Source organism: Roseibium sp. (assembly GCF_965276855.1).
Taxonomy (GTDB): domain Bacteria; phylum Pseudomonadota; class Alphaproteobacteria; order Rhizobiales; family Stappiaceae; genus Roseibium.
The window spans coordinates 4,749,434-4,807,104 of record NZ_OZ255700.1 but is presented as its reverse complement, the minus strand read 5'-3'; the positions used below and the strand labels follow the sequence as shown (position 1 = coordinate 4,807,104).

Below are 57,671 nucleotides of genomic sequence, written 5' to 3'. Positions count from 1 at the left end.
CAAAAACTCTTCGCGAAAATCGCCGGTTCCACATTGCCCTCAACTGCGGTTGCGGGTCACTTGCCAACCGGCCAGATTGTTGTGTTCATGCCCTTATCCGATGGTGTTGAGGCGAACTCCTGCGCGCGCCGGATTTCGAAAATGCTCGTCACGGAAAGCCAGTCGGCATCAGGCAACAAGTTCTCCGCACGGTTGAGCGCCGGGATTTTTGCGGGCACCGCCGACACCGATATTCAGCGTGCGATTGAAATCGCCGGCATTTGCCTGCGCCAAGCGCGGCAAGACGATCACAGCAACATCATGACGCATCACGCGGCAACCGGAGCCCCAGTTGCGGCGACAAGCGACGAGACACCCTTCGCCCGCCGCCAGAAGCAAGAAGTCTTGGATCCGGCGCAGTAAACCTCCAACCGTTCGTCACTGCGGCAGAACGTTAGTCGTCCTCGATCTTGATCACCGTGCCGCTGGTTCGATCGACATCGATCTCATAGTCCGTGCCATCAAAGGTAACTTCCACTTCGATCTTGCTGCGTGAAACATCAATCTCGCGAATAGTGTAACCCTTGTCCTCGAGCTGGGCGGCGATCTCGGACACTTTGGTCCCAAGCGTATCGCCCACGGCAACAGCTGCGAGTGCAGATCCTGCAGCCAACATTGCTGCGGTTCCGAGAGCGGCCCCGGCCACCCAACTCGTCATGTTTGTCATATCCAGTATCCCTATCTCTTGTTTCATCGAAACCTAGAGATGGGGGTTCAATTGCGGCTCCGGGGTGGCGTTTGCATTAAGCTTTGGTCATCTGCCGCAAGGGTCGGATCTCGCGCAGAACAAGAGAAGCCGGTGCAGCTATCTGCACCGGCTTCTTTCGGGCCGCCCTGGATTTTGTGGATGCCGGACAGCCTGATCTTAAGGCTTACTCCGCAGCAACTGCGCTCTCTGCAAGGCTTGGGTAATCCACATAGCCCTTTTCGCCGCCGCCGTAGAGTGTATCCGGATCCAGCGGGTTGAGCGGGGCGTTCTTTTCAAGACGCTCCACAAGGTCCGGGTTGGAGATGAACGGACGGCCAATCGCAACAAGGTCCAGGTCACCGCTCTCGACAGCCGCAATGGCCATGTCACGGTCATAACCATTGTTGCCCATTTTGGCCCCGTCGAACAAAGCATAGAGCGCCGCCAAATCACCGCCCTCCGGGATCTCACGCGGACCACCGGTTTGACCTTCCACCAGATGCAGATAGGAAAGCCCGTAGCCATTCAAGAGCTTGATCACATGGGTGAAGACCGCCTGCGGTTCGCTTTCTGTGATGTTGTTGGCGTTGGAGAACGGGCTCAAACGGATCCCCACACGGTCCGCACTCCAGGCCCCGGTCACCGCATCGACAACTTCCTTGAGGAAGCGCGTGCGGTTTACGATGGAGCCTCCGTAGTCGTCGGTGCGCTGGTTTGCGCCATCTTTTAGGAACTGGTCAATCAAGTATCCGTTCGCCGCATGGATTTCTACGCCATCGAACCCGGCAGCCTTCGCGTTCAAGGTTGCTTTCCTGTAGTCTTCAACGATACCGGCGATTTCATATGTTTCCAGCGCCCGCGGGGTTGTGGTTTCGATAAAGCTGGTTCCGTCAAACGACTTCGACGCCGCAGAAATTGCGGACGGCGCAACTGGGTCTGCCCCGCCAGGCTGCAGAACGGGATGGGAAATCCGACCCACATGCCAAAGCTGGATGACGATCTTACCGCCTTTGGCATGAACCGCGTCTGTGACTTTCTTCCAGCCTTCGATTTGGGCATCCGAATAGATGCCCGGGGTCCAGGCATAGCCCTTGCCCTGCGGTGAAATTTGGGAAGCTTCGGAAATGATCAAACCGGCTCCTGCGCGCTGCGCGTAATACTTGGCATGAAGCTCATATGGCGCATCATCCTCCGCACGTGCCCGGTTGCGGGTCAGCGGCGCCATTACGATCCGGTTTTTCAGATCAATGGCTCCCGCCTTGGCCGGGGAAAACAGCTTGGTGTCGGACATCACGTTTCCTTTTCAACGATATCGACGGTTGGAACTGACATTTACGGAATGATCAGTCCATATTTAGTCCCAAGACCCTTCCGATGGGATTTGAGACAAATAGGTTAGTCTGGGCTCAGGACAGATTTGGCCTGAGCAAGTGTCTTGGCGATCCGTTCAGCCGGAACCCCGGCTTTCCTTAATGCGAGTGTCCCAATGGCCAGCGAAGCATAGGCACTGGCCTGGTCACGCGCTGTGTCCGGATTGTCCGGATCAATCGCCTTTGCAATGATTTCTTCGATGGACTCCAGGTGGCGGCGGCCGATGATTGCCACATCCTGATCATGCGGCGCGAGTTCTGTAACGCAATTGATCAGCATGCATCCGCGCGACCCGCCCTGCGGATCTGCCAGTGCTTCAACCATCGCCCCGACGGGATCACTCTCCGCAGTGTCGGCAACATCCTGAAGATTATCCAGTGCCTTTTGAGAATATTGGACTAGGGCGCGCTGAAAAAGCGCCTGCTTGCTGCCGAACGTCCCGTAGAAACTAGACCTGCTGAGACCCATGGCCTTTGTCAGATCATCAAGTGACGCAGCCTCAAATCCCTTTTGCCAAAAGACGTTGAGCGCAGTCTCAAGGGCTTTCGTTTCGTCGAACTCCCGCGGCCGCCCCGGCCCCGGGGCACGCCGGCCAGACTTTGCTCCGATTGATTTTTGAATGTCTGCTGTGTCACTCATGAACCGGATATGGACTGCTCATTCCGAAATTGCAAGACGTGTAAAAGATATTTCGGACTGCACAGTCCGGAAAGGACGTTTGAACTCGGTATGCTCCTCTGCCCCGAACCCAACTTACATGCGGCAAGACCCCGAATAGGCATCGCCAACGTCATCGAAGATCCGTGCGGTGGCCTCCATTTCGTAGAGTGTGCTTGTTCGGCGCACCCCTTCCACAAGATAGAAGTCCTGGATCGGGAACTGGTTGTCATTGAAACGGAAATCGCCCCGCACGCTCTCAAAGGGCGCTGCATTCATGGCAGAAATCAGCGTTTCCGTATCTTTGATTCCACCCGTGAGCTCCAGCGAGAAATGAAGAAACTTGGCCGCATCATAGCCTTGGGCGGCATAAACGGACGGCTGGTAGCCATAGGTCCGCTGAAACTCGCGCATGAAACGCTTGTTAGCCGGATTGTCGAGGTTGGGCGCCCAGGTAGAAGCAGACATCAAGCCTTCGGCAGTCTCGGCCAAGTATGGCAATGAAACGCCATTGATGGTCTTGGCGGACAGGAACGGAATGGCCCCCTTCAGCCCGGAAGTGTGAAACTGGCGCACCAGCTCAACGCCCATTCCGGACGGCATGAAGGCGTAAATGGCATCTGGGCTGATTTCATCGATCTGAGCAAATTCGCCGGAAAAATCGGTTTGTCCAAGGCGTGGGAAGAGTTCGCGCGCAATCTGGCCCTTGAAATGCCGCTGAAAGGCGGCAAGCGCATCCCGGGCGGCCTCATAGTCCGGCGCGATCGTGACCACCCTCTGATAGCCCTTCAAGCTTGCAAACCGGCCCATTGTTTCATGGACCTGATCATCTTGCGACGCAGTTGAATAGAAATACCGGCTGCAGGTCCGCCCGGCGATTGGCGCCGGCCCGGAACTGGTCCCGATGAACAGCGTTCGGCTGCGCACTACAGGATCATGTACCGCGAGCATCACTCTGGAAAAATTGACGCCAACCAGCACATCAATGCCATTGACTTCGATGAGCTCTGTAACCTTTTCAACGGCGTAATCAGGGTCCAGCTTGTCGTCGGTGATAAGGACGTTTGTTTCCAGGCCGCCGAGGGCTCCGTTCGATTGATTGACAGCGAGCATGAAGCCATCGCGCATGTGCTCCCCGTAAATCGCTGCCGGCCCCGACAAGGTCGCCATGAAGCCAACCGTCAATTTGGGTGTTTCCTGCGCATATCCGGGAACAGCGGCCATGAAGGCGCTGCAGAGTACTGCTCCGGCCAGTTTTTTTAACCGTGCGCGCACATATTTCATCGTGTTTTGCCCATTCCTGACATGACCTCAGCGCCTGAAAAGATGGACAGATCACCCGATCAAGCACCACTCACCCGGCGACCAGTGTGCCAGCCACAGGTTATGTATTTGCAAACGCCTCGAACCTTATGGGGTTGCAACCCATCGCGAGAATTGCCGGAAATTTCCCCAGAGCCGCCGCAATCCAGCCCGCATGACGGCGCATTGGCCGGGCTTATTGGGCAGGTCTCCAACACGGCGATCGCTCCGCGCGTGCCAAACCGCAAACTCATGGAGGGCTCAATGGTAAAAGTAACTGCCCAAACCAACTCTTGCGAACCTCAATCTGAGGGCACACCGGACAATGCAACAGAAGAAACGCAAGACACCAAAACCACGACAACAACTGCAAAAGCTGCCACCGAAGGCAATCAAAACGACCCCAGTGCCCTGGCGGCTCGCATTCTGCAATTGAGTGCAGATTTTGAAACAAAAATGCCCCAGCGACCCAAAAAGCCGGCACTGAAGGGATCGGATGAGACCCCCTTGGATATGCCGGAGGTTCTGACCGCAGATCCAATGGATGACTGGACACCGCGTCCAAGACGGCGACGTGTGAGCCGCGCCTTGCCCGTTCAGTATGGACCGTCATTCAAGGCCTTAGCGGTGAGCACAGTTCTGCTCGCTCTTGCAGGTACGGGTGCCATTGCGCTTGGCTTGCCGGATTTGATGGTGGGTAGTGATCCGGATGTCGTCCAGGTCGAAACCCAAACAATAACAGCAGTTCCCAAGGGTGATCTCATAAACTCGGTTTCGAATACTCCGTCTACCGTTACGTCACCGAAAAACCCGACGACTTTCACAAAGGCGCAGGACCGTATCCATCAGGCCTTTGCGGAAACAGAAACAAACGCCGACACACCGACAAATGAGTTGGCGAACCGGGCGATGGCGTCTTTGGATCGGGCCGCGATTGCGCGAAGCGGAGCAAATTCAGAAACAACAGCTGCGCAGAAAGTGTCAGCGAGTCGGAGTACAGAAACAGCTGCACAGGCCCTTTCAAGGTCCGAACTGCGGCAAGCAGCTGGAACGCCGCTCGCGCCGTCTGTTTCGAACGACGAGACAAAAGGAACGATCACGGCATCTGTCAATCTGCGCGCAACTGGAACCAAAAACGGTAAAATCATAGGGGTTGTGCCGGAAGGTTCAGAAATCAGCTTCAACGACTGCGGAAAGTGGTGGTGTGAAGTCGTTCACGACGGCAAGACGGGCTTTGTCGGCCAAAAATTTGTCGACAGGTAACGTGTCCAATGGGCAACGCTGCAGGTAGAAGCTTGTTAAGGCGTTGCCCTTACACTCAATTCCCGGATTCAAAAGCGGGAGGTCCCGGCATGCGAACCACTTTCAGTCGCACTCTTTCCCACAGCGCACTTGTGGTGCCGCTTCTGCTGTTTGCTGTCTCTCCTTCCAAGGCAGATGGCACAGACTGCGTGGTCTACGCAACGGATTATGCCAACGCGCACGTTGGAAGTGGTGACATGGTCGGTGATGCTGTTTCGGGTGGCATGACCGGTGCCGTTGTTGGTGGGCAATGGAACCCGTTGACCGGGGGCGCCGCCCGCGGCGCACGCACAGGCGCAGCCCTTGGTGTGTTGAACAATCTCGGCTCTGTTCCTCAAGGCTGGCAAGCGCTTTACGATATGGCTTACCAAATCTGCACACAGCAGAATTCTGGTGCTAACGCAGCTCCTTATGGTGCAGGTGTCATGCCCAACTGCCGATCAAGCGCCAGCGTCGACGGTCCATCAGAACGGTCTCCCGACGGTGGTTTGATGGTCGGCTCGGGCGGCCGGAACTGCCGCTAACCAGTGCAGACCGTTGCGTCTTTCGTGGATGAAACAGGGTCTCCTTCTGGAAACGGTTGACCTTGCCTGCAAAGCACACTCAACTGATCGCAATTTTGTGCCAAAAAGCACCCTCAATTGATCGTTGACGACAGGACTGGTTCATGACCCGCCACCCTTTTCCATTGAAGACACTTGCAGTTGCCGCGCTGACAGGCCTCGCGCTGATGAGTGCCCCGGCTGCGGCCCAACAATGTGGCGGTGATTTTCAAGAATTCCTTGCCGGTGTGAAACAGGAAGCCGTTGCCAAAGGCCTGTCCGCAAGCGCCGCAGATCAGACACTCTCTGGTGCGCAGATTGACCGGAAGGTCCTGTCGCGCGACCGGGCGCAGGGCGTCTTCAAGATGACGTTCCTGGATTTTTCCAAGCGCGTGATCTCAAGCTACCGGATGAAAAACGGTGCTGCCAACATGCAAAAATACGCCAGTGTGTTTGACCGTGTTGAGCGCGAATATGGTGTTCCAGCGCCTGTCATCACCGCTTTTTGGGCACTTGAAACCGACTTTGGCGCTGTTCAAGGCGACTTCAATACGGTCAACGCGCTCGCCACGCTCGCACACGACTGCCGCCGGCCCGAACTCTTCCGACCTCAGTTGATTGCTGCGATCGAGATGGTTCAGCACGGAGATCTGGACCCACGGAACACCACGGGAGCCTGGGCCGGCGAAATCGGTATGGTTCAAATGCTGCCCGAAGACATCATCAAGTTCGGCAAGGACGCTGATGGGGACGGCCACGTCCGTCTGAAAGCCAGCGCTCCCGACGCGATCCTGACTGCCGGAGCCTTCATCAATCATCTGGGCTGGCGTCCCGGCGAGCCATGGCTGCAAGAAGTCACCGTTCCTCAGAACCTGAACTGGGCCGAAACAGGCCTTGGCAAAACGAAGTCTGGCGGGGACTGGGCCGCGCTCGGCGTTCAGCCACGCTGGGGCCAGATTTCCGGCAATTTGCCTGCGTCTCTTCTGCTGCCACAGGGCCGCAAGGGGCCGGCCTTTCTGGCGTATCCGAACTACAACATTTACCTGGAGTGGAACCAGTCGTTCATCTACACGACGTCCGCCGCCTACTTCGCGACACGGCTTGCCGGTGCTCCGCGCTACGATGCCGGTAATCCGGACCAGGGCCTGAACGATGCTCAAATGAAGCAGCTGCAGACCAAGCTGAGCGCATTGGGATATGACGTCGGCAAGATCGACGGGATTTTGGGCGCCGGGACGCGCGGTGCTGTCCAGCAGGTCCAGCAACAACTCGGCATGCCTGCCGACGCCTGGCCAACCCCGGCCCTGTTGAACAGACTTTGATGACTGGATATAGAGAACCGAGCCCTCCGGAGAAGTACATTAAAATACAATCCAAATTTGTGCTGGCAGAATTCTATTTTCTCACGTCTATTTTGTTTCTTTTGTTGCTGAATGGTCTGACTGCTACGGCGATTTGGGTTAGCCGAGGAGAAGTTTTGCTCCACCCTCTGGGATTTATGACGACACTTTTATTCTGTGTCCTTTTGATCGTGAGCGTACGGGGAATGTATTTCCGGCCAGTCATTTCATACTACCCCGAAGCCGGAAAACTCCTAATATCACAAAATGGTAGAGTGATTTTCATAGGGAGAATGTCCGCCCCTCGATCCAGCGACTGGCTGTGGGTTCCATGGCCGCCAATGCGTGCGCTGTCTTTTCCACTGCTCCCGGAAGACTACAAAACACTCCGCCGCTCCATATCTTGGCTGAGTTTAGGTGATGGCTTATGGCCGCTCAAAGGCCGATTGTTTGTTGTTTGGCCTCTTTTCGTGAGATCAAAAATTTAGCCTCTGAGAGCACCCATAGTAAAATAAGAAAAAGTCAGACCCAATGCCCGCTCCAACTGCTGCCACTTATCTGTTCCTCGCTGCGGCCATCACAGCCGAGGTCATCGCAACATCGGCCCTGGCCAGAACCGAGAATTTCACCCGGTTCTGGCCAAGCATCATCACGGTTGTGGGCTACGGCATTTCGTTCTGGTGTCTGTCCTATCCGATCCGCGTCCTGCCCACCGGTATTGTCTATGCGGTCTGGTCTGGTACCGGGATCGTGCTGATCACCATGGTCGCTTGGTTGGTCTTCGGCCAAAAACTGGACCTGCCTGCCGTTATCGGCCTCGGCCTGATCATTGTTGGCGTGATCGTGATCAACGTTTTCTCAAAGTCTGTCGGGCACTGAGCCACCAACCAGAGATTGACATGAGCCAGTGCCCAACCCACTCTGGTCTTGTTCTATGCCGGAGGGGGAAACCGCCATGGACCAGGATGGTGCAAATAGGGATCTGATCGTCCGCGGGCTGGTGACGGTCGCCGCGTTGGCGATGGTCGCCGTGAGCATTGTTTATCCAGACAAGATCACCACCGAAGCACTCGTGTTTTGCGGTATCGCCGTTTTGCCTTGGGCGGGATCCTTCGTGAAGTCTTTCAAAGTCGGCAAGGACGGTCTGGAGGCCGAACTGAAGGAACTCCAGCGGGAGCTACATCAGACCAGCGATACCGTCTCCGCCATCATCGAAACGACCGCGGAAACCGAGGACCCTCCAGCCGTCACACCAGAGCCTTCGACGCTATTGGAAACCAGCGCGCCAGACCTCATCGATGAGAATTGGCGGAAAATCCTGACTGCATTGGTCAGCGACAAGTACAGTTTCCGAACAGCAACCGGAATTGCGAAATCGAGTGGCCTGAGTTTGAGCCAGGTTCGCCAAATTCTGCCCGAGTTGCGGGAAGAAAATCTTGTTCGGGAATTGAGCCGGACATCCCAAAGCCGTCAGCTTGGAAAAACACAGCCGCTGTGGGGTATCACAGCGGCTGGTCGTCATTTGATCTAATTGTTTGCTTCAAGGCTCGCATCAGCCGGCAGTTTCAGTTTCCAGTCACTTACTGGATCTTCGGCGCATCACTGCCACCCGGAGCTTCTTCGAGCACTGTTGCCTTGCCATCGTCGCCTAGTAGAAACACCGCAAGAATTCTCGCAGGACCATCGCCTGTGTTTACGCCGCGATGCGTGACATTCATTGCTTCAAGAAGCCCCTCACCTTCGCGGTAGATTTTCTTGCCGATCCCCTCGTAGGTCACGGTAATTTCGCCTTCGAGGATATAGGCATAAAGAGGCGCATGATGCTGGTGCCAGTCTGTTTCCTCGCCAGGTGCCATGGTGACAACCAACGAATGGATCGACGGATTGTTTTGAGGAAACTTGATTTCCTCACCCGCTACGGTCTGGTTGCCGGAAAACACCTCACGCACAGCATTGTAAGGCGTCTTGGCAGCCTCTTCTTTTTCAATGGCTGCTATAGACCCGGGTTTTGCAGCTGGTTGTGACGGGGCCGGTTTGCCGTCCGGTGTAACTGACTTGTCAGCCGCAAAACTGACGGGCATTCCAACGGTCACTGCCAGTCCAAGGCTTGCTATCCATAACGCCAGCCGCATGTTTCCTCCGATCAAATAAACTTCTGTCTTTGTCCGATAGCGTTTCGGAAATCAGCCCATAGGCGGAGCTCCGAAACATCTGGAAGAACCTAGAAAACGAAAGACCTATCAAATCTCTATGAAGTCTCCGGGTGCCATAGCGGCCACCTTGCCGCTGTGTTCTCCCATCGCTGTCAGGAATGCGTCCGTGTTCTGATCCAGAATCGGGAACGTGCCATAATGGCAGGGCACAATTGTGTCGAATTCAAAGAAGCGCTGACAGGCCATTGCGGCCGTCTTTCCGCCCATCGTAAACCGGTCTCCAACGGGAACGAGACCGATCTTTGGCTGGTAGATTTCATTGATCAATGCCATGTCGGAATAAATGTCTGTGTCGCCCATGTGATAGAGGACTTTCTGGCCGGGCACTTCAACGATTATGCCGTGCGGGTTGCCAAGATAAATGGCTTCGCCGTCGGTCTGTTTGGAGGAGGAATGATCCGCGCGGACCATGCCGACCCGGAAAGGCCCTACATCAACCATGCCGCCCGAGTTCATCGGATTGATGTTTTCGATCCCCTGGCGTGTTGCCCACATGCAGATTTCGAAATTGGCCGTCAGCTGCGCACCAGTTTCCTTCAGTATATCGATTGAATCCCCAATGTGGTCGTCATGGCCATGTGTCAGGATGATGTGTGTTGCACCTTCCGCTGCTTCCTTTGGAGTCATGGCGTCAGGAAACATCGGGTTTCCGGTCAAAAATGGATCAAACAAGATGGTGGCAGCGCCGGTTTCAAGTTTGAATGCGGAGTGTCCATACCAAGTGAGTTTCATGTCCCTGTAACATCCTGCTCGATAACATTAATAACGTTTGCAGACAGTGCCCTGCAAAATTACAGTGTTGAGTTTCCGTATGTTAACATAAAGCCGCTTTTGCTACGGTGTTGCAAGGCAGACAGCTCACGACCTGGAATTTTGAACGGGAAGATCGCGGAAGACGATAACCAAATTAGACAAGGCAAGAAGCCGGGCGCTGATCAGGGCGCTTTGTGCAGTCCAAAGGACATCAGATGAAGATCAGAAGTTATGTGATTTTCTGTTTTTTGCTTGCTGCTCTTTTGCCGACGATCATCTTCAGCGTTTGGTCCTATCGGGAAACCGTTGCTCGTGAGCTTGCAGATGTTCAGGACCGGCACCTGCTCCTTGCCAGGAAAGCAGCCGCGACGCTGGATCATTACCAGCAAAACCTGGTTGCAGCCGTGGAAGCGATCGGAACGTCGGCGAAGTCGAGTGAAACATCCGGCGCCTACAGCCGTCTCTTTGAACAATTGTTCATTGCGTGTGTTGGAATTACCGACAAGCGGACCGGGCACACCGAATATTTCTTCAAAACGGGGGTCTCGGGAGAAGGCCATATTGAAGACGCTACCTTAGAAACCCTTCTCGGTAATTCAAATCCGGATCAGCCGGTGTTCTCAAATGTCTTGCCTGACAAGGAAGGGCGCAACCGGATCTATCTGGTCATTGAACAGCCCAATCAAACGCTGATTGGGGTGATCAAGCCAGACTATATTGTTGAGCTCGGCGAGAGCATTGTCTTCGGTGAGAAAGGGCACGCGGCCATCGTTGACAGCTCGGGAACTGTGATCGCCCATCCAAGAGACGAATGGATTGCGTCCAGGAAAAACATCTCCGCAGTGCCGGTCGTCGCGCAAATGATGGACGGCAACAGCGGAGTTGGCGAGTTCTATTCTCCGGCAGTTGAGAAACAGATGATTGCGGGCTTTGCAACGGTGCCCGGTCCGGGCTGGGGGATCATGGTTCCCCAACCGATCTCAGAAATCCACACCAAGGCAAGCCAGGTTCTGTATTCACTCCTGCCGGTGCTCGGGATGGCGCTCATATTTCTCGTGTTTATCGGACTATTCCTGGCGAGGTCCCTGTCTCGTCCCATCGAAGAACTTGCCCATGCAATGCATCTTGGTGCGTTGAACCAGAAACTGTCTTCACTGAAAATGCCGAAAAGCCTCATGCGCTTCCGCGAGACCGAGGAAGTCTGCGACAGCTACAACACGATGGTGTCCCGGATATCGATGGCGAGCGCTCAAATCGAAAAACTGGCCTTCAGTGATCATGTAACCGGACTGCCGAACCGGGATCATCTGCATCTTCAGGCAACATCCATCCTGGAGGAAGCAATCAGTCCAAAGCGTGGTGGGATCATTCTGCTGATCGATCTGGACGACTTTAAAGAGATCAACGACCTTTATGGCCATCTTGCTGGCGATCAACACCTGAAGGCGTGCGCCGAGACCCTCTCCAAGGTGGCTGGGAATACAAAGGTAAGCGACCCCGAGGGCAAACCCTTCGCCCCGCCGATTGTCGCGCGCATTGGCGGCGACGAGTTCATCGTCATGATCCAGGGGTTGATCGATGACGAGGAGATCGAAGCGTTTCTGGCCCAAGTCCGCAATGCGTTGGCAGAGCCGATTGCCGAGCTCAATATTACCCCAGGTGCAAGCATCGGTTGCGCGAAATTCCCGAACGATGGCGTTGAGTTGATTGAGCTGATCAAGCGGGCCGACATTGCCATGTACCACGCAAAAAGGTCGGGCAAGAACAAAACCCAGGTCTATGCACCGCATATCGGGACGAAGTCTGTCTCAGAGATCCGGCGTGACTTGACCGCAGCGATCGAGGAAGAAAAGCTCTATCTGGAGTACCAGCCAAAGATCTGTACGCGGCGCCGCAAGGTGATCAGCGTCGAGGCCCTCGCCCGGTGGGAACACCCGGAGTTCGGGCTCTTTATGCCGAAGTTCTGGGTCCCTAGCCTCATGGGCTCTAATGCCATGCCGCGCCTTGGGGAATGGGTCATGAAGACCGCCATGAAGGACCTCAACAGGATCCAGTCGGAAGGGCATGATCTTTGGATGTCCGTGAACATCGGCACCGACCACTTTGTCTCAAAGGGCTTCATAAGCAACGTTGAAGCGATCCGGAACGAACTGAACTTTGATCGCGGCCTGCTTGAGATCGAAGTCACAGAAGACACGCTTTTCAGTTCGGAAGAAAAAGCCGTCGATGCGTTCAACCAGCTGCACGATCTTGGCTACAGGGTCTCTATCGACGATTTCGGCCGCGGCTATTCGAACATTGCCCGGCTCGCGAACCTGCCGGTGGATTTCTTGAAGATCGATCAGTCCATCATTGCTGGTGCAAGTGATGATCCGCGCATTGGCACGATCATGGCCTACACGCTTAAGATGGCGAAAGAGCTCGATTGCAAAACAGTGGCAGAGGGCATTGAGACCGAACAACAGGCGGAATTCGCGAGCAGATTGGGCGCGGACTGCCTGCAAGGCTATTTCTTCACGCCGAGCCTTCAAGTCGGCGAACTGTTAAATTGGCTGGATGCTCAGCCCGGACCAAACGGTCATCCCTATTTGCGCGAAACAGATGATGCAGTCGCTCAGGCCTGACCAGTTGTCTGATCCTTTTTCCGAAAACTCTCTTTATGCAGGAAACTGAATTTCAACTGCGCCGTGCCAGTGTGTCGTTGGACCTATCGTTCGTGACTTGACCAATCAATGCGGCCTCGCTGCATAAGAGACTGAATTCTTAAACTATTTGACATGGCAAAGCTTTCTTCAGAAGAAATTTTCCAGATCCTGCTGGGCACCGAACACGCGGGTAGCTCCGCAACGGTTTACCGGGTTTCCTTTGCTGTCCCGAATTCGCTTCTGGGCCAAAGTCAGGGTGGCAACAACAGCGGCTTTTCGTTTGGCATTGTGCAGCTTGATGCCGGATCCAACAGTTTTGCGAAGTCTGCTTTGACATCGATCCTGCAGACAGCACGCGACACCGGCAACCTGACAAGCTCTCAATTCACGCACTTGAGCCAATATGTCGGTGCCAGCCGGCCGGACTTAAATCCAGACCTTGCGTCCACATATGCTGCAGACCGGGCCTTCTTGAACGACACCATTTTTGACGAGCAGTACGCTCGGGACATCGTCGATCAATACAGCCAGCTTTATATCGAGAGTTCGCTGCTCCCAACGCTGACAACCTTTCTCGACACAATGGAAGACCGCTGGGGCACAGGTACTGCGTTCAACAGCAGCCATCCGGATTACGCATTGGCTCTTGCGATGATCACTTCAGTCGCAAACCGGTTCGGGTCGATACGCGAAACAACAGCGCATTTTCTGGAAACCGAGCCGAGCAGTCTGGCCGTGGTCAAAGCAAGGTTTGATCAGCTCGCAGCGACAACCGTCGTCGAACCAGAGGATTGGGATCTTGTACTGATTGGTGCCGATCTATGGCAAAGCACCTTTGGAACAACGAACGGAGATGACATCCTTCAAGGAACGGCTGGAAATGACAGCTTGTTCGGCGGGAATGGCAATGATCAACTCACCGGCGGCCTTGGAGATGATGTCCTTGATGGCGGTAACGGTACCGATACCGTCGTGTTTTCGGGAACCCGGGAACAATATGCCATATTCGCTGGCAGCGACGGACGGATCATGGTGGCCGATACCGTTGCCAACCGGGATGGCCGGGACATCGCGGCAAACTTTGAGACGATCCAGTTCTCCGGCGCCACACTCGACATATCAACCGCTTTGATCGAGCCGTCTGACACGGACAACAGCGCTTTTCAGATCTACCGGTTCTACAACTCCGAAACGGGCGCCCATTTCTTCACATCGAGCATTGAAGAGCGCAATGCCGTGATCGAGACGCTGCCGAATTTCGACTACGAGGGCAACAGTTACGACAGCAACGTCGCCGAAAATGATGGAACGGCCGTGTATCGGTTTTATAACTCAGATACCGGTGTTCATTTTTACACCGCGTCAGAGGCAGAGCGCGATACGGTGCTGGACCAATTGCCGAGCTATTCGCTGGAAGGGATCAGCTACTTCGCATCGCTGGATGACAGCAACGGCGGACAGGCACTCTACAGGTTTTACAACACATCCAACGGGACACATTTCTACACAGTCTCTGAAGCCGAACGGGATTCGATCATACAAACGCTGGGTCACTACTCCTATGAAGGAGTCGCATACTTTGTTGAATTTGCCTGAGAACCTTCGCTGAGGTGAAGGTCTTGTCCGTGATTATGATCGACGGTTTGAGGCGTCGGTGCCACTGACCAAGTCAGTAAACGTCTCCCATCATCAACAACAGACTGGATTGGAGGCGCCCTTGCTGATAAAGGCCAGCCATGGCTAACGACCCCACGCTTTCCCTGGAAGACTTCATTGCTGCGGTTCCAGACCGCACACGACTGATCGGCCTCGATCTTGGCACAAAGACCATCGGTCTTGCGCTCTCCGATCTCGGCCGCGGTATTGCGAGCCCAATGGAGACAATCCGGCGGAAGAAATTCACACTGGATGCCGAGCAGCTCTTGAAGATCTGCAGCGAACAGGGTGTTGGAGGTCTCGTACTCGGTCTTCCGCTCAACATGGACGGCACAGAAGGCCCCCGCGCGCAAGCCACTCGGGCCTTCACGCGAAACCTTGCGCCCAAGACCGATCTGCCGATGACCTTCTGGGACGAACGCCTCTCAACGGCCGCCGTGACCCGGACACTTCTCGAAGCGGACTCAAGCCGGGCAAAGCGCGCTGAAGTCGTCGACAAGATGGCCGCCGCCTACATCCTTCAAGGCTTCCTCGACCGGCTCGGTTTCATCGGCCTCGGCAACTGATCTTTTTCTCTCCTCAGCCCCGGACGCCAGATCTGCTGGTGACCGGCGCGATCTGATGAAAACCCTTTTCCTATGCAAATGATATTCTTCGCCCTCGCCCCGGTCATCCTCGTGATTGCCTCTGGATACCTGCTCGCGCGCGCCAATCTGATCAGCGGCGAACAATGGGTGGGCGTCGAACGTCTCGCCTATTTCGTTTTGTTCCCAGCCGTTCTGTTTCGCACGATCGCTCTCGCCGACTTTTCAAGCGTCCCAACCTTCGACATGGGCGCTGCTCTCCTATCTGCGATCGTCACGCTCGCTGTTGCGCTGCTTGCCGCCCGAACACTGATTGAGAAGATCTGGGGCATCCCGGCTGTCCGCTTCACCTCCATCTTTCAAGGCTCTTTGCGTTGGAACGCCATGATCGCTCTTGCGCTAGCCGCCAACATCGGCGGTCAAACGGCACTCGCCATGTTGGCGGTGGCGATGGTGTTCATGATCCCGATCCTGAACGGCGCCAGCATCGTTGTCCTTTCGTGGTATGCCAGCGGAACCACACCGAATTTTTCTAAGATCCTCAAAGACCTTTTCACCAATCCGTTCATCCTGTCGATTTTTGCCGGCGTCCTGATGAACCTCAGCGGTCTCACCATGCCGACAATCGTTGACGATACGCTGGAAATCTTCGCGCAGGCAGCCCTGCCGATCGGCATCATTTGTGTAGGTGCAGGATTGGACTTGAGCTCCCTGCGCCGTCCAGGCCCTGCACTCACCATGGGCACCTTTTTGCGGCCGGTCTTCATGCCGCTGCTCGCCTTCCTGTTTGCGAACCTTTATGGCGTGACCGGCCAGGCACTCACCGTCATCATCATCGCCTCAGCGGTTCCCTGCGCCAGCAACTCTTACCTCCTCGCCCGCCAGCTTGGCGGGGATGCCAAGTTGATGGCCGAGATCATCACGCTGCAGACCCTCGCTGCGACCGTGACCATCCCGTTGGCACTGTTGCTATTCACTTAAGCTGCCGGCGGATAAAGGGTTTCAACAATGCCCGCAGCATCAATGCCAGTCGGCAGAATGCCGTAGGTCGATCGCCAGCCGCCAGAAAGCCGCGTCTTTGCAAAGGCATCCGCAACATCATCCAGCTGCAACTCCTTCAAAGCCGCTGCCGCTGCTGTCAGAGCAAGGCGTTCCGTCAACACGCGGGCATGGGACGGATCTGCCAAAGCCTGTGCTGCAAGGTTGGGCAAGCCACTGCACGCCGAAGTCAGAGACGCATCCCCGCTTTTCGAGAGTTCACCCAGCACTAGGTCCGGCGCTTCGGGATGGCGGCCGAGCGCACGCAGAACGTCCAGCGCCATAACATTGCCCGACCCCTCCCAGATCGGATTGACCGGTGCATCCCGGTAAATCCGCGCCATATCAAAGTCCTCGACATAGCCATTGCCGCCCAGACACTCCATCGCCTCGTATGTGAGCGCGGGACCGGTCTTGCAGATCCAGTACTTGATCGCGGGGGTCAGCAACCGGGCATAAGCAGCCTCAACCGGATCTGCGTCTGCCTTCGCTGCCGCTTTCGCAAGGCGCAAGGCCAGAGCTGTGGCAGCGGCCACATCCAGCGCCATGTCGGCAAGGACTGCGGTCATCAACGGCTGGTCGATCAAATAAGCGCCGAAGGTCTTGCGGTGCCGGCAATGGTGGACGGCCCGGCTGAGCGCCGCCCGCATCTGCCCGGCTGAGCCCAGCGCACAATCAATCCGGGTCGGTGTCACCATGTCGATGATGGTTGCAATGCCCCGCCCCTCGTCGCCGAGCAGATATCCCTCGGCACGGTGGAATTCGACTTCGGAGGAGGCGTTCGATTTGTTGCCGAGCTTGTCCTTCAGACGCTGGAAGCGTAGGCCGTTGACCCGGCCGTCGGACAAAATCCGCGGGATCAGAAAACAGCTCGGTCCATTTGCTGTCTTTGCCAGCACAAGGAATGCATCACACATCGGTGCGGAGAAGAACCACTTGTGCCCGGTGATTGTGTAGCTTCCCTGATTGCCCACCTCGGCCGTCGAGGAAATGGCCCGGAGATCCGTACCGCCCTGCTTTTCCGTCATGCCCATGCCGATGGTGATGCCGGTCTTTTCGTGCATCGGGACGAAACGGGGATCATAAGTCCGCGTTTGCATCTTCGGCAGGATATTCGCGCAAACATCCGGGTATTGCGTCATCACGGCTGTTGCAGCGTTTGTCATGGTAATCGGGCATGTATGCCCGGTTTCTGCCTGTGACGTTAAGAAGAACTTGGCAGCGCGCGCGACTTGGGTTGATACGCCGCCATCCAGCAAAGCGCTGTGCATCCCAGCCGAAAAGCTGTGCGCCATAAGTTCATGATAGGCCGGATGGAATTCGACCTGATCCGACCGGCGACCATGACGGTCATGGGTTTTCAGGGCGGGAAGATGGATGTTCGCTTGCCGCCCGAGCTCCAGAAACGTCTCAGCTCCCACCTCAGTGCCGTGAGCAAGAACATCCTTCAACTCCCCGGCAGAAACATGCGCGGAGACTGCAGCCAAAAGAAGCGGATCGCCCGCCGCCAGATTGGACCCGCCATATGGTGGGGCCTGGTTGAAAACGTCATGCGTTGCAAAGGCTTCCACCCCGGCCTCGCTTGAGGTCTGGACAGCTTCGCTCAGATGGTTTGCCATAACGTTTCCTCCTCCCGATGAGCACTTTATTGCCCTTGTCAGTTTACGTAAGCGTAACAAGATAGTGGAAATCAATGCAACCACCGACCGTTGTGCAGTGCGCACGCGCGCCGAATGACGTAAGGTTAGTTTGAAAAATGCACCGCTTTCGAATTTGACCATTTGATCAAAGTCTTAGTCTGCATGTGGACAGCGGGTAGAGACCTGATTCCGGCCTTGTGTGCAGCCCCGTTCCACCTTAAGAAGATGATCTCGATGAGCGAGCAAGAATCCTATCGAGACAACCCTTTCCCCCATCGACATTTGCTGGGCATTGAGGGTCTTCACCCCCACGAAATATTGGGCCTTCTGGACCGTGCCGAAGAGGCCGTGGAGATTTCCAGGCAAGTGCACAAGCGCAAGCATGTGCTGCAGGGCCGGACACAGATCAATCTCTTCTTCGAGGCCTCGACGCGCACACAAAGCTCATTCGAGCTGGCCGGAAAACGCCTTGGCGCGGACGTCATGAACATGGCGGTCTCCCAGTCGTCGGTCAAAAAGGGCGAGACCCTGATCGACACGGCCGCGACCCTCAATGCGATGCACCCGGACTTGCTGGTAGTCCGCCATCATGCAGCCGGCGCGGTTCATCTGCTGGCCCGGAAGGTTGGCTGCGCGGTGGTCAATGCCGGCGACGGCCCGCATGAGCACCCGACACAAGCGCTTCTCGACGCGCTGACCATCCGCCGCCACAAAGGCAAGATCGCCCGGTTGACGGTTGCGATTTGCGGCGACATTGCCCATTCGCGCGTTGCCCGTTCCAACATCATCCTGTTGAACGCGCTCGGTGCCCGGGTCCGGGTGATCGCCCCGTCCACGCTCCTGCCCTCCGGGATCGCCCAAATGGGCGCAGAGGTCTATCAAGATATGCGCGAAGGGCTGAAAGGCGCGGACATCGTCATGATGCTGCGCCTGCAGCGCGAGCGCATGAACGGGGCCTTCATCCCGTCTGTGCGGGAATACTACCGCTATTATGGTCTTGATGCAGAGAAGCTGTCTCATGCGAAGGACGATGCGCTCGTCATGCATCCCGGCCCCATGAACCGCGGTGTCGAGATCGACCCTGCAATCGCCGACGGGCCGCAAAGCCTCATCCGCGAACAGGTCGAAATGGGCGTTGCCGTACGTATGGCCGTGCTTGAAGCGCTCGCCGACAACCTACCAACAGCTTGAACCCCAGAGGACAAACACCGTGGCACTCGACACACCCAAACCTCTGGTTCTCTCAAACGCCAGAGTGATCGACCCGGCGCGGGATCTGGACGCCCCCGGATCGATCATCATCGCCGACGGCACTATCCTTGCCGCCGGGCCGGAAGCCGCCAATCAGGGCGCGCCTTACGGCGCCGAACTCATCGACTGCAAGGGCGCCATCGCCTGCCCCGGCCTCATCGACATGTGCGTGTCGGTCGGAGAACCGGGGGCAGAACACCGCGAAACGCTGGCAAGCGCTTCGGAAGCCGCGGCGGCCGGCGGCATCACCACAATCTGCACCATGCCGGACACCGATCCGGTGATTGACGATCCGGCGCTGGTCGACTTCATCCACCGGCGCGCCCGCGACACGGCGAGCGTCAACGTTCTGCCACTTGCTGCCCTCACCAAGGGACTTGAGGGCGTTGAAATGACCGAGATCGGCCTCTTGAAGGAAGCTGGTGCGGTCGCCTTCAGCAACGGCCACAAGTCCGTGCAGAACCCGCAAATCTTACGCCGGATCATGACCTATGCCCGCGATTTCGATGCGCTTGTGATCCACCACACCGAAGACCCAGCCCTTGCCGGCGGCGTCATGAACGCCGGTCTCAATGCCAGCTGGAAGGGCCTCTCCGGCGTGCCGCGGGAAGCGGAAATCATCATGCTGGAGCGCGATCTGCGTCTCGTTGGCATGTCCAAGGGCAAATACCATGCGAACCTGATCTCGACGTCTGACAGCGCCGACATCATTCGCACCGGGAAAGGCCGGGAGCTGAACATCACGGCTGGGATTTCGATCAATCACCTGACGCACAATGAAAACGACATCGGCGCCTACCGCACCTTCTTCAAGATGTCGCCGCCTTTGCGCGACGAAGACGACCGGCAGGCGATGATCGCGGCAATTGCAGATGGGACCATTGACATCATCTGCTCCAATCACGACCCGCAGGACGTGGAAACAAAACGTCACCCCTGGGCGGAAGCTGAAGACGGCGCAATTGGCCTTGAAACCCTGCTTGCGGCGAGCCTGCGCCTGTACCACGCAGAGCAAGTGGACCTGAAGACACTGCTTGCAGCAATGACTTGTAATCCGGCAGACCGGCTTGGCCTGGAAACCGGCCGCCTTGCCAAAGGCGCACCGGCCGATGTCATTGTCTTTGACCTCGACCGCCCCTGGGTTCTGGAAAAAAGCGCCATCCGCTCGCGCTCCAAGAACTCCCCGTTCGAAGATGCCCGCTTCTCAGGCCGCGTGATGCGCACTGTGGTCGGCGGCAAAACCGTCTTTGCGCATGGGTGAGTAACCGTCCGGCCTATGTCAGCTCTTGTTCTCTTCAAGCCACGCCATGACATCGGCAGCGTTCCGGTCGGGCGGAAACACCGGATAGAACGCTTTGATCACAACGCCGTCCCGGACGATCAACGTCAGGCGCTTTAAAAGCGTCTGACCATCGGCTTCGAAGGACGGCAGATCAAGGGCTTTCGTGAAGCTCAGATCCGCGTCCGACAACAGCGGAAACGGCAAATGAAGCCGCTCAACGGCCTCCACCTGATAGGCAGTTGATTGGGTGGACAGACCGAAGATATGAGTGGCACCAAGGGCCGAAAGCTCTTTGAAATGATCCCGGAAAGCACAGGATTGCGGCGTGCAGCCTCGCGCGCCTGGGATCATGTCCCAGCCGTCCGGCAAGGGCACACCCGGCTGCCCTGTCTTGGGGTAGATGTAAATCACGCTGGTCCCGGTAAGGTCAGCCAGCTGCACCTTGCTGCCGTCCGTTGCCGCCAAGTCCAGCGGAGGCAGCGCTACACCCTCAATACGCGCAGCCGTACCGTCATCCTCTGGCGCTGGTAATTTCGACCAATCCACATCTGTCAGGCTCAAGGGTTTTCTCCAGATTTCGTTCGTGCTTTACATGAATTCCAAATCTGGAATTGCCCTGCAAGATGACAAGGTTATAAGTTGTGCGCAAATGCCGCGATGACTGTTATCGATAGCGGCAATGTTTTCTGGATGGGAAGAAACGCCGAAAAATGCCTGATCCGATCAGCTGGGAGTTTGCCTGGCCCTATTATCTGGCCGCCCTCGCCTTTGGCTATTTGCTTGGCACTATTCCGTTTGGCCTGATCCTGACGAAACTTGGCGGGCATGGGGATATCCGCAAGATCGGTTCGGGCAATATCGGCACCACGAATGTGCTGCGCACCGGCAGCAAGAAACTGGCAGCCGCGACCCTTCTGGGCGATGGTCTGAAAGGCACCGTTGCAGTTCTGATTGCAGCCCGGTTTGGGCCGGATACAGCCTTGATTGCCGGTTTCGGTGCGTTTTTGGGTCACCTCTTCCCGGTCTGGCTGAAATTCAAGGGCGGCAAGGGCGTTGCCACCTATCTCGGCATCCTCTTGGGCCTCTATTGGCCGATGTTCCTGATCGCCGCCCTCACCTGGGTCGGTATGGCTTTTGTCTTCCGGTACTCCTCTTTGTCTGCCCTGACCGCCTCGGCCGTCACGCCCATTATTTTGTATTTCGGCTTCAGCCAGTATCAGCTGGGCGAGATGTTTCTGGTGCTCACCCTCTTGCTCTGGGCCAAGCATCACGAGAATATCGGACGGCTCCTCAAAGGACAGGAGAGCAAGATCGGCAAGAAATCGAAACCGCCGGCAGAGGCCCCAGCCTCCGAGCCGTCTCCGGGAGACGGGTGAGCCGCCCGGCGCACGATAAAACCCTTTGCCTCTCAGAGGCTCAGCGCCTTGCCTGGCTTCGTTTAATACGCTCTGAAAATGTCGGCCCGACCACGTTCCGCGACCTTCTGAACCACACCGGGTCTGCCGAAAAGGCTCTGGAGCTTCTGCCCGATCTCTCCAGACGGGGCGGCAAGAAAAGCTACCGGCTTTGCACACTAGACGACGCGGAAGCCGAACTTGAGGCCCACGTCCGGTCCGGTGCCCGCCTGGTGGCCCTCGGCGAGCCGGAGTACCCACCGCATCTGCGTCACATCGACGGCCCGCCACCGCTTTTGTCCGTGAAGGGTGGATCCGTCACTGCCCGGCCCAAGACGCTGGCGATCGTCGGAGCCCGCAATGCCTCGCTGTCGGGCCGGAAACTCGCCGCAATGTTCGCCCGGGATCTTGGAACCTCTGATTTCGTCATCGCCTCCGGTCTTGCCCGCGGTATTGATGCTGCTGCGCACGAAGCAGCGCTTTCAACGGGGACCGTGGCTGTCTTTGCCGGCGGGATAGATGTGCTCTACCCGTGTGATCATGACCGCCTCCTTGCGGCAATTCTTCAAACTGGCGGCGCGGTGATCAGCGAAATGCCGTTTGGCTGGAAGCCACGCGGGCGCGATTTCCCCCGGCGCAACCGGCTGATTTCCGGCGTTTCGCTCGGTGTCATCGTGATCGAAGCGGCCAGGAAATCCGGGTCACTTCACACGGCCCGGTTTGCGCTGGAGCAGAACCGGGAAATATTTGCTGTTCCCGGCTCCCCGCTTGACCCGCGCTCGGACGGCGCCAACAGCCTTATCCGCCAGGGCGCGGCATTGGTGACAAACGCCAAAGACGTTCTGGAGGATCTCGGCGGCCGGATCGAACCTGTCCTGCCGTTCGATCAGGACTTGAATGAACCGGACAAGGACCTCTCTTCCGCAGTCCAGGAACCGGACGAAAGCTTGCGCGCCCGCATCATCTCCGCACTCGGTCCAACACCGGTCGATCTGGACGAACTGATCCGGTTTGCGGACGTGCCGCCACGGATGGTGCACATCATTTTACTGGAACTTGAACTTGCCGGACGGCTGGAACGGCACCGCGGCAACAAAATATCACTGCTATTGTGAGGATATTTTCCCCATATATGTCAGTGGATAACCTCTCTGCGAAACGGACAGCTTGACCCCGGTCGCGCAAAGGTCCATTTGACACGCGGCGCATGATCCGTGATCGTCTGCGCCACAAAACCAGCTTCTCTCCCGGGCAAACTCCTCCGTCCCGGCACAAAAAATTTGGGTAAGAATGAACGTCGTCATTGTGGAATCGCCGGCGAAAGCCAAGACGATCAACAAGTATCTGGGCTCGGATTACACCGTTCTGGCCTCTTATGGTCATGTGCGGGATCTGCCCCCTAAAGACGGTTCGGTCAAACCCGACGAAGACTTCGCCATGAGCTGGCAGGTCGATAGCAAGTCTCAGAAGCGGCTGAGCGAAATCGCCAGCGCGGTCAAGGATGCCGACCGCCTCATACTCGCAACTGACCCCGACCGCGAAGGGGAAGCGATTTCGTGGCACGTTCTGGAAGTTCTCCAGAAGAAGCGCGTTTTGAAAGACAAACAGATCGAGCGGGTGGTGTTCAACGCGATCACCAAGAAGGCGATCCTTGAAGCGATGGACAACCCGCGCCAGCTGGACACGCCGCTTGTCGACGCTTACCTCGCCCGCCGTGCGCTCGATTATCTGGTCGGCTTTACCTTGTCTCCTGTTCTCTGGCGCAAGCTGCCGGGCGCCCGTTCTGCCGGCCGTGTGCAGTCCGTGGCGCTGCGCCTCATCTGCGACCGGGAAATGGAGATCGAGACCTTTAGGCCTCAGGAATACTGGTCGATTTTTGCCGGGATGAAGACACCGGCCGGCGACGTATTCCAGGCAGGTCTCACCGGCTTTGACGGCAAGAAGATCGGCCGCCTTGACATCAAGACAGGTGACGAAGCCGGCGCCATCAAGACCATGCTGGAAAGTGCCAGCTTCAAGGTTGACAGCGTTGCCTCCAAACCGGCCAAGCGCAATCCGGCCGCGCCCTTCACCACCTCGACCCTGCAGCAGGAAGCCTCGCGCAAACTCGGGTTCTCGGCCTCGCGCACCATGCAGGTGGCTCAAAAGCTCTACGAAGGCATTTCAATCGGCGGCGAGACGTCGGGCCTCATCACCTACATGCGTACCGACGGCGTCTCGATTGCAGGCGAAGCGATTGCCGCGGCCCGCTCGGTCATCGGACAGGATTTTGGCGACAAATACGTTCCGGAGAAGCCGCGCGCCTACTCCTCCAAGGCCAAGAACGCGCAGGAGGCCCACGAGGCAATCCGCCCGACCGATCTCGCCCGCCGCCCCAAAGATGTCGCGGCGTTCCTCGACCAGGATCAGGCCAAGCTCTATGAGCTGATCTGGAAGCGGACCATGGCCTCCCAAATGGAATCGGCCGTTCTTGAGCGCACCACGATTGAAATTCTTGCGGACGGCTCCGGCAAGCGTGCAAATCTGCGCGCGACCGGCTCAGTTGTCCGCTTCGATGGTTTCCTGGCGCTTTATCAGGAGAGCCGCGACGATGATGATGATGAAGGTTCCAAGCGCTTGCCGGCTGTTGATCAGGGCGCGGCGCTGACCGCGACTTCCGTCGACGGTACCGCAGAGCCGATTGAATCCTCTCAGCACTTCACCACCCCGCCGCCGCGCTACACCGAGGCGAGCCTGGTGAAAAAGATGGAAGAGCTCGGCATTGGCCGTCCGTCCACCTATGCCTCAACGCTCCAGACCCTGCGCGACCGCGAGTATGTGGAGCTAGAGAAAAAGCAGCTGGTGCCGCAGGACAAGGGCCGGATCGTCACCGCGTTCCTAGAAAGCTTCTTCCAGCGCTACATCGAGTTTGATTTTACAGCGAGCCTGGAAGAACAGCTCGACAAGATTTCCGCAGGCGAATTGTCCTGGTTGGATGTTCTCAAGGACTTCTGGACGGCCTTCTCAGGCTCCGTTGACGAGATCAAGGATCTGCGCGTTGCGGAAGTCATCGATGCACTGAATGAACTGCTCGGGCCCCACATCTTCCCGGAAAAGGAAGACGGCTCCGATGCCCGAAAGTGCCCGGCCTGTGACACAGGAAGGCTGTCGCTCAAAGTCAGCCGCTGGGGCGCTTTCATCGGCTGTGAAAACTATCCGGAATGCGGCTACACCCGCCAGCTCGGCAAGCCGAACGGCGAAGACGGCGAAGCCGATGACGGCCCGAAGGTGTTCGGCGAAGATCCGGAAACCGGCTTGGAAGTCTCGCTACGCACCGGCCGCTTTGGCCCCTATGTTCAGCTCGGTAATGAAGCCAAGCCGAAACGCTCTTCATTGCCCAAAGGCTGGTCGGCCGCGGACATGGATCTTGAAAAGGCCTTGCAGCTGCTGTCGCTGCCACGGGAGGTCGGCGAGCATCCGGAAGACGGCAAGATGATCACGGCCGGTCTCGGACGCTATGGCCCATTCGTGTTGCATGACGGCACCTATGCGAACCTCTCCTCGCCGGACGAGGTGTTTTCCGTCGGCATCAACCGCGCGGTCGATGCCCTGGCAGAAAAGCGCGCCAAAGGTGGCGGACGCCGGGGTGCCGCAGCAACGCCGCTGAAAGAACTTGGCGAGCATCCGACCGAAGGTGGACCGGTCAACGTTTATGATGGCCGCTATGGGCCTTACGTCAAGCACGGCAAGGTGAATGCGACGCTGCCGAAGGACACCGCTCCGGAAGCGGTGACGATGGAACAGGCTGTGGAACTGATCGCGGCCAAGGCGGCCAAGGGCGGCACCAAGAAAAAGGCGGCCGCCAAGAAAACCACGGCGAAAAAGACAACAACCAAAAAGGCAGCGGCCAAGGACGGTGAGGAAAAGACCACCGCCAAGAAGCCTGCAGCCAAGAAAACGGCAGCCAAGAAGACAACGGCAAAATCCGCGGCAAAGGCCAAGGTGGACGCATCGTCTGAAGAGGTGCCCTGGGACGATCCCTCTTGAGCGCAAAACGCATTAACACGCGCAAACACACAAAACGCAAACACGCCAAAGTGCCAGGGGACATGCCCTCCCGCGAGGACATCCTGGCCTTTGTCGCCGACAATCCGGGCCGTGCGGGCAAGCGGGAAATCGCCCGCCATTTCGGCATCATCGGTGGTGCGCGGATCCACTTGAAAAAGATCCTCAAGGATCTGGCCGAAGACGGTCTCATTGAAAAGCGCAACAAGCGCATGATCCGGCCGGGCGACCTGCCACCTGTGTTCGTGGCAAACACGATTGCCCGCACATCCGATGGCGACTTGCTTGGCACACCGGTGGACTGGGACGATGAGGCCGGCAATCCACCGCACATTCTGATCCTGGCGGGTAAAACAAAGAACACTCAGCCCGGCCTTGGCGACAGGGCGCTGATCCGTCTGACCGAAGGCGTCAGCGGTTCGGAAGCCGAGTTCACCGCACGGGTAATCCGCGTTCTGGAAAAACGCCAGGGCGCGATCCTGGGCATCCTCAGAAAGCGGGACGGCAACCGCCCGCCCTACCTGGAGCCCATCGACCGCAAGCAACGCGAGCTGGATGTCGATCCGGCAGAGATGAAGGAAGCCGAAGACGGCGATCTCGTCAGCGTGCAGATCTCACGCTCCGGAAAATATGGTCATCCGCGCGCTGCGATCGTGGAACGCTTCGGCTCGATGAACTCCGAAAAAGCGGTCTCTGAAATCGCGCTGCACTCCCATGGTATCCCGCATGTCTTCCCGGATGCGGTGGAAGCCCAGGCAGAAAGCGCCAAGCCGGTTGAAAAGCTTGGACAGCGCGAGGATTGGCGGCAGATCCCGCTGATCACCATCGATCCGCCCGATGCCAAGGACCACGACGACGCGGTCTATGCCGAGCCGGACGAGGATCCGGACAATGAAGGCGGTTATGTTGCCTATGTGGCGATTGCCGACGTCGCCCATTACGTGACACCCGGCTCTCCCATGGACCGGGAAGCGAACTTGCGCGGCAATTCGGTGTATTTCCCGGACAGGGTCATCCCTATGTTGCCGGAGCGCATTTCCAACCAGCTGTGTTCCTTGCGCGAAAAGGAAGACAAGCCGGCGATGGGCGTGCGCATGGTCTTCGACAAAACCGGCCGCAAGATCAGCCACACCTTCCACCGCGTGCTCATGCGTTCGGCGGCAAAGCTCTCCTACATCCAGGCACAAAAGGCGATTGACGGTGTTACAGACGAGAAGACGGAAACGCTGCTGGACGGCGTTCTAAAACCGCTCTGGGCCGCCTATGCCGTTCTTCAAAAAGGCCGGGAAGCGCGCGAGCCGCTGGAACTGGATTTGCCGGAACGCAAGATCAAACTGAAGGAAGACGGCACCGTTGACCATGTCTACGTGCCTGAGCGTCTTGATGCGCACAAGCTGATCGAAGAATTCATGATCCAGGCAAACGTTGCGGCTGCCGAAACGTTGGAAAAGAAAAAGACGCCCCTGCTCTATAGGGTGCACGACGCTTCAACGCCGGAGAAGCTGGAGAACCTGAAAGAATTCCTGTCGACCATCGACATGAAGCTGCCCTCTTCCGGCGGTCTGCGGCCATCCGTGTTCAATGGCATTTTGAAGAAGGTCAAGGACACACCGCAGGCACATCTGGTCAATGAAATCGTCCTACGGAGCCAGGCTCAGGCGGAATATACGCCGCAAAACATCGGCCACTTCGGTCTCAACTTGCGCCGCTATGCCCATTTCACCTCACCTATCCGCCGCTATGCCGACCTCATTGTCCACCGGGGCCTGATCTCGGCGCTTGGGCTCGGCAAGGACGGTTTGCCGGAAGGCATTGAGAGCAAACTGGAGGCAATCGGCGGCGAGATTTCCGGAGCCGAGCGCCGGGCCATGCTCGCAGAACGCGATACGATCGACCGGCTGATTGCCCTTTGGATGAGCGATCAGGTTGGTGCCACGTTCCAGGGCCGGATCGCCGGTGTGGTCAAATCCGGCATGTTTATCCGCTTGGAGGACACGGGCGCAGACGGGTTCGTGCCCGCCTCCACCATCGGCCTCGATTATTACCGCTACGACGAAGCGTCGCACGCCCTGATAGGTGACAAAACCGGCGAAACCTACCAACTTGGGGATCAGGTCGAAGTCCGGCTTGTGGACGCAGCTCCATTCGCCGGCTCTCTGACGTTTGAAGTTGTGAGCCACGGACGGATTGCCGGAAAGGCGATCCGCAAGCCGATGCCGAAGGCACGGCGCGGTCCTCCGACGGGAGGCGCACGTGGCAGCGCGAAGGGCGGCCCCAAGGGCCCGAAGGGCAAGGCCGCTCCGCGGAAAAAGACCCGAAGGTAGGTAAAGTGACGGTCCGGTATGAATTGAACGGCGTTGAGGAGACCATCGACGAAGCGCCGGAAAAACCCAAACGTCCTCTCATGCAGGCAATGATGCGCGGCGCCATGGGCCGCTGCATGTGTTGTGGCAAAGGCCGGCTTTTTGATGGATTTCTGGCAACTCAGAATGCTTGCAGCAACTGCGGCGAGGAGTTCCACCATCAGCGCGCGGACGATGCCCCGCCCTATTTCACGATCACGATCGTTGGCCACATCATCATCCCGGGCCTCTTGATCGTAGAAATGATGTGGCGGCCAGAGCTCTGGATCCACATGGCCATCTGGATCCCGCTGACCATCATTTTGTCTTTAGCCCTAATGCGACCTATCAAGGGTGCTTTGGTGGGGCTACAGTGGGCGTTCTACATGCATGGATTTGATCCGGATGCAGAAGATGACCTGCCCGCTGCATCCCCCCACCTTGAAAGCCCAAGATGAGCGATTCTTTTAAAGAAAAATTGGACAAAGACGAGCAAGCCGGAAATCACCCCTATATTCGCCCCAAAGATGCCGCGACGCTTCTGATCCTTGATCGCTCCGGCTCTGGTAATGTCAAATTGCTGATGGGCCGCCGACATATGCGGCACACCTTCATGCCCGGGAAATTCGTGTTTCCAGGCGGCCGGGTCGATCCGAGTGATTCCCGCATCTCAAACGTTCTGCCGTACCATCCGCAGGTTGAAGCCCGTCTATCCGAGGGTCTGAAGAATTCGAAAACGGCTGCGCGCGTGCGCGCCTTTGCGCTTGCCGCCATCCGGGAGACCTACGAAGAAGCCGGCATTTTTATCGGCCGCAAGGCTGAGGCGGAACAACTGCGTTTGGGGACCGGATTTGAGGCCTTCGCGGAACGCCATGTCCAGCCGGACCTTGGCGGCATGCGCATGATCGCCCGGGCAATTACCCCACCTCAGCGCCCACGCCGCTTTGACACGCGGTTCCTGGCCATCTGGGCCGATGCGATTGCCGACAAGTTGCCGGGCGGACACGGCCCGTCTGGTGAATTGGAAGACTGCGCCTGGTTGACCTTTGACGAGGCGCGGCAAAAGGAGCTGCCGCTCATCACCACAAAGATCCTTGAGGATCTCGAGACCCGGCTGCGGCAGGATCCGGACCTCTCCCCGGAGACCCCGGTACCTTATTACTTCTTCAAAAAAGGCCGCTTTGAAAAAGAGATGCTTTAGCGCGCGGCCCACGAAACATTCCCTTAGGGCGCGGGCACCGGAAGAAACCTAACTTTTTTCTCCGGCAAAACTCTCCGGGACCTCAGGCAACACTTGACTTTCCCGCCGTGATGAGTAGTTTGCGCGCTGATTTCAGACATTGGGGCAGATTCACCGCCAGCCCATCTGGCCATAAGAACCCTTTGCCCGATAACCGAGAACAGGATCCAAGGCTATGGCCAAGGCGACAACAATCAAAATCAAGCTTCTGTCCACGGCGGACACCGGCTTCTTCTATGTCACCAAGAAGAACTCCCGCACCATGACCGAGAAAATGGTCAAGCGGAAGTACGACCCGGTTGCCAAGAAGCACGTTGAGTTCAAGGAAGCCAAGATCAAGTAATCTTCGGCGTTCCGAAAGCTAAAAAACCCGCCGGAAATGGCGGGTTTTTTGTTGGGCAAGTTTCGATTTTCCCAGCGCTATGAGTGTTCGGAACCAACGAAAGAAGTAAACGACGTTCGTTCCATGGCCCCGCGGCCCATTCGTTCAATGGGCTCACTCCTGGCACGGTCTCAGTTGCGGCCTCCTGCCGCTTTTTCTCAAACGGACCAGCTCACCATTCAAAATGCTCAAGGCAAATAGCCCGAGCTTGCACTGAAATTGCTATCGCTTTTCTGACGTATCCGGAAGAATTTTCGGCTTTCTGGCGACATTTTTCACGTAAATACAACAGCATAAATATGTCAGTTTTATCGTTATTTTTTACTATACATTTAAAATTGCAAGCGCGAAAACAATCGAGACTTCATGAACAAAATAACTCACCCAGAGTAAAGGTGAAGACTAATTTTTATTATATAAATCAAATGCTTATTTATTGACTCTGCAGATTTAGATCTGTCACAAGGCCACATCTTTCAGTAGAAATTTTGGGAGTCGAAGATGGCTTTGCCGTTCCAAGTGCAGATTTTTGGGTCTGAGGTTTACAACACACTTGACGCCGATGATCAGGCTATTGGTGATGCGATCGCACAATCGCTCACTTCCGGACTGAATGCTGGCATCAGCAGCGACGTTCTAGCGACATTCCTCGCTCATCGTTTGGACGATGCCTTGAGCACTGGAACGAGTGTAACCTCCAGCTTCGTAACAGCTGGAAAATCCGAGATAAAATCCGCCCTCGACGGCGTCACTGCGCCGGGAAACATCATCACCTTTGATGAATTCGCACTGGTAGTCGGCCTTGTGACTGACATGAGCTACGCCAACGCCCCAGACGAGGCAGTTGCGCTTGCGAACGCATACTTCGGTACAGGCGATATGAGTGGAACGCTTGCAACGGCCCTGGCTCCTCTCAAAGACTTGCCAAGTTTTGCCGATCAACTGGCCGCAACAACGGATATTCTCAACTTCATTGGCGGCATCGGTCCGGATGAGGATGCCAATTTGGAGTTGGCACTCAGCGAAGCCTTTCAAGCTGTAACAACTGGCCAGACCAACCAATCAGCACCAACCGATGCGATCCAACAATTGGAGGCATCCGTTGAGAATGCCATTCGGGATACCTTTAATATCGACGGCAATGATGCCGTGAATGCTGCAGCAGGCCGCATTGCATACATTTTCGGAGTCTCGGCCAATGAGGCAATCACGCAAGCCTACACAACCGCGTTTAACGGTAGCGCTGAAAGCGAGCTGCCGGAAAATGCCGCGGGTCTTGCCCAACTCATCCTGGACAAATTTGCCGCAACGGTTGCGACAGTGTCAGGTGACCCGGCATCCTACAGTTTGAAGGCAGAATACGTTTCTGATTTCAATTTGATCTTTGATACCTTTGACGGCAACTCGGTATCGGAACGTAAGACAGCTATCGAGGCTCTTGGAAAGTCAGTCGCTCAGACGGCTACGCTTGAATTCACAAATCAGGCCAAGAGCGACAAAGTCATCGAGACTGTCGGCGCGGAATTGACAGAGGAGGACCTGACAGGCTTGGCTGCGGATCTGAGCGCACTCAACGGCAAAAACAGACTTGAAGACGTAAGCAAGGCTTTCGTTGAGGCGCTGGACAAACAACACCCAAACGGCGATGGCCTGATGAGCAGCGCGCAAGAATCTGCCGTTCAAAAGGCACTTGCTGACAGCTTTGCCGCGGGCGCAACGGGTGCAGACGGCTATAGCACTGCGGACGTAAAAGGCATTTTGATTCAAGCATTGAAAAACGTGCCAAATGCCGATTTGGCATGGGTGAATGATAATGTTTCTGGCGCAAGTTTTTCAGAATTGATTACTCACACCGTCACGGATTGGACGTCCGCTGTCGACCTCATAGAAAAAGCGGCCCGAGGTAACAGAGGAACACCCGGCAGCCCGAACCAGGTGAAAATCGACCTGACCAAAGGTCTCTCAAACGACGATCAAGAGGACGTAGACATTCAAACGGGTGTGGCGACGGTCTTGGACGATGCGATTGAAGCAGCCGGTCGAGACGAGGTTCTCAGGAAGGTCGATACGGTCTTCACGACCATCTTTGGCAATGAAATCGGCACCATGTTCGAGCAGGCGTTTTCTGATTTTCTTTCGAGTCTCAAGATGTCCGAAGGCGCCGATGAAACCTTCAGTCACGACCAGATCAGAGAGGTTTTGACCAACGCGCTGAACAGCATTTCCGATGCTCAATATCAGGCATTGGTAAGCGCAAACGGGGGCTCACTCTCCGAGGCCGAACTTGACACGATGATTGATAACGCCGTTCAGAAATTGTCGGCAGAGCTGTCCGATTTGATCAGTGGCAACGGGCAAGTCTTCCGTTTCTACAACACCATGCAAGACAGTCACTTCTACACAGCGTCAACTGAAGAACGGGACAGCATTCTTGCCAATCTGGACCACTTCCAGCTCGAAGGCGTCGCCTTTACAACAACAGCAACATCAATTGACGGCACAGCACTGCACCGGTTCTACAATCAGCAAACAACCCATCACTTCTTCACAACGAGCGACAACGAAAAAGCCAGGATTGAAGCCGATCTTCCAGGTTATGCTTATGAAGGGGTCGCTATGTACGTCTACACGGTCACGATCGACGATAACATGGAAAACGTTGCCCGCCTCTACAACACGGAAACCGGCAAGCATCTTTTCACAGCAAGCGATGCAGAAGAGCAAAACGCTATCGAGTCGCTAGGTTTCACCAAAGAAGGCGACGCTTTTTTCGCCAACTATGGGTAACTGCCTAAGGGCGTTCGAAGCGCTTGAGAAGTCCTTACACGGTCGGACCGAAATGGGGTAGTATCTTTGCTCGACCAAAAAAAACCCGCCGTTTCCGGCGGGTTTTTTTTTCATATGTGAAAGGTCGTTTAGGCCGCTTCTACATTGGCCAGGAACTGCTCAATCTCCGTTTTCAACTGATCCGTCCGTTTGGCCAGATCACCTGCTGACTGCAGAACGTCATTTGCAGAGCCCAAGGTATGCTGCACCGCGCCGGACAGGTTGGTCATGTTCGACGAAACGAATTCGGTGCCCTGGGCGGCTTTCTGCGCATTTTGGGTGATCTCGCTGGTCGCGGCACCTTGCTCATGAACGGACCCCGCGATGTTCCCGGTGTAGGAATTCACCTCCTCCATGATCGACGTGATTTCCGCAATCGATTTGGCAGAATCCTGGGTCGCATCCTGGATTGCGGTGATCTGAGCACTGATCTCTTCCGTGGCCTTGGAAGTCTGCGTGGCGAGCTCTTTCACTTCTGCCGCAACAACGGCAAATCCCTTGCCAGCTTCGCCCGCACGGGCCGCCTCGATGGTCGCATTCAATGCAAGGAGGTTTGTCTGTTCGGCAATTGCCTGGATGAGCGTAACCACTTCGCCAATCTTGGTCGCAGATTCGGCCAGTCCCTCAACCTTCACGTTGGTTGAGCGTGTGCCCTCAGTTGCCCGCTCCACAATTTGCGTGGTTTCGGACACCTGTCGAGAAATCTCTGTGATCGACGCGGAGAGCTCTTCTGCAGCGCTTGCAACCGTTTGGACGCTCAAGGTCGTGTCCTGACAGGACGTCTGGGTTTCGTCAGCCCGTGTCGCACTCGTCTGGGAAACCTCAGACAATGTGGTGGCCGTTGCATCCAACTGACCGACCGTATCGCCGACCTGATCAAGAACCCCGGAGATGTTGCCCCTAAACTGGGCAATCATGGACTTCATACGGTCCTGCCGGCCGGCCGCCTCAGCTTCCGACTGTTCGCGCTGACTGCTCAACACGGCGCGCTCTTCCGCCTTATTGCGCAGTGTGGACAGAGCATTTGCAAGGATCCCAATCTGATCAGTGCGGTCCGCGAACGGAATATCGATCGTCAGGTTGTCTTCCGCGATTTGCTCGGTCACAGAGGCAAGCTCCGTGACAGGCCGCAATTGGCGCTGAATTAGGAACACCAGGAGACCAAGCGCAATCAGGACCACCGGCAGTGCGAGCATGGTGAAGCGCGACATGATCTCGCTGACATTGGCCTGAACGGCCGCTTTCTCGACACCTGCATAAAGAATACCAATGATGTTGCCGCCCGGCGTGAAGATCGGCTCATAGACAGTGTAGTAGTCTTTGCCCAAGATGGTCGCCTGGCCATGGAATGTTTCCCCTTTGGTCACAACAGGGTAAACTGCACCCTTCTTGCCCAGAGGCGTCCCGACAGCACGATTGCCGTCGCCCTTGATGATGTTCGTCGACTTGCGCCAGAAATCCTGGCTATCGGCTTCCCATGCGAACACAGTCGCGGTTTCACCGGTCATACGCCCGATTTCATCAATCATGTTGTGATTGGCGAATTCGGGAATTTCAGCAAGCACAATACGTTGAACGTCGCCGTCCCCTCTCCAGGACACCTTTGTGCCTTCAATATCCCGCGCCATGATGGTTGCAGCGACGCGTAGATTGGCATCCTGCTTGGTCACTGCAGTCTGTTCTGCTTGATTTGCCGCCACCTGATAGACGATGCCACCAACAACGAGCATGGAAAGTGTGAGCAATGCGGCACTCGCCAATGCAAGGGACGCAGTGACGCTCAGTGAAGAAAGTCGTTTGATCATATTCCACCCCTAGAAAAACTGGGGCCGATCATAGCTTCCGCAAGGTTAAAGATAGTATAATCACATACATCGTAAAAGTTGCGGAGTAGCGTTCGCACATTAGTAAAATATTCTGAGAAGCCGACTCAGCTGACGCGTACATTTTTTAAGCCCTCGCTCATGGTCAGGCTAATATTTGAGAGTAGTTTCAGATAGTTAGTGGTCGGCGGGAACACGGTATTCGAGGAGGCCACTCTTCGACCGGTTCCCTGCCGACCTACCCCACGGACCCAGGAGATGCGGCGGACCTGAGCAATCCCGAGGGGAAACTGAACACGTTTGCTGCGAAAATCATGCAAGACAAACGGTTGTCAGGCCGAAACCTAACAAAACTTACACTATCTCATTGCTGTTCAATTGCAATATTTTCCGTGGAAAGCACACAGAAAGATGAGGATTTTAATTAATGCGTAACCTTAACGTGATTTTCGGCAAACCATTACAGACGAAAGACCTAGTCGTTTTTTCGAATGAGAATGTCACAGAGCGCAACCAGACAGAGAGGCAATCCACTGAATGGAGCGATTCTTTGCCGGCTTAAGGCTCACCAAGGAACGACTTGACCGTTTCCAGGAATTTGGAAACCGATATTGGCTTGGATATGTAGGCTTCACAGCCACCTTGGCGGATACGCTCTTCATCCCCCTTCATGGCAAAAGCAGTGACTGCAACAACTGGAATCGACGAAATACTCTCGTCTTCCTTGATCCACTTGGTAACCTCAAGGCCCGAGACTTCGGGCAGCTGAATATCCATGAGGATAAGATCAGGCCGGTTTTCGCGCGCCAGTTTTAATGCTTCAATGCCGGTTCTTGTTTGAAGCGTATCAAAACCGTGTGCCTCGAGCAGGTCATGAAACAACTTCATGTTCAACTCGTTATCTTCCACGATCAACACGGTTTTCGCCATATATTTCAGGCCCTTCGCCGGCTGAAGCCGGTCCTACTCTTTTTTGACGCGAAGTCGTCTTATCCCTTGTGGAACCCATCCCCGGGTCGCATTACAACTCTTCTAACCCGGAATCGTTTCAGAAAGGCAAAAAAACACAATGAAAAATGTGCAAGGAAAATCATTGAGTGTTGAAGAAGCTCAGGGAATTGCGACGCAAGCCCTTGTGCAGCTCAGCCAAGACCCTGAACAGGTCGGCCGGTTTTTAGCCTTTTCCGGCATTGGTCCGGACCAAATCCGGGACGCTGCGAGCGAGCCTGGGTTCCTGGCTGGCGTCCTTGAATTTTACATGATGGACGAAGCTCTTCTTCTTGCCTTTTGCGAAAATGCCGGCCTCCGCCCGACGATGATGGCTGCCGCCCGCTACGCCTTGGCCGGAGGTCCCGAGTACGATGCCTGAACCAACCCCTGTGCTTCCGGAAGTCCTTGCACAAATTCAAAGCCTGCCAGCTTCAGACAGCCCTTTGATCATCTGCGATGTCGATGAAGTCATCCTTCATATGATCTTGCATCTGGAGGAGTACTTGAACAACAAGGGCATGCACTTCCTCAACCACTCCTATCGGCTGACCGGTAACATCGCGCATACTGAGGATGGGACACCGGTTCCGCCGGATCAGGTCAAGAGGCATTTGATCGCCTTCTTCGATGAGGTCAGCCATCAGCAGGTCATGGTTCCGGACGCAAACACCGCGCTTGCCGAGCTCACAGACCAGTGGGACATCGTCCTGTTGACCAATCTACCCGGCTCCCACAACAAGCCTGTGCGGGAAACACTGCTGAGAGGTATGGGGATCCCCTATCCCGTGCTGACAAACTCCGGGCCAAAGGGCGGTGCTGTTGCCGCCCTTGCCGGCGGACGCGCCCATCCCGTTGTATTCATTGATGACAGTCCGACCAATCACCGGTCTGTTCAGGCATCCCTGCCCGCCTCTGTCCAGATCCAATTCATTGCCGATCAACGCTTCCTGAGCTCGGTTGAACCGGAACCTCATATAGACCTACTCTCCGGTGACTGGCGCGAGACAAGCCGGTTCATCAGGTCTATTCTTTAGGGCTGGTTTTGAAGTCCGGTACGAGCCTATGACAGAAGAGCCCAAAGCCCTATGCCGGGATTGCGGCGCGCGCGCGCCGCAGCATGTAAGCCGTTGCCCGTCTTGCGGCAGCCCACGGCTTTTAGCGCACCCGGAGCTCGACACGTTATCGATCGCCCATATCGACTGCGACGCGTTTTACGCCTCGGTTGAAAAACGGGATAATCCGGAAATCCAGGACAAGCCCGTGATCATCGGCGGCGGTCAGCGGGGTGTCGTATCCACCTGTTGTTACATCGCTCGTATTTCCGGCGTTCGCTCCGCCATGCCGATGTTCAAGGCTATGGAAGCGTGTCCTGAGGCCGTGGTGATCAAACCCAACATGGAAAAATACTCCAAGGTCGGCAAGGAAATCCGCAGCCGCATGCAAGCCTTGACGCCGCTGGTCGAACCCTTGTCGATTGATGAGGCTTTTCTTGACCTCACGGGCACAGAACGCCTCCACAATGCCAGCGCTGCGGAAACTCTTGCCAAGTTCATCCGGGACATTGAAGCTGATATCGGCATTTCGGCAAGTGTCGGCCTTGCGCCGAACAAGTTTCTCGCAAAACTCGCCTCGGATTTGGAAAAGCCAAGGGGATTTTCCGTGATTGGCGCAGCAGAAGCGGAACAGCGCCTTGCCCCCATGCCCGTCGGCAAGATTTGGGGCGTTGGGAAAGTCTTCCAAAAGAAACTCGACCGCGACGGCATCCGAACGATTGGCCAGCTACAAACGATGGATGCCAACACATTGGCGCGCAGGTATGGCTCTATCGGGTTGCGCTTAGCGCGCCTCTCCCACGGCCACGACAGCCGTGATGTGACCCCCTCGCGCGGTGCGAAAAGCGTTTCCACCGAAACCACGTTCCGCACAGACATATCGGACTACAATGTCCTGAAACCGATTTTGCGAGACTTGTCTGAAAAGGTGTCGTTCCGCTTGAAAAAGTCGGAGATTGCCGGACGCGGCGTCACACTCAAGCTCAAGACCTCGGAGTTCAAGACGATCACGCGCGCGAGGCATCTGACGGATCCGACACAGCTCGCGGACAAGATATTTGATGCAGGTGTTGCCCTCTTGGAGGCGGAAACCGATGGGCGCCGCTTCCGTCTGATCGGCATTGGGGTCAACTACCTCTCAGATGCCTCTCAAGCAGATCCGGAGGACCTGCTCGACGCAACATCAGGACGAAAGAAAAAGGCCGAACTCGCCATCGACAAACTGCGCGGCAAATTCGGAAATTCTGCTGTCGAGCTTGGTTTGACACATGCCGCCAAACAGGCGCGCAAAGCCGCCAAGGACAATTAGGCGGTTACTCGCAGTCAGACTTGTCGGTCAGATCCCGAAGTTCCAGCGCCGTCATCGTCCCCGCAATTTTGAAATCACCGTAATCCAAAACAAGTTTGTCACTCACACCGTTTTCAAACAGCCTGAAAGACAACTGATAGACGGGTGTCTGTTCGCCGGAATTTTCCTGCGTGGAGGGATCGAAATAAGCGACGGTCACCGGCCAGGATGCAACAGTATCCAAGGCGTCCTGCCGTTCGCCATCAATTTCAGGCACAATGCCGACGGCCTTGGCCCCGATGACGGCAGTGGTTCCAAAGACCTTGTCGCCAGTCTCAGCTCCATCGTAGATATCACTGGCGGTGAAGTGCCCGCCGTCCTGCGCGGTCTTTACGATGTTCATCAGGTGCTCTGTTGGAAACTGAACATCTTGGCCGATCTGCAACGACTTTTCGTCCGGTTCTTTCAGTTCGACCGCCTTCAAACCTGTTTCAGCCCGCGCCAGTCCCCGGCTCGATTCGACCAGTTTCTGATCGACATAGGTCTTGGACAGAAACTGATAGCTCTCAGCATCCGGGCCCTCGAACGAGGTGGTCTGAAGATCTGTTACCTGGGAGCCACCGCTCAGATCGCGGAACTCGGTAACAAACCGGAAATTGACACTGTACCCTTCGCAAGCATTGCCTGAAAACTCATAGACCATGCGTCCGGAGAGACCTGCAATCCCGGACTGCTGCTCGGTATCGGCAAGCTTCATGTCATAGACAGCTCTGTGCGGGGCAAGCTGTATGCCCGCCACTTTGGCAGCTGCTTCACTGGCACCAGACGTGACAACCACAATGACAACCACAGCGCACTTCAATAGAAAAGCAGTCTCAAAAGGCCGGTCTGAAACGGTTCGCCGCATCACATTTCCTCGTCACCGCCGTTGGAGCGGAAATTTCTTGTTTCTAGTCTTTTATTCGGGTTCATGCCGGACTGCTAGCAAGGAATGCCCGGCCCCACCGATAATGTAGGTCACAAATACGGGCACAAAAGCGCCAATTGGACTTTGTTGAGTAACGAGGTACCGAGCAAATACCGTCCCGTCTACCGGAAATGAGCTTGTCAGTTTCTGCAATTTGAGCCAAGACACGGGCAACTCACCTTTTTTAATTGGGGACACACATGACCAGCAAAACCGAAGCCCGCCTGGCTGAACTCGGCATAACCCTTCCAGATGCCGCCGCACCAGCTGCCAACTATGTGCCGTTTGTTAAAACAGGCAATCAGCTGTTCATTTCCGGCCAGCTGCCGATGGAAAGCGGTGCAATCGCCGTGACCGGCAAGCTTGGCGAAGGCCTTCAAGTTGAAGACGGCCAGAAAGCTGCAAAACTCTGCGCGATCAATCTGCTCGCACAGGCAAAGGCAGCGACTGGGGACCTGGACAAGGTGGTCCGCCTGGTCAAAATCGTTGGTTTTGTGAACTCAACGGGTGATTTCACCGACCAGCCGAAGGTGATCAATGGCGCGTCCGATTTCCTGGTTGAGGCCATGGGCGACAGTGGCCGCCATGCGCGCTCCGCCGTTAGCGCCGCCTCCCTTCCGTTTGGCGCCGCAGTTGAAATCGAAGCCATTTTCGAGATCGCGGACTAATTCCGCTCTGGCGGGGCTCCATAAACGCCCCGCCGATTCCGGACCAGTTTAACATGTCACCAGAACTTGCCGCCATTTTCGCCCGGCCGATTGCGCACCGGGGGTATCACGATGCCAGCAACGGCATCATTGAAAACACCCCAACAGCAATCCAGCAGGCCGTGGACAAGAACTTCGGGATTGAGGTTGACGTTCAGCAGACCAGTGATGGTGAAGCGCTCGTCTTTCACGACGATAACCTGGACCGTCTCGCAGATGGCAACGGGCCGGTTTCCGGGCGGTCTTCGGCCGATCTCGTCAAACTGCAAATGCGTACCGGCACAGATCACCTATGGTTGCTTCAGGACCTTTTTGATCTGGTGGATGGCCGTGTGCCGCTGGTTGTCGAAATCAAATCCTTGCTCCGGCGCGATGCGCAAGGCGACTTTGTACGCCGCGTTGTTGATCAAGTGGATGCGTATAAGGGCCCAGCCTGTATCAAAACCTTTGATCCGGACATGCTGGCTGTAGCAAAGGCGCACAACAACTCCGTCCTCCGCGGGATCGTGGCAGATGCGGCCCGCCCCGGCCCGGACTACACACGCCACAGCCGGATGGACCGTTTCATATTGCGCCATCTGCTCCATTTTCCGCGCACAAGCCCGCACTTCATCTCCTATGGCGTCAACGATCTACCGAGCCCCGGCCCCAGCATGATGAAAAAGGTTTTCAGAACCCCAATCATGACATGGACAGTTCGGACACCGGGACAGTTGGAAGTCGCAAAACGGTTTGCCGATCAAATCGTCTTTGAGGGCTTCGATCCGGATCAATAACGGACCAGCATTCCAGGAACGGAATTCCCTCTTGCGGCGCAGCAAAGCGGCTCTACATTCTTGTGAACAATCCTTTTATGGCGGGCCGACACACTGACATGACGTCTTCTATTTCACCGGACAATGAACAGCCGCAAAAACTAGGCGCCGGTGACGCGGAGACGATGCTCTCCATTAGACTTCTGTCATCCTTGGCAGATGTGCCGGCTGACAAATGGGATGCGGTTGCCAATCCCGGCTGGATCCTTGGCGAAGGCGGAAAGCTGGCGCGCGCACAGGACGCTGTTGCGTCTCAAGATCTCACTTCCGCGCTAGCCCCTGAAGCTGATTCAGATTCTGAAGAAACAGACTTCAACCCTTTCTTATCCCACGCTTTTCTGGAAGCCTTGGAGGCATCCGGCTGCGCGACACGCCAGACTGGATGGATGCCCCGGCACATGGTGCTGGAGGATGGTAACGGCTCGGTTCTTGGAGCCGTTCCCGCTTATCTGAAAAGCCACTCCCAGGGCGAATATGTCTTCGATCATGGTTGGGCCGACGCCTTCTACCGGGCTGGTGGCGACTATTATCCAAAACTCCAGATATCGGTCCCGTTTACTCCGGCGACAGGCCGCCGGTTTCTAACAAGCCCCAACATCGACCGGGAGGCCGGGCTCCAGGCACTCGCGGCTGGCCTTGTACAGGTCTGCCAACGCACCGGCGCCTCCTCGGTTCACGCGACTTTTTTGACTGAACCGGAATGGGACTCGCTTGGCGATCTCGGTTATCTGCGGCGCACAGATCAGCAGTTCCACTGGGACAACAACGGCTACGAAACCTTCGACCAGTTTCTCGGCGACCTCGCCTCGCGCAAACGCAAGGCGATCAAAAAGGAACGACGCGAAGCAATCAGTGCTGACGGGCTCGAAATCGAATGGGTCACCGGCAGCGATCTGACAGAAGCGCATTGGGATGCCTTTTACGGGTTTTACATGGATACGGGCGCCCGCAAGTGGGGCCGCCCTTATCTCAACCGTGCCTTCTTCTCGCTGATCAGTGAGCGGATTGCGGACCGCATTCTTCTGGTCTTGGCAAAACGCAACGGCCGGTATGTCGCCGGAGCCCTCAACTTCATCGGATCAGAAACCTTGTTCGGCCGCCATTGGGGCTGCACCGAACACCATCCGTTCCTGCATTTTGAGCTGTGTTACTATCAGGCAATCGACTTTGCCATTTCCAAAGGCCTGAAACGCGTCGAGGCTGGCGCTCAGGGAGCGCACAAATTGGCGCGCGGGTACCTGCCGCAAACGACCTATTCGGCCCACTGGATTGCCCATGAGGGCCTTCACGACGCAGTCGCAGACTTTCTGGAGCAGGAGCGGCGTGCGGTTCAACGCGAAAACGAAGCGCTGGCGGAGCATGCCCCGTTCAGGAAGAACAGCTAAACCTGTTCTAAAGCGCTCAATCTATTCAAGCTGTTTCTCACCCCGAGCCAAGAAAGAAAGAGAAAAATGGTCCAAAAAAGCAGATACGATAACAGATATGCGAACATGAAGCCGTATCTGACTTCACCTGAACTCTCGTTGCTAATAAAGTAAAATGACAAGCAAAAAAATGATGCTAACCATATCAAAGATGATTTTAAAAATAAACGACTTCGTTTTGAGCGCCAAAATGCTTTCTCTAAACCGAACAAAAACAATATAACCGCCAAAACTAAACCCAAAATTTTTGTAATTTCCTTTTGAACAAAGCTTTGTGAATATTCCAAAATCTGTTTTCTACACTCCACTGAAAACCAGATATCGCTTTCACATGTCACCGTAGAAAGATGCCCAATAGATATCAAATATAAGGTAGGAGCAGAAACTATTACAGCAAAACACGCGATCGAAAAATAAGACCGCGCACTCGGTATTCCAATTCTCTCCAAATACGGAGTTCTACTATACCAATTACCATAGTTTATTTTTCGCGCCCTTACCGCTACACATACCCAACATATTAAACCAACCCATACTAAGTCCATTAGTAAAAAAAACATGTTGCCTGACATTGCTTTGCGACTTGGCCATCCAAGCAAGTATTTGTCAGGCACACCATAGACACTTGGATGGATTAGGTTTTGCACTCCATAAACAAAAACTGCTGCTAATGAACCTATAAAAAATGCTGTCAAAACTATATCATAGACCTCGTCAAGGTGATTTAATTTTTTAGCCTCAATTTCTATATCCCTAGGCGGCACGAAACCAAGCTTAGGAAGCGCTTTCGACAGACCGCTATTAATTCGATCATAACTGAGCAGACAGCCACAAAAGCTAAAGCTGTCATCGTATAACTTACCTACAGAGGTAGATGCTCGATCTATTGTTTCTTCAAATTGCGAAACACTATTTACCTTTTTAATATCTAATTGTCGAATTATCGAATCTGAATCCTCCTTCAATCCCTCAACTATGAAACTATACTTTGCAATATGATTCTCAGCCGCGCCGAATGGCTGTATACTTGATGATAAATACTTCTGATATTTTGATATAAGTATTTGTGAAGAAATCCACTTCCTTGCAATCAAGCTCAAGTTATTGTTCTCGAATGCTTTTTTAATGTTTGCATTAATGAAAATCTCATTGACATCTGAGTTTTTAATGGAATTCACGTCCTGCCGCATCTGCATCAAGCGAGAGGTAAGTTTATTAGCATTTTGCGCCATGGAAGCACTGCGATGAAGTCTATTCCGAAGTCTAAGCTCAGCATTTTTTATCCATGGCAGCGGAACAAGGCCTACAACCAAAAGCGCAGAAAAAAATGGCCAAGCCTCCTTTGATATCTGCGCGCCTTGTTTGGGCAGCAAACCTGTTCCGAAAACGGCTACAACTGCGAAAATTACAACCATTACAAAGATGTAAAGTATCATATAACGAAGAAACTTACCTCTGAAGGTGAGATCTTCGACGTAAAATTGGGAAAAAATTCTATTTTTATAAGTCTTAATGACACTATCAACTTCTTCATTGTAGCGAGAGTAACTAAAAAGAACCACTACAAAAAGACCACAAGTCCAGCTTATGATATCCAAAGGCTGTATACTCATTAAAATCTACCAGTACTTTACTTGCACACGCCATTTACACAAGTAACAGCCTCTACACTTCCCGCTAAGAGAAAAAGTCCAAAAATAAATAACATTATTCCCAACCACGAAGGTACAGATCTCATGACTATTATCCACGCTTAGTTGCTGCATTCATTTATACACTAACCAAAATTATAGAAAATTCAATATGAGGTGCTCTTTTTTGATACTTGGCATTCGTCTGCACAGGGCTTGCCGGATCGCGTCCAATCCATTACCTAGGGACCATCATCAAGAGTTGGGACAGATGCCCCACGCCAACCTGCCGATCCGGGCAAGGTGGTTCTTCGAACAGAAGATGCGGCCCTGAACTTCAAGTTCAAAGGCAACGAATCGGATCGAAGAAAGGCATCTGTCTCTGGTTACAGGACGCGCAAATGCCGATAAAAATTCCAAACGATCTGCCCGGCCGCCCCATTCTGGAATCCGAAGGCGTGATGATCATCCAGGAAGCTGATGCCATGCGTCAGGACATCCGCCCCCTGCGCATCGGTCTTCTCAACCTGATGCCGAACAAGATCAAGACAGAGACCCAATTCGCGCGGCTTCTCGGCTCCACCCCGCTTCAGATCGATCTGACGCTGGTGCGCATGACCAACCACGTGCCCCGGAACACGCCAACGGAGCATCTGGAAGCGTTCTATCGGCCCTGGGAAGAAGTCCGGAACGAGAAGTTCGATGGGTTCATCATCACCGGCGCCCCGGTCGAGAAGCTGCCGTTTGAAGATGTCGGATACTGGCAGGAAATGCGCGATGTGCTGGATTGGACCCAGACACATGTTCATCGCACGCTGACCATCTGCTGGGCCGCGCAGGCTGCTACGTATCACTTTCATGACATGCCGAAATATGCACGGGACGACAAGGCAACGGGCGTCTACCGGCAACGCACGCTCGCGCCGGCTTCGCCGTATCTCCGCGGGTTCTCCGATGATTTCTGCCTGCCCGTCTCACGTTGGACGGAAACCCGGAAAGCCGACATCCCAGACGGCAGCAATCTGATGGTGCTGGCGGAAGATGACGAGACCGGTATGTGCCTCCTGGACGATCCTGAGCATCGCTGCCTGCATATGTTCAATCACATCGAGTATGACACGACGTCTCTGGCGGATGAATTCGAACGGGACAGCCAGGTGTCTGACACACCGATCCGGCCGCAGAACTACTTTCCGGAAGATGATGCCACCCGGCAGCCGGTGAATCGCTGGCGGGCCCACGCGCATCTCCTGTTCGGCAACTGGATCAATGAGATGTATCAGTCCACACCGTTTGATTTGAACAATATCGGCGAATAATCGGACACTGCCGGGCGGTCACAACCCTTGTTGTCGAACCGCCTGGCGGAGTACTATGTCCGACGACATTCTAAGATTTTTTCCCTTTTAGAGGTACGCATGCCGATCGAAACGCCCGCCTACGACGACCAGAACATCTTTGCCAAAATCATGCGCGGAGAGCTGCCGAGTCACAAGGTCTATGAAGACGACAAGACGGTCGTGATCATGGACATCATGCCGCGCGGTGACGGACATGTGCTGGTCATTCCGAAGGCTCCATCCCGCAACATTCTGGACATCGCGCAAGAGGATCTGAACGCGGTGATGGCCACGGTCCAAAAGATGGCCCATGCCGTGATCAAGGCATTTGGAGCGGACGGCACCACCATTCAGCAGTTCTCTGAACCAGCCGGCGGCCAGGTGGTGTTTCACACCCATGTCCACATCATCCCGCGCTTTGTCGGTGTCAAGATGAAGCCGCACACCGGTGAAATGGCTGACAACGATCTACTTGCCGAACAAGCCGACAAGATCCGCGCTGCGTTGAGCTAAGCCTCAAACCCCGCGACACTTCTCCGGAGGCAGGGCCTTGTGCCTCCGGATTTGACGACGAGGCCTTGGCTCAACTCGCGGCGGAGATCCCTGCCGGGTTCGCAGCGGCCTCCTGCGCTGCATCGAGCAAGGCCTCATCTTCCAAGACACGCTGAAAACTCGGCCGTGCGGTAACTCTCTCGGCATACTCGGTAAAGACCGACCAGTCCGGCACCAGACCGAACATCAAGGTCCAGCGCAGAGCAGATCCCCAGAAGATGTCTGCTGCGGCAATCTGATCTCCGAGGAGATAGGGCGCTTTATCAAGCTGCGCCGCTAGAGCCTTCATCACGGCGTCATAGCTGCAATACGGCGCGATCTGCTGCGGTATATCCGTGTTGAACGCCTTGTTGACCACGGCGGGCTCAAAGGACGCAGCATAAAACGCCATCCACCGCAGATAAGCGCCACGCCGCGGATCTCTCAAACCTGGTGTCAGTTCTGCCTGGGTATAAAGATCAGCGGCATACAAGGCGATGGCAACAGATTCGGTAATGACCGCCTCACCGTCTTGAAGCGCCGGCACCTTCCCGAGGGGATTGATCTTCAGATACTCCGGCGACTGCAGGTCACCAGCTTTCGCATTGTGTACTTTCAGCTCGTAATTGGCACCGAGTTCATCCAGCAGTACGCGGAGCGTGCTGGCGCGGCTGCGCGGTGCATAATGAAGGACGAGTTTGTGATCGGTCATGGCGGGGCTCCTTTGATCCGGTGTGGCCAGTTGGCCAATGCGCGCCATGTATCAGCCCCCTGCTGACACCCCTCTGTCAGGAGTGTCAGGAGCCCAAGACCCACCATCCAGTCAGTAGAAAAACAACCGCGGACAGCACACCGACGATCACGCGCTGGCCGAGCGCCAAGAAGCAGACGAACCCGAAGGCCGCGGCCGCCAACCGCAACCAGATCGGTGTGTCGCCCAGCACACCTTGAGGAAACAGAACAAGCTTGGAAATCACACCGGCAACCAGTGCCGTTGCAACGCACCGGACCCAGATGAAAAGTTCGCTGTCTTCGCGCAGTTTGCCGCCTGCAAAAACGCCCAGCCACCGCCACACATCGGTTGCGAGCCACCCTGCAACGAGGATCATGACATAGGGCCACCACCAGGTTTCTGTCATAAGGTCACTCATGACAGCCCCCGACGCCAAAACCGGGTCGCAAGATAGGCAAGCGTTCCACCAAGCAGGCCGGTCCAAAGCAGATCAAGGCCCGGAACATAAAGGAAGAACAAAGGGCCGAGCACAAGGCCGGAAATCATCGCCGCCTTATCGGCATTCATCCGCGCTGCGCCCCACAAGGAACACAGGAAATAGACCGGCGTCACGAGGACAAGAGCCCCGGCAGCCATGGGCGGCATCCGCTCTACCAGCATGTAGGCAATCCCGGTGGATACAAAGACAAAGCTGGTCACCCCGCCGCCAAACCCGATAAAGAATGGCAACCGCCCTTCCCTCGGCAGGTCGGGCAGGTTCTTCATCGCGTAGACCCAAGCCGTCACCGCCACGAAGTGCGAAGCGATCAGCAAGTGCCAGGTTTTGGTCTTTCCCGGCACCTTCAGGAACGGCATCAACGCCATCGTCATGGGCATCAAACGCACGGACGCCAACGCAACCGCAACAGCGGCGGGGATCAATCCCATGCCCGACGCCATGGCTCCGGTTAAAACCACCACGGATGGCAGGGCCCACACCGCCCCTGTCATGAGAAGTGTTTCAGCCAGGCTCAATCCTGTTTCGCGGGCCATCCCGGCAAACCCGACAAAAGCAGACGTCAGGATGAAGGCGGGAATGGAAATCGCTGCGCGCGCGCCGCGCAACATCCAGCCACGGCCGGAAACGGGTCGCTTCGAGGATAGCTGCGGTTGCCCCGTGTCCTTTGAGGCAGTCATGAAGGCGTGTCCAAATTGCTGAAGTTAGTAAGGATTCCTTACCTTTATCCAGCAAACCTGTCCAGCCCACTGTCCGGTGGCTTCGGCCACCCGATCAAAATCCGCACTAAACCGACCGTGTTAGCCCGCCATCAATTCGTATGTTCTGACCCGTGACATAGGCCGCTAGATCACTGGCGAGATAGGAAATCAACCCGGAAACCTCCTCCGATCTGCCATATCGGCCCATCGGGATACGCGACCGGCGGTCTTCCTTTTCCGGCAAGCTGTCGATGAAGCCGGGCAACACGTTGTTCATGCGCACACTCTCGGAGGCGTACTTGTCCGAAAACAGCTTGGTGAAGGCAGCAAGACCGGCCCGGAACACGCCGGAGGTCGGAAACATCGGGTCCGGCTCGAATACGGCAAAGGTGGAAATATTGATGACAGTGCCGCCGCCCTGGCGTGCCATGATCGGTGCCACCAGACGGCTCGGACGGATCACATTCATCAGGTAGTAGTCCATGCCGAGATGCCAGTCTTCATCAGAGATCTCCATGATATCGCCTTTTGGACCGTGCCCGGCAGAGTTCACGAGAACATCAATTCGCCCGAAGGCAGTCATTGCCTTGTCGACAAATGCTTTCAGGTCATCATTGTTCAGGTTCGAGCCCGTGTGACCAATGCCGCCCAGTTCCTTTGCAAGTGCCTCCCCCTTCCCGGAGGACGACAGGATCACAACCTTGAACCCGTCCGCCGCCAAGCGCCATGCAGCATCCGCGCCCATGCCGGATCCACCGGCTGTGATCAGGGCAACCTTTTGTTCGCTCATGATATGTCTCCTTTAGGTGCAGTTTTAGCAACGGACCATGCGCTTGACCAATCATGCTTTCTGCACCTAAACAGTAGAAAAACTACTGCTTAGGTCTAAGAGCGATGCGTCACCCCAGCCTCAACAAACTCAGAGCATTTGATGTTGCGGCCCGGCACCTCAATTTCCGGCTGGCTGCAGAGGAGCTCAACCTCACACAAGGAGCAGTTGCCCAACAGGTTCGCGCTCTGGAGGATGAACTTGGCGTTCAGCTGTTCGACCGGCTTCCCCGCGGCCTCGCGCTGACCGCACCGGCGGAAGGGTTTCACGCGCAAGTCCGGCGCGGGCTCGATGAAATTGATCGGGCGATAATCGATATATCCCAACAGGTCCCACGCATCACACTTAGTCTGCCACCGTCTTTCGCAGCGCAATGGCTTATTCCCCGCCTGCCCGGCTTTTTGGATAAAAACACCGGACTGGATCTCGCAACTCTCGCCACTGAGCGGATGGCAAACTTCAGAGGCGACGGCGTCGATCTGGCCATTCGGATCGGCGCCCCACCTTTTACAGGCCTCAAGAACCATTTTCTTGCACCAATTCGACTGGTAGCCGTTGCGTCGCCGACGCTGACCAAGGATCGAAAGACAATAGAAAATATTCAGGATATACCGCACCTGCGCATTCTTCTGGACAGCCACACCTCCTGGGAAGAGGTGCTTGGGACAGAGCTGCTGCCGGAAGACGTCACTTACCTGAGCTTCAGTCATTCCAGCCTTGCCATCAACGCCGCGCTGGAGGGGCAAGGCATCGCCCTTGTGCCAGAGCTTCTGGTACAGCGGCAACTCACAAACGGTGCATTGACGTGTTTGTGGCGCCAGTCCGATCAGCGCATCGGCACACGCGGCTACCATCTTGTTTATCCTGAAAATCCAGTCCGATTTGGCGAAGCACGGCAAAAGGTTATTGATTGGATCTGCCGGGAGTTTGGCAAAGACCAGTCGGCATAAAATCTGTCCAGTTTTGCAGCGTTCTAACGTCCGTTCGGGCCATCCAAAGCAGTGCGGTTTGCGTAAGCAGGGCAAAAAACAGCGCTGGACATTGCCTTATGACGATCTTTTCGCCGACCCGCGAAGCAGCTCTCCAATACCTTGATGATTTTACACCGCAGATGGGCCGGGCCTATGCAGCTCAGCGGAACTATGATCGCGGCCCAGGCAAGCACACATCCGTTTCCTGCTTGTCGCCGTTCATCCGCCGGAGGTTGATCAGCGAGCAGGAAGTTGTGACCGCAGCCCTGCAAAACCACGGTCTTGATGGCGCTGAAAAGTTCATTCAGGAGGTGTTCTGGCGTGGCTATTTCAAAGGCTGGCTCGAACGCCGCCCTGCGATCTGGACCTCTTATCGACAAGGGCTGGCCGCCGACCTGGAGGATCTGGTGACAAACAGCGGCCTGCGTCAGGCAGTGACCCGTGCGGAGGCCGGGCAAACCGGGATCGACTGCTTTGATGCCTGGGTGGATGAGCTCGTCCACACTGGATACCTCCACAACCACGCACGTATGTGGTTTGCGTCCATCTGGATCTTCACGTTGAAGCTTCCCTGGCGGATCGGCGCAGATTTTTTCTATCGCTACTTGCTGGACGGAGACCCAGCCTCGAACACGTTGAGCTGGCGTTGGGTTGCCGGACTGCATACGCGCGGCAAGACCTACGAAGCCCAAGCCTGGAACATCGCGAAGTTCACAGGTGGTCGGTTTGCGCCGGAACGCTCAGACTTCGAAATCGGAGTGACGTCACTGGATTGGAGCGAGCCGAACGGGCTGCCGTCCGCGCAACCGACACGAGATTTTGTTGCGCCGGAACCGGGCAAGGCAACGGCTCTTCTGCTCACCGAGGACGATTGTCTGCCAGAAACACTGATCCCAGACGCCATCGACCTCGTTGCAACCGCTACGCTGACATCAAGTGACCTGAGATCACCACGACCTGTTCCAGACCACATTCGGTCATTCGAAGCAGGAGCTTTAGAAGATGCTGCACAACGGATTGGACAGGCGGCGACAAGGTTGAACACCGCTTCGCCGGCCCCAATCATTGAGTGGGCGGCAGAAGCCGGAGCCAAGCAGATCGTCATGCCCTACGTCCCGACCGGACCACTCAAGGACTGGCTGGACGCATCCCGATCGAAGCTCGAAAACCATGGCCTCACCCTGACCGAAATCCGGCGTCCCTGGGATGATGCGATCTGGCGATATGCAACGGCCGGTTTCTTCAAGGTGAAGAAGGAGATTCCAAACATCCTCAATCGACTGGAGATCGCATGACAGAACCGGTTCGTATCGGCATCATTGGGGCCGGCATGACAGGGCTCTCTTGTGCCCGAACACTCAAAGATGCCGGGCACACGCCTGTGATTCTGGACAAAGGCCGCGGAATTGGCGGGCGCCTCGCGACCCGGCGGGCCCACAATGGCCTTCAGTTTGATCATGGCGCGCAATACATCACAGCAAAGACTGAGGAATTTCAAAAACTGATCGAAAGCCTCATGTCCGTTGATGCCGCCGGTGAATGGGACATGGGCGAGCGGACTGGCTTTGTCGGCGTCCCCTCAATGAACGCGCTTGCAAAAGCCCTGGCCGGTGACCTCGACATCCGCCGGCAAGCACAAGTGAGTTCGGTCACCGAGACCGAAGGCCATTGGTCCTTGTCCATCGGTGAAGAAACCCTTGTCTTCGACCGATTGATCACGACCGCCCCTGCCCTGCAAACCATGGCTTTGCTGGGCGCGGACCACCCGATCTCAAAACAGGTCGCCCATGTCAGTCTCTTGCCCTGCTGGACCTTGATGGCTGCCTTTGACGATAAGGTTGACGCTCTACCGGCTTCCCACCGCGACCCGGACGCCCCGCTGGCCTGGATCGCGAATGAGAAAACCAAGCCAGGGCGCCCCGGCCGGACTGCACTTGTCGCCCAGGCAAGTCCCAACTGGAGCGAAGACCATCTGGAACTCGACAAAGCCGTCGTGGCTGACCTGATGCTGAGCGAGCTTTGCAAGACCCTAGACCTTGACCGGGGCAAAGTGGTTCATATCGACGCGCACCGGTGGCGCTATGCCAAGGTCGGCACTCCGCTCGGACAACCGTTTCTTTCAAACGCGTCGAAAACGCTTTTCCTCGGCGGTGATTGGTGCCTCGACGCTCGTTTGGAAGCCGCGTTTCAAAGCGGCACTGCAATCGCGGAAGCCCTTCTAAACGAGCTATGAAGCAGCGTTTTCAACCAACACACCGGTCAAACCGAACAGATTCCCTTAACGAGAGAGGCTGCAAGCATGGATTTGCCGATCGAGAACGTCCAATCCTATCCACGGCCACCGATTGTCGAACCGGTCCCGCAGCGGATCCTTGTTGTTCTGGGATCCGTGGAGATCGTTGATACCACGCGGGCCCTGCGGGTACTCGAAACCCATCACCCGCCCACCTATTACATTCCCCCGGAGGATGTGAAAGCTCATTTGCGCCGCCTCCCGCAATCCACCTTATGTGAGTGGAAAGGCGCCGCAACCTATTTCGATGTGTCAGCCGGCACCCGGACGGCAAGGGCCGCCGCTTGGTGCTATTCGCGGCCGACACCCGAATTTCAGGCGCTCAAAGACCACCTCGCCTTCTACCCCGGTAAAATGGATCTCTGCCAGGTGGGTTCAGAGCGCGTCGATCCGCAAGCCGGAAAATTCTACGGCGGCTGGCTGACTCCGAACCTTCAAGGAATACCTAAAGGTGCCCCGGGGACTGAACACTGGTAACCGGATCAGACCCACTTCCCACTAACGAAAACGGGCGCCCATTGGGCGCCCATTTACATTTGATTTCAATATCTTCAGTCCGCAAGCGGAACTTTTGGAACAAGGCTTTTCTTGGACGAACCGCCTTTATCCGTTGGCTTTGACGCCTTGGTGGTCGCCGCCTTGGCGGCCGGTTTGCGCTTGCGCTTTGGCTTTGCCTTGGTAGTCGCTTTCGGCTTGGCCTTTGGCGGTGTGGCGCGTTCTTCAACGCTCTCCAAGAGCAGACCGTTGCCGTCTTCGGACACCGAGACCTTGACCATGCCGCCCTTCTTGAGTTTGCCGAACAGCACTTCATCCGCCAGAGGCCGCTTGATGTGCTCCTGGATGATCCGGCCAAGCGGCCGGGCTCCCATCTGACTGTCGTATCCCTTGTCGGCGAGCCATTTGACGGCGTCGTCGCCAAGTTCGAAGGTGACGTTCCGGTCTGCAAGCTGGACTTCCAGCTGCATGACGAACTTCTCGACGACCTTGTAAACAACTTCGACCGGCAGATTGCCGAACGGGATGATCGCGTCCAAACGGTTGCGGAACTCCGGTGTGAACAGCTTGTTGATCGCTTCCTGATCGTCCCCTTCCCGCTTGATGCGGTTGAAGCCCACCGGCATTTTGGCCATATCGGCCGCACCTGCGTTGGTGGTCATGATGAGGATGACATTGCGGAAGTCGACCTGCTTGCCATTGTGATCGGTCAGCTTGCCGTGATCCATCACCTGCAGAAGGATGTTGAAGAGGTCCGGATGGGCCTTTTCGATTTCATCCAAGAGCAGGACACAGTGCGGATGCTGATCGACGCCGTCGGTGAGCAAACCGCCCTGATCAAACCCGACATAGCCCGGAGGTGCGCCGATCAGGCGGGACACCGTATGCCGCTCCATGTACTCCGACATATCGAAGCGGATGAGCTCCACACCCAGGGAGGACGCCAGCTGACGCGCAACCTCGGTCTTGCCCACCCCGGTCGGGCCGGAGAACAGGTAAGACCCGATCGGCTTGTCCGGCTCGCGCAATCCGGCACGGGCCAGTTTGATGGCGGATGCCAAAGTCTCGATGGCATTGTCCTGACCGTAAACGACGCGCTTCAGATCCTTGCCAAGGTTTTCCAGAACCTCTGCATCGTCCTTGGAGACCGACTTCGGCGGGATCCGCGCCATCGTTGCGATGGTGTTCTCGATTTCCTTCACGCCGATTGTCTTGCGGCGGCGGTTTTCCGGAACCAGCATCTGGCTTGCCCCAGTTTCATCCAGAACGTCGATGGCCTTGTCCGGCAGTTTCCGGTCGGCAATGTACTTCGCCGACAGCTCAACGGCCGTCTTGATGGCGTCGTTCGTATACCGCACCTTATGGAAGTCTTCGAAATACGGCTTCAGACCCTTCAGAATGTCGATGGCGTCCGGAATGGTCGGCTCGTTGACGTCGATCTTCTGGAACCGGCGCACAAGGGCCCGGTCCTTCTCAAAGAACTGACGATATTCCTTGTAGGTCGTCGAGCCGATGCAGCGGATCGCACCAGATGCCAGCGCCGGCTTTAAAAGGTTGGAAGCATCCATTGCCCCGCCTGATGTGGCCCCTGCCCCGATGACCGTGTGGATCTCATCGATGAACATCACTGCACCCGGGTAGTCCTCGATTTCCTTGACCACCTGCTTCAGGCGCTCTTCGAAATCACCGCGGTAACGCGTGCCTGCGAGCAGCGCGCCCATGTCGAGTGAGAAGATCGTGGCATCCTGAAGCACTTCAGGAACATCGGAGTTGACAATGCGATGGGCCAGACCTTCGGCAATTGCGGTCTTGCCGACGCCGGGATCACCCACGAACAACGGATTGTTCTTGGACCGGCGGCACAGGATCTGAATGGTCCGCTGGATTTCATCATCCCGCCCGATCAGAGGGTCGATCTTGCCCTTTTCCGCCTTCTCATTGAGGTTGACGCAGTAAGCTTCCAGGGCGTCTGTTTTCTGTGCCGGCTTTTTCTCGGCTTCGTTGCCGGAGAGAACGTCTTCTTCTTCCGCGCCCTCAACCGGACGGGTCTCCGACATGCCAGGACGCTTCGCGATCCCGTGGGAAATGTAGTTGACCGCGTCGTAGCGGGTCATGTCCTGGTCTTGCAGGAAATAGGCTGCGTGGCTTTCGCGCTCGGCAAAGATTGCCACGAGCACATTTGCACCGGTCACCTCTTCGCGCCCTGACGACTGAACATGAATAACAGCGCGTTGAATGACACGCTGGAAACCGGCAGTCGGTTTGGCGTCCTCATCACTGTCGGTGACAAGGTTGTCGAGTTCGGTTTCGATGTATTCGATCAGGTTCTGGCGGATCGTGTCGAGATCCACATTGCACGCCCGCATGACTGCGGCCGCGTCCTGGTCATCCAGCAACGCCAAAAGAAGATGCTCAAGCGTTGCATACTCCTGCTGGCGCTCATTGGCGAGTGCCAAGGCTTGGTGGAGGGCTTTTTCAAGACTGCGCGAGAAAGAAGGCACGTTTGTAGGTCCTCACTTTTTTTCCATGACGCATTGCAGGGGATGCTGGTGCCGGCGCGCGAAATCCATCACCTGGGTCACCTTGGTCTCGGCGACTTCATACGTATAGATTCCGCATTCCCCAACGCCGTGATGATGCACGTGCAGCATGATGCGCGTGGCTTCTTCACGGTTCTTTTGAAAGAAGCTTTCCACCACATGAATCACAAATTCCATGGGTGTGTAATCATCATTCAAAAGCAGCACGCGATATAGGTTTGGCCGCTTGGTGACTGTTTTTGTCCGGGTGACAACGACCGTTCCGGCGTCGCCACCGTCCTTGTCATAATCAGGTCCAGCAGTCATTTCCGTTACACTCGTATGTGTCACTCCAGCCCTAACCGTCTCATTTCCAATAGGCCCGCTTAGCATTCAGAGCTGGTCCGGGCCTTGATCTTACGCAGGTCACATTCCGCCGGATATCCGGCCTTTAGATATGTAATCCTGCCGCGCCCGAGGCACTTTCGCAATGGTCGATTTCATCAACATCTGGGCATTTGGTGTCCCGGATGCATCAGCATGTTGTCGATTACGGATGTAGGTCTCTAAAATCCGATTAAAAGACCGTGCTTTGAGCGAAAATCATCCAGCGTTCTCACCACAGCTGGGCAAAAAGAATAATTGGGTAAATCCTAAAAACAAAAAAACCCGGCCGTAACCGACCGGGTTTTCGAAAACTGAGCCCGGGGCACGCCCCCGGCGATGGCAGCTTACTTGCCGAATTTGCCGATGATGCCTTCGTACGGCTTGTAGGCGTCTTTGGACAGATCCGTGACCATTTCACCAATCTTCGTCATTTCGCCAACAAAGCTTTCGTAGGAAGTCTTCACATAGTCAGCCTGAGCTTCAAATGCGGTGTCCAGGGACTTGGAAGCAACCAGCTTCTCAACAGCAGCAGTGCCTTCTTCGAAGGATTTCTTCTGATAATCAGCAACCTCAGCAGCAATTGCCTGAAATCCTTTGCTCATGGAGCCGAATGATTCCATGGCCATGTCCATGCTGTCTTTGCTCATTTTCTGGATTTCATCGAAGTTGTTCATCATGTCGTTTGCCCTTCTCCGGCGAGCCGGTTGCCAGTGCCATATACTGTGACCCGTCTGGACTGTCCGGCGCGCTTATCGCTTTACCTAACGCAAGCTTCATAATGCGCTGCACAATTTCTGTCAAGGTGATTTTGCAATGCAAAAACAACTTATACGCGAATACTTTAAGTAAATCCCGAAAAGCTAATCACCCCATCGGCGGATGACAGCCGACTCTATCATCAAATCCGCAGCCGAGACACGTCCCCGCCCCAATATGCGCTGCCGGAGTTTTCGCAGCTAGATTTCCGCATCGCACAGGAAATGGGCAAAACAGAAGAAACAGCCCTGATTACGAAAAGAAAAAAAGTCCAAATATTCTTTGTCAGCCAAATATAACAAGAGAAAATTCAACACCTAAACTTCATGCCGCTTTCCCCGGAAACAAAAGAATTGCATTTGAAAATAATGACACAAAATTAGATCCACAATAACCCCAATGCATACATCAACCCTGACACCCAACTGGCCAAAGACCAAGTTTACACTTGATTAACCATAACAAAAAACAAAATTTTTAAGTGTTTTTCTGGTATCTCCTTTACACATTCGTAACCGTGATTCCATCAAATAGCACCTGAACTTCGCGGACGGCTCGAATGAACGGCCTGGGGCTGGCCGATCACCCCCGTCCACAAACAGAAACGCGTGACCCGAATTGGGAAAAGTAACAGTGTTAGGTATGCGTTCTTCACGCTCTGCGCGAATGATTGGCCGTCTCGGCAAGATGCTTGTCGTCGGCACTCTTGTGCTCTGCGCCCCAACCGTGGCTTCGGCCAATCCGAAATATGCTGGCATCGTTGTGGATGCCAAGACCGGCAAGACCCTTTATGCGGCCAATGCGGACGCCTACCGGTTCCCGGCCTCGCTGACGAAGATTATGACCACGTACATCATCTTCGAAGAGCTTGAGGCGGGTCGGCTTTCCATGTCCAGCCGTTTGAAAGTCTCAAAAAACGCTGCTGCTGAAGTGCCGTCGAAACTCGGCTTGAAACCGGGCAGCACCATTTCGGTGAAAGATGCGATTGGTTCGCTGGTCACCAAATCAGCCAATGATGTGGCAACCACCGTTGCGGAAAACATCGCCGGTTCCGAATCCGCATTTGCCAGACGGATGACCCGGACAGCCCGCCAGCTTGGCATGTCCAAGACAACCTTCCGCAACGCACATGGTTTGCCGAACTCGAAACAGCGGACCACTGCGCGCGACATGGCGACCTTGGGTCGTGCGATCCAGGAGCGGTTTCCGGAGTACTACAAACTCTTCAACACGCGGGTCTACAAGTACAAAGGCCGCCCTTTGCGCAATCACAACCGGCTTCTTGGAACCGTCCGCGGTGTCGACGGGATCAAGACCGGTTACATCCGGGCGTCCGGCTTCAATCTTGTGACATCGGTCAAACGCGACAACCGGCACATTGTTGCCGTTGTCATGGGCGGCCGTACCGGCGCACGCCGGAATGCCCATATGACCGACTTGATCGGCAGGTATCTGCACAAAGCCAGCAAAGGCCGCCGGACAGCTCCTTTGATTGCCTCCGCAGGACCCGTCTTTGCGTTTGATGCGGCTACTCTGAAGAGCCCGCCTCGTCCGGCCATAAAACCGGGTCGCGACATGGGGCCTCCAGTCACAGGTGCCCCGGTTGTTCTTGCAAGCGCATACGCACCGGCGAAGGCGCCTGAGGACGCGCTGGCCGCCAATCAGGTCCCCGCTCCCGCCCCAGTTCCCGGCTTCGGCAATCAGGTACCAATCCCGCCGAGGGCCGTGAAATCCCGCTTCAACGACACGTTCGCAGTTGCAACATCACTACCGCCGATTCCGAGAACCAGCCCGGACGCGTCGATCACGACACAGTCGATTTCAAAGACGGCTCTACTTCAGGCGGCGCGCCCGCAGGCGGGTATCGATCTGCCGGTCCGTAATGACGAGCAGGCTCCAAGCGCTCCGATCCCGGTACGCACTGTCGCAACTGAAGCCATTGAAGTCATCCCGGCGGCCGAAGTCGGTGCAACGCAGACAGCGTCATTGTCGCAAAAGATCGACGCATCTTCAGAAGAACTGGCGCAGGGCGATGCTGACGAAAATGAACGCGTTGACGTCGACACTGCCGAACCTGCTATCGCGGTCTCTGGCTGGCAGGTGCAAATTGCTGCCGCCGAAACTGAAGCCCAGGCTATGGCCCTTCTTCAGAGAGCTGAAGCACGGACCGGCAATGCCTTGAACAACCGCACACCTTTCACAGAGCCAGTCGAAGCCAATGGCACGACCCTCTACCGCGCCCGTTTTGCCGGGTTCGACAACAAATCTGCAGCCCGTCGGGCTTGCCGTACCTTGAAAAAGGCGAAATTCGCCTGCTTCGCCATCTATGAGTAATTGAGTAACGGATGTCGTTAATGTCTTCTGAGAAGCGTGTCTTTCGCCTCGTTGATTT

53 protein-coding genes and 1 riboswitch (2 of these 54 running past the window's edge) are annotated in these 57,671 nt (G+C 55.8%); of the genes, 33 read left to right on the top strand and 20 right to left on the bottom strand.

Features of this window, described 5'->3' with window-relative positions; genetic code table 11:
* Positions 1-402 carry the end of a GGDEF domain-containing protein gene (locus ACQY4Z_RS22285; RefSeq protein WP_428524940.1) on the top strand. The gene continues 849 nt to the left of window position 1, outside the view, so 402 of the gene's 1,251 nt are visible here — the last part of the coding sequence; the start codon falls outside the window, past its left edge; its stop codon occupies positions 400-402.
* Positions 403-433: 31 nt separating this feature from the next.
* Here the strand turns inward: ACQY4Z_RS22285 and ACQY4Z_RS22280 are convergent, their stop codons facing one another.
* From ACQY4Z_RS22280 to ACQY4Z_RS22265, 4 genes are all read right to left on the bottom strand, one after another.
* Positions 434-706, bottom strand: coding sequence for a PepSY domain-containing protein (locus tag ACQY4Z_RS22280; protein WP_428524938.1), 273 nt, complete (start codon positions 704-706; stop codon positions 434-436).
* A 205-nt stretch (positions 707-911) separates the two neighbouring features.
* Entirely contained in the window at positions 912-2,018 is a 1,107-nt protein-coding gene (locus tag ACQY4Z_RS22275; protein ID WP_428524936.1) for an alkene reductase, read from the bottom strand.
* A 104-nt stretch (positions 2,019-2,122) separates the two neighbouring features.
* Entirely contained in the window at positions 2,123-2,737 is a 615-nt protein-coding gene (locus ACQY4Z_RS22270; RefSeq protein ID WP_428524934.1) for a TetR/AcrR family transcriptional regulator, read from the bottom strand.
* 114 nt (positions 2,738-2,851) lie between these two features.
* Entirely contained in the window at positions 2,852-3,979 is a 1,128-nt protein-coding gene (locus ACQY4Z_RS22265) for an ABC transporter substrate-binding protein (RefSeq protein WP_428524932.1), read from the bottom strand.
* Positions 3,980-4,321: 342 nt separating this feature from the next.
* Between ACQY4Z_RS22265 and ACQY4Z_RS22260 the strand changes: the two genes are divergently transcribed.
* From ACQY4Z_RS22260 to ACQY4Z_RS22240, 5 genes are all read left to right on the top strand, one after another.
* Positions 4,322-5,320, top strand: coding sequence for an SH3 domain-containing protein (locus ACQY4Z_RS22260; protein WP_428524930.1), 999 nt, complete (start codon positions 4,322-4,324; stop codon positions 5,318-5,320).
* An 89-nt stretch (positions 5,321-5,409) separates the two neighbouring features.
* Entirely contained in the window at positions 5,410-5,883 is a 474-nt protein-coding gene (locus ACQY4Z_RS22255; protein WP_428524928.1) for a hypothetical protein, read from the top strand.
* Between the two features lie 143 nt (positions 5,884-6,026).
* Positions 6,027-7,223 carry a lytic murein transglycosylase gene (locus tag ACQY4Z_RS22250; RefSeq protein WP_428524926.1) on the top strand — a complete coding sequence of 399 codons (1,197 nt, stop codon included), beginning with the start codon at positions 6,027-6,029 and terminating at the stop codon, positions 7,221-7,223.
* A 549-nt stretch (positions 7,224-7,772) separates the two neighbouring features.
* A complete protein-coding gene (locus tag ACQY4Z_RS22245; protein ID WP_428524924.1) occupies positions 7,773-8,120 on the top strand; it encodes an SMR family transporter in 348 nt (115 codons plus the stop codon).
* A 76-nt stretch (positions 8,121-8,196) separates the two neighbouring features.
* Positions 8,197-8,772, top strand: a complete 576-nt coding sequence (locus tag ACQY4Z_RS22240; RefSeq protein ID WP_428524922.1) for a hypothetical protein — start codon at positions 8,197-8,199, stop codon at positions 8,770-8,772.
* Positions 8,773-8,821: 49 nt separating this feature from the next.
* Here ACQY4Z_RS22240 and ACQY4Z_RS22235 read toward each other — a convergent pair whose 3' ends face one another.
* Both ACQY4Z_RS22235 and ACQY4Z_RS22230 read right to left on the bottom strand, forming a co-directional pair.
* The gene (locus ACQY4Z_RS22235) at positions 8,822-9,373 is read right to left on the bottom strand and encodes a cupin domain-containing protein (RefSeq protein ID WP_428524920.1); all 552 of its coding nucleotides are present in this window, start codon (positions 9,371-9,373) and stop codon (positions 8,822-8,824) included.
* A gap of 108 nt (positions 9,374-9,481) precedes the next feature.
* Entirely contained in the window at positions 9,482-10,186 is a 705-nt protein-coding gene (locus ACQY4Z_RS22230; protein WP_428524918.1) for a metal-dependent hydrolase, read from the bottom strand.
* Positions 10,187-10,422: 236 nt separating this feature from the next.
* On the opposite strand from ACQY4Z_RS22230, the gene ACQY4Z_RS22225 reads away from it, so the two are divergent.
* The 4 genes from ACQY4Z_RS22225 to ACQY4Z_RS22210 all read left to right on the top strand — a co-directional run bounded on the left by ACQY4Z_RS22225 (position 10,423) and on the right by ACQY4Z_RS22210 (position 16,073).
* A complete protein-coding gene (locus tag ACQY4Z_RS22225; protein ID WP_428524916.1) occupies positions 10,423-12,831 on the top strand; it encodes an EAL domain-containing protein in 2,409 nt (802 codons plus the stop codon).
* Between the two features lie 153 nt (positions 12,832-12,984).
* Complete coding sequence (locus ACQY4Z_RS22220; RefSeq protein WP_428524914.1) at positions 12,985-14,448, top strand: hypothetical protein; 1,464 nt, start codon at positions 12,985-12,987, stop codon at positions 14,446-14,448.
* 140 nt (positions 14,449-14,588) lie between these two features.
* Positions 14,589-15,074, top strand: a complete 486-nt coding sequence (gene ruvX, locus ACQY4Z_RS22215) for a Holliday junction resolvase RuvX (protein WP_428524912.1) — start codon at positions 14,589-14,591, stop codon at positions 15,072-15,074.
* A gap of 72 nt (positions 15,075-15,146) precedes the next feature.
* Positions 15,147-16,073, top strand: coding sequence for an AEC family transporter (locus ACQY4Z_RS22210; protein WP_428524910.1), 927 nt, complete (start codon positions 15,147-15,149; stop codon positions 16,071-16,073).
* Here the strand turns inward: ACQY4Z_RS22210 and ACQY4Z_RS22205 are convergent.
* Complete coding sequence (locus tag ACQY4Z_RS22205; protein ID WP_428524908.1) at positions 16,070-17,749, bottom strand: acyl-CoA dehydrogenase family protein; 1,680 nt, start codon at positions 17,747-17,749, stop codon at positions 16,070-16,072. The genes ACQY4Z_RS22210 and ACQY4Z_RS22205 overlap by 4 nt on opposite strands.
* Before the next feature lie 255 nt (positions 17,750-18,004).
* Here ACQY4Z_RS22205 and ACQY4Z_RS22200 point away from each other — a divergent pair, with 255 nt between their 5' ends.
* Both ACQY4Z_RS22200 and ACQY4Z_RS22195 read left to right on the top strand, forming a co-directional pair.
* On the top strand, positions 18,005-18,961 hold the full coding sequence (locus tag ACQY4Z_RS22200; protein WP_040452157.1) for an aspartate carbamoyltransferase catalytic subunit: 957 nt from the start codon (positions 18,005-18,007) through the stop codon (positions 18,959-18,961).
* A 19-nt stretch (positions 18,962-18,980) separates the two neighbouring features.
* Entirely contained in the window at positions 18,981-20,282 is a 1,302-nt protein-coding gene (locus tag ACQY4Z_RS22195) for a dihydroorotase (RefSeq protein ID WP_428524906.1), read from the top strand.
* A gap of 18 nt (positions 20,283-20,300) precedes the next feature.
* Here ACQY4Z_RS22195 and ACQY4Z_RS22190 read toward each other — a convergent pair whose 3' ends face one another.
* Positions 20,301-20,864, bottom strand: a complete 564-nt coding sequence (locus ACQY4Z_RS22190) for a peroxiredoxin (RefSeq protein ID WP_428524904.1) — start codon at positions 20,862-20,864, stop codon at positions 20,301-20,303.
* 149 nt (positions 20,865-21,013) lie between these two features.
* Between ACQY4Z_RS22190 and plsY the strand changes: the two genes are divergently transcribed.
* The 8 genes from plsY (at position 21,014) to ACQY4Z_RS22150 (ending at position 32,492) form a co-directional block, all read left to right on the top strand.
* Entirely contained in the window at positions 21,014-21,679 is a 666-nt protein-coding gene (gene plsY / locus ACQY4Z_RS22185; RefSeq protein WP_428524902.1) for a glycerol-3-phosphate 1-O-acyltransferase PlsY, read from the top strand.
* Positions 21,676-22,812: a DNA-processing protein DprA gene (dprA, locus tag ACQY4Z_RS22180; protein WP_428524900.1), complete on the top strand. Its 1,137-nt coding sequence runs from the start codon at positions 21,676-21,678 to the stop codon at positions 22,810-22,812. Before plsY ends, dprA begins: the two co-directional genes overlap by 4 nt.
* Positions 22,813-22,987: 175 nt before the next feature.
* Positions 22,988-25,723: a type I DNA topoisomerase gene (topA, locus tag ACQY4Z_RS22175; protein WP_428524898.1), complete on the top strand. Its 2,736-nt coding sequence runs from the start codon at positions 22,988-22,990 to the stop codon at positions 25,721-25,723.
* A gap of 62 nt (positions 25,724-25,785) precedes the next feature.
* Positions 25,786-28,065 carry a ribonuclease R gene (rnr, locus tag ACQY4Z_RS22170; RefSeq protein WP_428529643.1) on the top strand — a complete coding sequence of 760 codons (2,280 nt, stop codon included), beginning with the start codon at positions 25,786-25,788 and terminating at the stop codon, positions 28,063-28,065.
* A 5-nt stretch (positions 28,066-28,070) separates the two neighbouring features.
* Entirely contained in the window at positions 28,071-28,541 is a 471-nt protein-coding gene (locus tag ACQY4Z_RS22165; protein ID WP_306148430.1) for a DUF983 domain-containing protein, read from the top strand.
* A complete protein-coding gene (locus ACQY4Z_RS22160; protein WP_428524895.1) occupies positions 28,538-29,284 on the top strand; it encodes an NUDIX hydrolase in 747 nt (248 codons plus the stop codon). Before ACQY4Z_RS22165 ends, ACQY4Z_RS22160 begins: the two co-directional genes overlap by 4 nt.
* Positions 29,285-29,498: 214 nt before the next feature.
* Positions 29,499-29,666, top strand: coding sequence for a 50S ribosomal protein L33 (gene rpmG / locus ACQY4Z_RS22155; protein WP_008192710.1), 168 nt, complete (start codon positions 29,499-29,501; stop codon positions 29,664-29,666).
* A 540-nt stretch (positions 29,667-30,206) separates the two neighbouring features.
* Positions 30,207-32,492 (top strand): hypothetical protein, encoded by a 2,286-nt coding sequence (locus ACQY4Z_RS22150; RefSeq protein ID WP_428524893.1) that lies wholly within the window; start codon positions 30,207-30,209, stop codon positions 32,490-32,492.
* Positions 32,493-32,620: 128 nt separating this feature from the next.
* On the opposite strand, the gene ACQY4Z_RS22145 is transcribed toward ACQY4Z_RS22150, so the two are convergent.
* A complete protein-coding gene (locus tag ACQY4Z_RS22145; RefSeq protein ID WP_428524891.1) occupies positions 32,621-34,336 on the bottom strand; it encodes a methyl-accepting chemotaxis protein in 1,716 nt (571 codons plus the stop codon).
* 576 nt (positions 34,337-34,912) lie between these two features.
* Entirely contained in the window at positions 34,913-35,284 is a 372-nt protein-coding gene (locus ACQY4Z_RS22140) for a response regulator (protein ID WP_133946956.1), read from the bottom strand.
* Between the two features lie 163 nt (positions 35,285-35,447).
* On the opposite strand from ACQY4Z_RS22140, the gene ACQY4Z_RS22135 reads away from it, so the two are divergent.
* The 3 genes from ACQY4Z_RS22135 to ACQY4Z_RS22125 are packed head-to-tail and all read left to right on the top strand — an operon-like array spanning position 35,448 to position 37,705.
* Positions 35,448-35,723, top strand: coding sequence for a DUF3572 domain-containing protein (locus tag ACQY4Z_RS22135; RefSeq protein ID WP_228198244.1), 276 nt, complete (start codon positions 35,448-35,450; stop codon positions 35,721-35,723).
* On the top strand, positions 35,716-36,378 hold the full coding sequence (locus tag ACQY4Z_RS22130; protein ID WP_428524889.1) for a hypothetical protein: 663 nt from the start codon (positions 35,716-35,718) through the stop codon (positions 36,376-36,378). Before ACQY4Z_RS22135 ends, ACQY4Z_RS22130 begins: the two co-directional genes overlap by 8 nt.
* 28 nt (positions 36,379-36,406) lie before the next feature.
* On the top strand, positions 36,407-37,705 hold the full coding sequence (locus tag ACQY4Z_RS22125; protein WP_428524887.1) for a DNA polymerase IV: 1,299 nt from the start codon (positions 36,407-36,409) through the stop codon (positions 37,703-37,705).
* 4 nt (positions 37,706-37,709) lie between these two features.
* Here the strand turns inward: ACQY4Z_RS22125 and ACQY4Z_RS22120 are convergent, their stop codons facing one another.
* Positions 37,710-38,591 (bottom strand): cell envelope integrity EipB family protein, encoded by an 882-nt coding sequence (locus ACQY4Z_RS22120; protein ID WP_428524885.1) that lies wholly within the window; start codon positions 38,589-38,591, stop codon positions 37,710-37,712.
* 260 nt (positions 38,592-38,851) lie between these two features.
* On the opposite strand from ACQY4Z_RS22120, the gene ACQY4Z_RS22115 reads away from it, so the two are divergent.
* From ACQY4Z_RS22115 to ACQY4Z_RS22105, 3 genes are all read left to right on the top strand, one after another.
* Complete coding sequence (locus tag ACQY4Z_RS22115) at positions 38,852-39,319, top strand: RidA family protein (protein WP_428524883.1); 468 nt, start codon at positions 38,852-38,854, stop codon at positions 39,317-39,319.
* Positions 39,320-39,372: 53 nt separating this feature from the next.
* Positions 39,373-40,134, top strand: coding sequence for a glycerophosphodiester phosphodiesterase family protein (locus tag ACQY4Z_RS22110; protein WP_428524881.1), 762 nt, complete (start codon positions 39,373-39,375; stop codon positions 40,132-40,134).
* A 98-nt stretch (positions 40,135-40,232) separates the two neighbouring features.
* Positions 40,233-41,558, top strand: a complete 1,326-nt coding sequence (locus ACQY4Z_RS22105; RefSeq protein ID WP_428524879.1) for a GNAT family N-acetyltransferase — start codon at positions 40,233-40,235, stop codon at positions 41,556-41,558.
* Here ACQY4Z_RS22105 and ACQY4Z_RS22100 read toward each other — a convergent pair.
* Positions 41,555-43,210 carry a hypothetical protein gene (locus ACQY4Z_RS22100; protein ID WP_428524877.1) on the bottom strand — a complete coding sequence of 552 codons (1,656 nt, stop codon included), beginning with the start codon at positions 43,208-43,210 and terminating at the stop codon, positions 41,555-41,557. The genes ACQY4Z_RS22105 and ACQY4Z_RS22100 overlap by 4 nt on opposite strands.
* Before the next feature lie 265 nt (positions 43,211-43,475).
* Positions 43,476-43,595: riboswitch (SAM-I-IV-variant riboswitch) on the top strand.
* Between the two features lie 34 nt (positions 43,596-43,629).
* On the opposite strand from ACQY4Z_RS22100, the gene ACQY4Z_RS22095 reads away from it, so the two are divergent.
* Positions 43,630-44,547 (top strand): homoserine O-succinyltransferase, encoded by a 918-nt coding sequence (locus tag ACQY4Z_RS22095; protein ID WP_428524875.1) that lies wholly within the window; start codon positions 43,630-43,632, stop codon positions 44,545-44,547.
* Positions 44,548-44,652: 105 nt separating this feature from the next.
* Complete coding sequence (locus ACQY4Z_RS22090) at positions 44,653-45,081, top strand: HIT family protein (RefSeq protein ID WP_428529641.1); 429 nt, start codon at positions 44,653-44,655, stop codon at positions 45,079-45,081.
* Between the two features lie 70 nt (positions 45,082-45,151).
* On the opposite strand, the gene ACQY4Z_RS22085 is transcribed toward ACQY4Z_RS22090, so the two are convergent.
* The 4 genes from ACQY4Z_RS22085 to ACQY4Z_RS22070 form a co-directional block, all read right to left on the bottom strand.
* Positions 45,152-45,811, bottom strand: coding sequence for a glutathione S-transferase family protein (locus ACQY4Z_RS22085; protein ID WP_306148420.1), 660 nt, complete (start codon positions 45,809-45,811; stop codon positions 45,152-45,154).
* Positions 45,812-45,896: 85 nt separating this feature from the next.
* Positions 45,897-46,250 carry an AzlD domain-containing protein gene (locus tag ACQY4Z_RS22080; protein WP_428524873.1) on the bottom strand — a complete coding sequence of 118 codons (354 nt, stop codon included), beginning with the start codon at positions 46,248-46,250 and terminating at the stop codon, positions 45,897-45,899.
* Positions 46,247-47,008, bottom strand: coding sequence for an AzlC family ABC transporter permease (locus ACQY4Z_RS22075; protein ID WP_428524871.1), 762 nt, complete (start codon positions 47,006-47,008; stop codon positions 46,247-46,249). Before ACQY4Z_RS22075 ends, ACQY4Z_RS22080 begins: the two co-directional genes overlap by 4 nt.
* Positions 47,009-47,114: 106 nt before the next feature.
* Positions 47,115-47,819, bottom strand: coding sequence for an SDR family oxidoreductase (locus ACQY4Z_RS22070; RefSeq protein ID WP_428524869.1), 705 nt, complete (start codon positions 47,817-47,819; stop codon positions 47,115-47,117).
* Between the two features lie 104 nt (positions 47,820-47,923).
* On the opposite strand from ACQY4Z_RS22070, the gene ACQY4Z_RS22065 reads away from it, so the two are divergent.
* From ACQY4Z_RS22065 to ACQY4Z_RS22050, 4 genes are all read left to right on the top strand, one after another.
* Positions 47,924-48,808 (top strand): LysR substrate-binding domain-containing protein, encoded by an 885-nt coding sequence (locus tag ACQY4Z_RS22065; protein WP_428524867.1) that lies wholly within the window; start codon positions 47,924-47,926, stop codon positions 48,806-48,808.
* A 98-nt stretch (positions 48,809-48,906) separates the two neighbouring features.
* Positions 48,907-50,124: an FAD-binding domain-containing protein gene (locus tag ACQY4Z_RS22060; protein ID WP_428524865.1), complete on the top strand. Its 1,218-nt coding sequence runs from the start codon at positions 48,907-48,909 to the stop codon at positions 50,122-50,124.
* Positions 50,121-51,062 carry an NAD(P)/FAD-dependent oxidoreductase gene (locus ACQY4Z_RS22055; RefSeq protein WP_428524863.1) on the top strand — a complete coding sequence of 314 codons (942 nt, stop codon included), beginning with the start codon at positions 50,121-50,123 and terminating at the stop codon, positions 51,060-51,062. The genes ACQY4Z_RS22060 and ACQY4Z_RS22055 overlap by 4 nt, the downstream gene beginning before the upstream one ends.
* A gap of 66 nt (positions 51,063-51,128) precedes the next feature.
* Complete coding sequence (locus tag ACQY4Z_RS22050) at positions 51,129-51,599, top strand: DUF427 domain-containing protein (protein ID WP_428524861.1); 471 nt, start codon at positions 51,129-51,131, stop codon at positions 51,597-51,599.
* Between the two features lie 74 nt (positions 51,600-51,673).
* Here ACQY4Z_RS22050 and clpA read toward each other — a convergent pair whose 3' ends face one another.
* The 3 genes from clpA to ACQY4Z_RS22035 form a co-directional block, all read right to left on the bottom strand.
* Positions 51,674-54,118, bottom strand: a complete 2,445-nt coding sequence (gene clpA / locus ACQY4Z_RS22045; RefSeq protein WP_428524859.1) for an ATP-dependent Clp protease ATP-binding subunit ClpA — start codon at positions 54,116-54,118, stop codon at positions 51,674-51,676.
* A 12-nt stretch (positions 54,119-54,130) separates the two neighbouring features.
* Positions 54,131-54,463 (bottom strand): ATP-dependent Clp protease adapter ClpS, encoded by a 333-nt coding sequence (gene clpS, locus ACQY4Z_RS22040; protein ID WP_008195276.1) that lies wholly within the window; start codon positions 54,461-54,463, stop codon positions 54,131-54,133.
* 404 nt (positions 54,464-54,867) lie between these two features.
* Complete coding sequence (locus tag ACQY4Z_RS22035; RefSeq protein WP_209178783.1) at positions 54,868-55,197, bottom strand: phasin family protein; 330 nt, start codon at positions 55,195-55,197, stop codon at positions 54,868-54,870.
* A 724-nt stretch (positions 55,198-55,921) separates the two neighbouring features.
* Between ACQY4Z_RS22035 and ACQY4Z_RS22030 the strand changes: the two genes are divergently transcribed.
* A complete protein-coding gene (locus ACQY4Z_RS22030; RefSeq protein WP_428524856.1) occupies positions 55,922-57,613 on the top strand; it encodes an SPOR domain-containing protein in 1,692 nt (563 codons plus the stop codon).
* Between the two features lie 17 nt (positions 57,614-57,630).
* On the opposite strand, the gene ACQY4Z_RS22025 is transcribed toward ACQY4Z_RS22030, so the two are convergent.
* Positions 57,631-57,671 carry the end of a DnaJ domain-containing protein gene (locus tag ACQY4Z_RS22025; RefSeq protein WP_428524854.1) on the bottom strand. The gene runs 664 nt beyond the window's last position, so only the last 41 of its 705 coding nucleotides appear in the window; the start codon falls outside the window, past its right edge — the gene reads right to left on this strand; its stop codon occupies positions 57,631-57,633.

Coding starts and splice junctions, on each gene's coding strand:
- ACQY4Z_RS22280 (WP_428524938.1), bottom strand. CDS start 706: ATGACAAACATGACGAGTTGGGTGGCCGGGGCCGCTCTCGGAACCGCA.
- ACQY4Z_RS22275 (WP_428524936.1), bottom strand. CDS start 2,018: ATGTCCGACACCAAGCTGTTTTCCCCGGCCAAGGCGGGAGCCATTGAT.
- ACQY4Z_RS22270 (WP_428524934.1), bottom strand. CDS start 2,737: ATGAGTGACACAGCAGACATTCAAAAATCAATCGGAGCAAAGTCTGGC.
- ACQY4Z_RS22265 (WP_428524932.1), bottom strand. CDS start 3,979: ATGGCCGCTGTTCCCGGATATGCGCAGGAAACACCCAAATTGACGGTT.
- ACQY4Z_RS22260 (WP_428524930.1), top strand. CDS start 4,322: ATGGTAAAAGTAACTGCCCAAACCAACTCTTGCGAACCTCAATCTGAG.
- ACQY4Z_RS22255 (WP_428524928.1), top strand. CDS start 5,410: ATGCGAACCACTTTCAGTCGCACTCTTTCCCACAGCGCACTTGTGGTG.
- ACQY4Z_RS22250 (WP_428524926.1), top strand. CDS start 6,027: ATGACCCGCCACCCTTTTCCATTGAAGACACTTGCAGTTGCCGCGCTG.
- ACQY4Z_RS22245 (WP_428524924.1), top strand. CDS start 7,773: ATGCCCGCTCCAACTGCTGCCACTTATCTGTTCCTCGCTGCGGCCATC.
- ACQY4Z_RS22240 (WP_428524922.1), top strand. CDS start 8,197: ATGGACCAGGATGGTGCAAATAGGGATCTGATCGTCCGCGGGCTGGTG.
- ACQY4Z_RS22235 (WP_428524920.1), bottom strand. CDS start 9,373: ATGCGGCTGGCGTTATGGATAGCAAGCCTTGGACTGGCAGTGACCGTT.
- ACQY4Z_RS22230 (WP_428524918.1), bottom strand. CDS start 10,186: ATGAAACTCACTTGGTATGGACACTCCGCATTCAAACTTGAAACCGGC.
- ACQY4Z_RS22225 (WP_428524916.1), top strand. CDS start 10,423: ATGAAGATCAGAAGTTATGTGATTTTCTGTTTTTTGCTTGCTGCTCTT.
- ACQY4Z_RS22220 (WP_428524914.1), top strand. CDS start 12,985: ATGGCAAAGCTTTCTTCAGAAGAAATTTTCCAGATCCTGCTGGGCACC.
- ruvX (WP_428524912.1), top strand. CDS start 14,589: ATGGCTAACGACCCCACGCTTTCCCTGGAAGACTTCATTGCTGCGGTT.
- ACQY4Z_RS22210 (WP_428524910.1), top strand. CDS start 15,147: ATGCAAATGATATTCTTCGCCCTCGCCCCGGTCATCCTCGTGATTGCC.
- ACQY4Z_RS22205 (WP_428524908.1), bottom strand. CDS start 17,749: ATGGCAAACCATCTGAGCGAAGCTGTCCAGACCTCAAGCGAGGCCGGG.
- ACQY4Z_RS22200 (WP_040452157.1), top strand. CDS start 18,005: ATGAGCGAGCAAGAATCCTATCGAGACAACCCTTTCCCCCATCGACAT.
- plsY (WP_428524902.1), top strand. CDS start 21,014: ATGCCTGATCCGATCAGCTGGGAGTTTGCCTGGCCCTATTATCTGGCC.
- topA (WP_428524898.1), top strand. CDS start 22,988: ATGAACGTCGTCATTGTGGAATCGCCGGCGAAAGCCAAGACGATCAAC.
- rnr (WP_428529643.1), top strand. CDS start 25,786: ATGCCCTCCCGCGAGGACATCCTGGCCTTTGTCGCCGACAATCCGGGC.
- ACQY4Z_RS22160 (WP_428524895.1), top strand. CDS start 28,538: ATGAGCGATTCTTTTAAAGAAAAATTGGACAAAGACGAGCAAGCCGGA.
- rpmG (WP_008192710.1), top strand. CDS start 29,499: ATGGCCAAGGCGACAACAATCAAAATCAAGCTTCTGTCCACGGCGGAC.
- ACQY4Z_RS22150 (WP_428524893.1), top strand. CDS start 30,207: ATGGCTTTGCCGTTCCAAGTGCAGATTTTTGGGTCTGAGGTTTACAAC.
- ACQY4Z_RS22145 (WP_428524891.1), bottom strand. CDS start 34,336: ATGATCAAACGACTTTCTTCACTGAGCGTCACTGCGTCCCTTGCATTG.
- ACQY4Z_RS22140 (WP_133946956.1), bottom strand. CDS start 35,284: ATGGCGAAAACCGTGTTGATCGTGGAAGATAACGAGTTGAACATGAAG.
- ACQY4Z_RS22130 (WP_428524889.1), top strand. CDS start 35,716: ATGCCTGAACCAACCCCTGTGCTTCCGGAAGTCCTTGCACAAATTCAA.
- ACQY4Z_RS22125 (WP_428524887.1), top strand. CDS start 36,407: ATGACAGAAGAGCCCAAAGCCCTATGCCGGGATTGCGGCGCGCGCGCG.
- ACQY4Z_RS22120 (WP_428524885.1), bottom strand. CDS start 38,591: ATGCGGCGAACCGTTTCAGACCGGCCTTTTGAGACTGCTTTTCTATTG.
- ACQY4Z_RS22115 (WP_428524883.1), top strand. CDS start 38,852: ATGACCAGCAAAACCGAAGCCCGCCTGGCTGAACTCGGCATAACCCTT.
- ACQY4Z_RS22110 (WP_428524881.1), top strand. CDS start 39,373: ATGTCACCAGAACTTGCCGCCATTTTCGCCCGGCCGATTGCGCACCGG.
- ACQY4Z_RS22105 (WP_428524879.1), top strand. CDS start 40,233: ATGACGTCTTCTATTTCACCGGACAATGAACAGCCGCAAAAACTAGGC.
- ACQY4Z_RS22100 (WP_428524877.1), bottom strand. CDS start 43,210: ATGAGTATACAGCCTTTGGATATCATAAGCTGGACTTGTGGTCTTTTT.
- ACQY4Z_RS22095 (WP_428524875.1), top strand. CDS start 43,630: ATGCCGATAAAAATTCCAAACGATCTGCCCGGCCGCCCCATTCTGGAA.
- ACQY4Z_RS22085 (WP_306148420.1), bottom strand. CDS start 45,811: ATGACCGATCACAAACTCGTCCTTCATTATGCACCGCGCAGCCGCGCC.
- ACQY4Z_RS22080 (WP_428524873.1), bottom strand. CDS start 46,250: ATGAGTGACCTTATGACAGAAACCTGGTGGTGGCCCTATGTCATGATC.
- ACQY4Z_RS22075 (WP_428524871.1), bottom strand. CDS start 47,008: ATGACTGCCTCAAAGGACACGGGGCAACCGCAGCTATCCTCGAAGCGA.
- ACQY4Z_RS22070 (WP_428524869.1), bottom strand. CDS start 47,819: ATGAGCGAACAAAAGGTTGCCCTGATCACAGCCGGTGGATCCGGCATG.
- ACQY4Z_RS22065 (WP_428524867.1), top strand. CDS start 47,924: ATGCGTCACCCCAGCCTCAACAAACTCAGAGCATTTGATGTTGCGGCC.
- ACQY4Z_RS22060 (WP_428524865.1), top strand. CDS start 48,907: ATGACGATCTTTTCGCCGACCCGCGAAGCAGCTCTCCAATACCTTGAT.
- ACQY4Z_RS22055 (WP_428524863.1), top strand. CDS start 50,121: ATGACAGAACCGGTTCGTATCGGCATCATTGGGGCCGGCATGACAGGG.
- ACQY4Z_RS22050 (WP_428524861.1), top strand. CDS start 51,129: ATGGATTTGCCGATCGAGAACGTCCAATCCTATCCACGGCCACCGATT.
- clpS (WP_008195276.1), bottom strand. CDS start 54,463: ATGACTGCTGGACCTGATTATGACAAGGACGGTGGCGACGCCGGAACG.
- ACQY4Z_RS22035 (WP_209178783.1), bottom strand. CDS start 55,197: ATGAACAACTTCGATGAAATCCAGAAAATGAGCAAAGACAGCATGGAC.
- ACQY4Z_RS22030 (WP_428524856.1), top strand. CDS start 55,922: ATGCGTTCTTCACGCTCTGCGCGAATGATTGGCCGTCTCGGCAAGATG.